The sequence below is a fragment of the Pseudarthrobacter sp. CC12 genome (genome assembly GCF_039907755.1).
Lineage (GTDB): Bacteria > Actinomycetota > Actinomycetes > Actinomycetales > Micrococcaceae > Arthrobacter > Arthrobacter niigatensis.
The window spans coordinates 166,298-222,093 of record NZ_JARDJH010000003.1 but is presented as its reverse complement, the minus strand read 5'-3'; the positions used below and the strand labels follow the sequence as shown (position 1 = coordinate 222,093).

The 55,796-nt window shown below is 64.4% G+C and carries 60 protein-coding genes and 1 tRNA gene (2 of these 61 running past the window's edge); 18 read left to right on the top strand and 43 right to left on the bottom strand.

Annotated features, from left to right (window positions below; all coding sequences use genetic code 11):
* From rplR to rpsJ, 17 genes are all read right to left on the bottom strand, one after another.
* A protein-coding gene (gene rplR / locus PV772_RS04140) for a 50S ribosomal protein L18 (protein ID WP_141159771.1) crosses the window boundary here: on the bottom strand, positions 1-330 show its 5' portion. The gene continues 54 nt to the left of window position 1, outside the view; 330 of the gene's 384 nt are visible here — the first part of the coding sequence; its start codon is at positions 328-330; its stop codon lies off the left edge, out of view.
* 2 nt (positions 331-332) lie between these two features.
* Positions 333-869 (bottom strand): 50S ribosomal protein L6, encoded by a 537-nt coding sequence (gene rplF, locus PV772_RS04135; RefSeq protein WP_141159770.1) that lies wholly within the window; start codon positions 867-869, stop codon positions 333-335.
* An 18-nt stretch (positions 870-887) separates the two neighbouring features.
* Positions 888-1,286: a 30S ribosomal protein S8 gene (gene rpsH, locus PV772_RS04130; RefSeq protein WP_015937843.1), complete on the bottom strand. Its 399-nt coding sequence runs from the start codon at positions 1,284-1,286 to the stop codon at positions 888-890.
* 82 nt (positions 1,287-1,368) lie between these two features.
* Entirely contained in the window at positions 1,369-1,950 is a 582-nt protein-coding gene (gene rplE / locus PV772_RS04125; protein ID WP_018769138.1) for a 50S ribosomal protein L5, read from the bottom strand.
* Positions 1,950-2,312 (bottom strand): 50S ribosomal protein L24, encoded by a 363-nt coding sequence (rplX, locus tag PV772_RS04120; protein ID WP_015937845.1) that lies wholly within the window; start codon positions 2,310-2,312, stop codon positions 1,950-1,952. Before rplX ends, rplE begins: the two co-directional genes overlap by 1 nt.
* 3 nt (positions 2,313-2,315) lie before the next feature.
* Positions 2,316-2,684 carry a 50S ribosomal protein L14 gene (gene rplN / locus PV772_RS04115; RefSeq protein WP_003803789.1) on the bottom strand — a complete coding sequence of 123 codons (369 nt, stop codon included), beginning with the start codon at positions 2,682-2,684 and terminating at the stop codon, positions 2,316-2,318.
* A gap of 636 nt (positions 2,685-3,320) precedes the next feature.
* Entirely contained in the window at positions 3,321-3,626 is a 306-nt protein-coding gene (gene rpsQ / locus PV772_RS04110) for a 30S ribosomal protein S17 (RefSeq protein ID WP_141159769.1), read from the bottom strand.
* The gene (gene rpmC, locus PV772_RS04105) at positions 3,623-3,952 is read right to left on the bottom strand and encodes a 50S ribosomal protein L29 (protein WP_018769136.1); all 330 of its coding nucleotides are present in this window, start codon (positions 3,950-3,952) and stop codon (positions 3,623-3,625) included. Before rpmC ends, rpsQ begins: the two co-directional genes overlap by 4 nt.
* A gap of 2 nt (positions 3,953-3,954) precedes the next feature.
* On the bottom strand, positions 3,955-4,371 hold the full coding sequence (gene rplP, locus PV772_RS04100) for a 50S ribosomal protein L16 (RefSeq protein WP_043454603.1): 417 nt from the start codon (positions 4,369-4,371) through the stop codon (positions 3,955-3,957).
* Positions 4,372-5,202: a 30S ribosomal protein S3 gene (rpsC, locus tag PV772_RS04095; RefSeq protein ID WP_056075369.1), complete on the bottom strand. Its 831-nt coding sequence runs from the start codon at positions 5,200-5,202 to the stop codon at positions 4,372-4,374. It abuts the gene before it with no gap.
* A complete protein-coding gene (rplV, locus tag PV772_RS04090) occupies positions 5,203-5,568 on the bottom strand; it encodes a 50S ribosomal protein L22 (RefSeq protein ID WP_009358304.1) in 366 nt (121 codons plus the stop codon).
* Positions 5,569-5,606: 38 nt separating this feature from the next.
* Complete coding sequence (rpsS, locus tag PV772_RS04085) at positions 5,607-5,888, bottom strand: 30S ribosomal protein S19 (protein ID WP_003803803.1); 282 nt, start codon at positions 5,886-5,888, stop codon at positions 5,607-5,609.
* A 12-nt stretch (positions 5,889-5,900) separates the two neighbouring features.
* Positions 5,901-6,740 (bottom strand): 50S ribosomal protein L2, encoded by an 840-nt coding sequence (gene rplB / locus PV772_RS04080; RefSeq protein ID WP_141159767.1) that lies wholly within the window; start codon positions 6,738-6,740, stop codon positions 5,901-5,903.
* A 29-nt stretch (positions 6,741-6,769) separates the two neighbouring features.
* Positions 6,770-7,075 carry a 50S ribosomal protein L23 gene (gene rplW, locus PV772_RS04075; RefSeq protein WP_011692807.1) on the bottom strand — a complete coding sequence of 102 codons (306 nt, stop codon included), beginning with the start codon at positions 7,073-7,075 and terminating at the stop codon, positions 6,770-6,772.
* The gene (gene rplD / locus PV772_RS04070; protein ID WP_141159766.1) at positions 7,072-7,692 is read right to left on the bottom strand and encodes a 50S ribosomal protein L4; all 621 of its coding nucleotides are present in this window, start codon (positions 7,690-7,692) and stop codon (positions 7,072-7,074) included. The genes rplW and rplD overlap by 4 nt, the downstream gene beginning before the upstream one ends.
* Positions 7,693-7,696: 4 nt before the next feature.
* Positions 7,697-8,347, bottom strand: a complete 651-nt coding sequence (gene rplC, locus PV772_RS04065) for a 50S ribosomal protein L3 (protein WP_141159765.1) — start codon at positions 8,345-8,347, stop codon at positions 7,697-7,699.
* Between the two features lie 17 nt (positions 8,348-8,364).
* Complete coding sequence (gene rpsJ / locus PV772_RS04060; protein ID WP_003803825.1) at positions 8,365-8,673, bottom strand: 30S ribosomal protein S10; 309 nt, start codon at positions 8,671-8,673, stop codon at positions 8,365-8,367.
* A gap of 396 nt (positions 8,674-9,069) precedes the next feature.
* On the opposite strand from rpsJ, the gene PV772_RS04055 reads away from it, so the two are divergent.
* Positions 9,070-10,521 carry a GH1 family beta-glucosidase gene (locus PV772_RS04055; protein WP_347885431.1) on the top strand — a complete coding sequence of 484 codons (1,452 nt, stop codon included), beginning with the start codon at positions 9,070-9,072 and terminating at the stop codon, positions 10,519-10,521.
* A 4-nt stretch (positions 10,522-10,525) separates the two neighbouring features.
* On the opposite strand, the gene PV772_RS04050 is transcribed toward PV772_RS04055, so the two are convergent.
* The 9 genes from PV772_RS04050 to PV772_RS04010 all read right to left on the bottom strand — a co-directional run bounded on the left by PV772_RS04050 (position 10,526) and on the right by PV772_RS04010 (position 25,291).
* Positions 10,526-11,776, bottom strand: coding sequence for an Nramp family divalent metal transporter (locus PV772_RS04050; protein ID WP_347885430.1), 1,251 nt, complete (start codon positions 11,774-11,776; stop codon positions 10,526-10,528).
* A gap of 106 nt (positions 11,777-11,882) precedes the next feature.
* Positions 11,883-12,008, bottom strand: a complete 126-nt coding sequence (locus tag PV772_RS04045; RefSeq protein WP_256398176.1) for a hypothetical protein — start codon at positions 12,006-12,008, stop codon at positions 11,883-11,885.
* Between the two features lie 101 nt (positions 12,009-12,109).
* Positions 12,110-13,300 carry an elongation factor Tu gene (tuf, locus tag PV772_RS04040; protein WP_141159762.1) on the bottom strand — a complete coding sequence of 397 codons (1,191 nt, stop codon included), beginning with the start codon at positions 13,298-13,300 and terminating at the stop codon, positions 12,110-12,112.
* A 253-nt stretch (positions 13,301-13,553) separates the two neighbouring features.
* A complete protein-coding gene (fusA, locus tag PV772_RS04035) occupies positions 13,554-15,668 on the bottom strand; it encodes an elongation factor G (RefSeq protein WP_347885429.1) in 2,115 nt (704 codons plus the stop codon).
* A 69-nt stretch (positions 15,669-15,737) separates the two neighbouring features.
* On the bottom strand, positions 15,738-16,208 hold the full coding sequence (rpsG, locus tag PV772_RS04030; RefSeq protein ID WP_003803829.1) for a 30S ribosomal protein S7: 471 nt from the start codon (positions 16,206-16,208) through the stop codon (positions 15,738-15,740).
* A 1-nt stretch (position 16,209) separates the two neighbouring features.
* Positions 16,210-16,584: a 30S ribosomal protein S12 gene (gene rpsL, locus PV772_RS04025; protein WP_009358312.1), complete on the bottom strand. Its 375-nt coding sequence runs from the start codon at positions 16,582-16,584 to the stop codon at positions 16,210-16,212.
* Positions 16,585-16,982: 398 nt separating this feature from the next.
* Entirely contained in the window at positions 16,983-20,882 is a 3,900-nt protein-coding gene (locus PV772_RS04020) for a DNA-directed RNA polymerase subunit beta' (RefSeq protein ID WP_141159760.1), read from the bottom strand.
* A gap of 103 nt (positions 20,883-20,985) precedes the next feature.
* Positions 20,986-24,495, bottom strand: a complete 3,510-nt coding sequence (gene rpoB, locus PV772_RS04015; RefSeq protein ID WP_141159759.1) for a DNA-directed RNA polymerase subunit beta — start codon at positions 24,493-24,495, stop codon at positions 20,986-20,988.
* A 310-nt stretch (positions 24,496-24,805) separates the two neighbouring features.
* The gene (locus tag PV772_RS04010) at positions 24,806-25,291 is read right to left on the bottom strand and encodes a hypothetical protein (RefSeq protein ID WP_246857262.1); all 486 of its coding nucleotides are present in this window, start codon (positions 25,289-25,291) and stop codon (positions 24,806-24,808) included.
* Between the two features lie 249 nt (positions 25,292-25,540).
* Between PV772_RS04010 and PV772_RS04005 the strand changes: the two genes are divergently transcribed.
* Together PV772_RS04005 and PV772_RS04000 are read left to right on the top strand one after the other, a co-directional pair.
* A complete protein-coding gene (locus PV772_RS04005; RefSeq protein WP_347885428.1) occupies positions 25,541-26,740 on the top strand; it encodes an acetyl-CoA C-acetyltransferase in 1,200 nt (399 codons plus the stop codon).
* Positions 26,740-27,267, top strand: coding sequence for a YbaK/EbsC family protein (locus PV772_RS04000; protein WP_347885427.1), 528 nt, complete (start codon positions 26,740-26,742; stop codon positions 27,265-27,267). The genes PV772_RS04005 and PV772_RS04000 overlap by 1 nt, the downstream gene beginning before the upstream one ends.
* Before the next feature lie 54 nt (positions 27,268-27,321).
* On the opposite strand, the gene rplL is transcribed toward PV772_RS04000, so the two are convergent.
* The 9 genes from rplL to PV772_RS03955 form a co-directional block, all read right to left on the bottom strand.
* Positions 27,322-27,699 carry a 50S ribosomal protein L7/L12 gene (rplL, locus tag PV772_RS03995; protein ID WP_018760467.1) on the bottom strand — a complete coding sequence of 126 codons (378 nt, stop codon included), beginning with the start codon at positions 27,697-27,699 and terminating at the stop codon, positions 27,322-27,324.
* Positions 27,700-27,776: 77 nt separating this feature from the next.
* The gene (rplJ, locus tag PV772_RS03990; protein ID WP_347885426.1) at positions 27,777-28,358 is read right to left on the bottom strand and encodes a 50S ribosomal protein L10; all 582 of its coding nucleotides are present in this window, start codon (positions 28,356-28,358) and stop codon (positions 27,777-27,779) included.
* A 292-nt stretch (positions 28,359-28,650) separates the two neighbouring features.
* On the bottom strand, positions 28,651-29,769 hold the full coding sequence (locus tag PV772_RS03985; RefSeq protein ID WP_347885425.1) for a GNAT family N-acetyltransferase: 1,119 nt from the start codon (positions 29,767-29,769) through the stop codon (positions 28,651-28,653).
* Between the two features lie 7 nt (positions 29,770-29,776).
* Positions 29,777-30,916 carry a GNAT family N-acetyltransferase gene (locus PV772_RS03980; RefSeq protein ID WP_347885424.1) on the bottom strand — a complete coding sequence of 380 codons (1,140 nt, stop codon included), beginning with the start codon at positions 30,914-30,916 and terminating at the stop codon, positions 29,777-29,779.
* A gap of 126 nt (positions 30,917-31,042) precedes the next feature.
* The gene (rplA, locus tag PV772_RS03975) at positions 31,043-31,750 is read right to left on the bottom strand and encodes a 50S ribosomal protein L1 (protein ID WP_018760471.1); all 708 of its coding nucleotides are present in this window, start codon (positions 31,748-31,750) and stop codon (positions 31,043-31,045) included.
* Between the two features lie 179 nt (positions 31,751-31,929).
* Positions 31,930-32,361 carry a 50S ribosomal protein L11 gene (rplK, locus tag PV772_RS03970; RefSeq protein ID WP_018760472.1) on the bottom strand — a complete coding sequence of 144 codons (432 nt, stop codon included), beginning with the start codon at positions 32,359-32,361 and terminating at the stop codon, positions 31,930-31,932.
* 128 nt (positions 32,362-32,489) lie between these two features.
* Positions 32,490-33,308 (bottom strand): transcription termination/antitermination protein NusG, encoded by an 819-nt coding sequence (gene nusG, locus PV772_RS03965; protein ID WP_347885423.1) that lies wholly within the window; start codon positions 33,306-33,308, stop codon positions 32,490-32,492.
* Positions 33,309-33,422: 114 nt separating this feature from the next.
* Complete coding sequence (gene secE / locus PV772_RS03960) at positions 33,423-33,707, bottom strand: preprotein translocase subunit SecE (protein WP_056388913.1); 285 nt, start codon at positions 33,705-33,707, stop codon at positions 33,423-33,425.
* Between the two features lie 82 nt (positions 33,708-33,789).
* Positions 33,790-33,862 (bottom strand) — tRNA-Trp (locus tag PV772_RS03955).
* A 279-nt stretch (positions 33,863-34,141) separates the two neighbouring features.
* Between PV772_RS03955 and PV772_RS03950 the strand changes: the two genes are divergently transcribed.
* Positions 34,142-35,359, top strand: a complete 1,218-nt coding sequence (locus PV772_RS03950; protein WP_347885422.1) for a pyridoxal phosphate-dependent aminotransferase — start codon at positions 34,142-34,144, stop codon at positions 35,357-35,359.
* 251 nt (positions 35,360-35,610) lie between these two features.
* Here PV772_RS03950 and PV772_RS03945 read toward each other — a convergent pair whose 3' ends face one another.
* Both PV772_RS03945 and PV772_RS03940 read right to left on the bottom strand, forming a co-directional pair.
* Positions 35,611-36,300, bottom strand: coding sequence for a response regulator transcription factor (locus tag PV772_RS03945; RefSeq protein WP_141182134.1), 690 nt, complete (start codon positions 36,298-36,300; stop codon positions 35,611-35,613).
* A complete protein-coding gene (locus tag PV772_RS03940) occupies positions 36,297-37,634 on the bottom strand; it encodes a PspC domain-containing protein (RefSeq protein WP_347885421.1) in 1,338 nt (445 codons plus the stop codon). The genes PV772_RS03945 and PV772_RS03940 overlap by 4 nt, the downstream gene beginning before the upstream one ends.
* Before the next feature lie 125 nt (positions 37,635-37,759).
* Between PV772_RS03940 and PV772_RS03935 the strand changes: the two genes are divergently transcribed.
* The 5 genes from PV772_RS03935 (at position 37,760) to PV772_RS03915 (ending at position 41,810) form a co-directional block, all read left to right on the top strand.
* On the top strand, positions 37,760-39,340 hold the full coding sequence (locus tag PV772_RS03935) for a PspC domain-containing protein (RefSeq protein WP_347885420.1): 1,581 nt from the start codon (positions 37,760-37,762) through the stop codon (positions 39,338-39,340).
* Between the two features lies 1 nt (position 39,341).
* Complete coding sequence (locus PV772_RS03930; protein WP_347885419.1) at positions 39,342-39,599, top strand: hypothetical protein; 258 nt, start codon at positions 39,342-39,344, stop codon at positions 39,597-39,599.
* Positions 39,600-39,602: 3 nt separating this feature from the next.
* Positions 39,603-39,860, top strand: coding sequence for a PspC domain-containing protein (locus PV772_RS03925; RefSeq protein WP_141159747.1), 258 nt, complete (start codon positions 39,603-39,605; stop codon positions 39,858-39,860).
* Between the two features lie 180 nt (positions 39,861-40,040).
* Positions 40,041-41,066 (top strand): ATP-dependent 6-phosphofructokinase, encoded by a 1,026-nt coding sequence (locus PV772_RS03920; RefSeq protein WP_141159746.1) that lies wholly within the window; start codon positions 40,041-40,043, stop codon positions 41,064-41,066.
* Between the two features lie 27 nt (positions 41,067-41,093).
* On the top strand, positions 41,094-41,810 hold the full coding sequence (locus PV772_RS03915; RefSeq protein WP_347885418.1) for a GNAT family N-acetyltransferase: 717 nt from the start codon (positions 41,094-41,096) through the stop codon (positions 41,808-41,810).
* Here PV772_RS03915 and PV772_RS03910 read toward each other — a convergent pair.
* The 6 genes from PV772_RS03910 to PV772_RS03885 form a co-directional block, all read right to left on the bottom strand.
* Entirely contained in the window at positions 41,772-43,292 is a 1,521-nt protein-coding gene (locus PV772_RS03910) for a DHA2 family efflux MFS transporter permease subunit (protein ID WP_141159744.1), read from the bottom strand. The genes PV772_RS03915 and PV772_RS03910 overlap by 39 nt on opposite strands.
* A gap of 53 nt (positions 43,293-43,345) precedes the next feature.
* Entirely contained in the window at positions 43,346-43,771 is a 426-nt protein-coding gene (locus PV772_RS03905) for an ankyrin repeat domain-containing protein (RefSeq protein WP_347885417.1), read from the bottom strand.
* Positions 43,771-44,853 carry a glycine cleavage T C-terminal barrel domain-containing protein gene (locus PV772_RS03900; protein ID WP_347885416.1) on the bottom strand — a complete coding sequence of 361 codons (1,083 nt, stop codon included), beginning with the start codon at positions 44,851-44,853 and terminating at the stop codon, positions 43,771-43,773. The genes PV772_RS03905 and PV772_RS03900 overlap by 1 nt, the downstream gene beginning before the upstream one ends.
* A gap of 22 nt (positions 44,854-44,875) precedes the next feature.
* Positions 44,876-45,613 (bottom strand): flavodoxin family protein, encoded by a 738-nt coding sequence (locus PV772_RS03895; RefSeq protein ID WP_141182138.1) that lies wholly within the window; start codon positions 45,611-45,613, stop codon positions 44,876-44,878.
* A 41-nt stretch (positions 45,614-45,654) separates the two neighbouring features.
* Entirely contained in the window at positions 45,655-46,263 is a 609-nt protein-coding gene (locus PV772_RS03890; RefSeq protein WP_347885415.1) for an FABP family protein, read from the bottom strand.
* A 172-nt stretch (positions 46,264-46,435) separates the two neighbouring features.
* Complete coding sequence (locus PV772_RS03885; RefSeq protein ID WP_141182139.1) at positions 46,436-47,203, bottom strand: permease; 768 nt, start codon at positions 47,201-47,203, stop codon at positions 46,436-46,438.
* Positions 47,204-47,542: 339 nt separating this feature from the next.
* Here PV772_RS03885 and PV772_RS03880 point away from each other — a divergent pair, with 339 nt between their 5' ends.
* The 9 genes from PV772_RS03880 to PV772_RS03840 all read left to right on the top strand — a co-directional run.
* The gene (locus tag PV772_RS03880) at positions 47,543-48,241 is read left to right on the top strand and encodes a response regulator transcription factor (protein WP_133345752.1); all 699 of its coding nucleotides are present in this window, start codon (positions 47,543-47,545) and stop codon (positions 48,239-48,241) included.
* 33 nt (positions 48,242-48,274) lie between these two features.
* On the top strand, positions 48,275-49,243 hold the full coding sequence (gene mshD, locus PV772_RS03875; protein WP_347885414.1) for a mycothiol synthase: 969 nt from the start codon (positions 48,275-48,277) through the stop codon (positions 49,241-49,243).
* A 130-nt stretch (positions 49,244-49,373) separates the two neighbouring features.
* Positions 49,374-51,623, top strand: a complete 2,250-nt coding sequence (locus PV772_RS03870) for an RNA degradosome polyphosphate kinase (protein ID WP_307361319.1) — start codon at positions 49,374-49,376, stop codon at positions 51,621-51,623.
* 11 nt (positions 51,624-51,634) lie between these two features.
* A complete protein-coding gene (locus PV772_RS03865; protein ID WP_141159737.1) occupies positions 51,635-52,603 on the top strand; it encodes an NUDIX domain-containing protein in 969 nt (322 codons plus the stop codon).
* Positions 52,604-52,647: 44 nt separating this feature from the next.
* Positions 52,648-53,451: a thymidylate synthase gene (locus PV772_RS03860; protein WP_347885413.1), complete on the top strand. Its 804-nt coding sequence runs from the start codon at positions 52,648-52,650 to the stop codon at positions 53,449-53,451.
* Positions 53,448-54,032: a dihydrofolate reductase gene (locus tag PV772_RS03855; protein WP_141159735.1), complete on the top strand. Its 585-nt coding sequence runs from the start codon at positions 53,448-53,450 to the stop codon at positions 54,030-54,032. The genes PV772_RS03860 and PV772_RS03855 overlap by 4 nt, the downstream gene beginning before the upstream one ends.
* 4 nt (positions 54,033-54,036) lie before the next feature.
* Positions 54,037-54,255: an NF038396 family protein gene (locus tag PV772_RS03850; protein ID WP_141159734.1), complete on the top strand. Its 219-nt coding sequence runs from the start codon at positions 54,037-54,039 to the stop codon at positions 54,253-54,255.
* Positions 54,256-54,376: 121 nt separating this feature from the next.
* Entirely contained in the window at positions 54,377-55,354 is a 978-nt protein-coding gene (locus PV772_RS03845) for a hypothetical protein (RefSeq protein WP_347885412.1), read from the top strand.
* Positions 55,355-55,377: 23 nt separating this feature from the next.
* On the top strand, positions 55,378-55,796 hold the 5' portion of the coding sequence (locus tag PV772_RS03840; protein ID WP_347885411.1) for a hypothetical protein. The gene runs 226 nt beyond the window's last position; only the first 419 of its 645 coding nucleotides appear in the window; the start codon lies at positions 55,378-55,380; the stop codon falls past the right edge of the window.

Sequence of the window (55,796 nt, the reverse complement as noted above, 5' to 3'; positions counted from 1 at the left end):
GTGATACTTGTTACCACCACGGTCGAAGACAACAGCCTCGACGCCGGCAGCCTTGGCACGTTCGGCAACGAGCTCGCCAACGCGCTTGGCCTTGGCAGTCTTGTCACCGTCGAAAGCACGAAGGTCGGCTTCCAGGGTGGACGCGCTTGCTACGGTCTGGCCAATGGTGTCGTCGACAACCTGGACAAATACGTGGCGTGCGGAACGGTTGACCACCAGACGGGGGCGGGCAGCCGTACCTGAAATGCGCTTGCGGATACGAAGCTGGCGGCGGCTGCGACCAGCAGCCTTGCTCTTGTTCGTACGCTTCTTGTTAATGGAGATGGCCATGGTTACTTACCAGCCTTTCCGACCTTGCGGCGGATGACTTCGCCTGCGTAACGGATGCCCTTGCCCTTGTAGGGGTCAGGCTTCCGCAGCTTGCGAATGTTGGCAGCGACCTCGCCGACCTGCTGCTTGTTGATACCTGAGACAGAGAGCTTGGTCGGTCCCTCTACTGCAAAGGTGATGCCGGCCGGAGCCGAAACGTTGACCGGGTGGCTGTAGCCCAGAGCGAACTCAAGGTCAGATCCCTTGGCCTGAACGCGGTAACCGGTACCGACGATTTCTAGCTTCTTCTCGTAGCCTGCGGTGACGCCCTGGATCATGTTGGCGATCAGGGTGCGGGTCAGGCCGTGGAGCGAACGGGAGGCGCGCTCGTCGTTCGGGCGGCTGACGGTCAGGGTGTTGTCATCCAGGGCAACCTCGATGGGGCTGGCCACAGTGTGGGTCAGCTCCCCCTTGGAACCCTTGACGCTGACGACAGAGCCGTCAACCTTGACCTCAACGCCGGCAGGAACGGTGATGGGGAGACGTCCAATACGTGACATTATTCTCTTCCTTTCCCGTTACCAGACGTACGCGAGGACTTCGCCGCCCACGCCCTTCTTGCCGGCCTGCTTGTCAGTCAGGAGGCCGGAAGAGGTGGACAGGATTGCGATACCCAAGCCACCGAGCACGTGGGGCAGGTTGGTGGACTTCGCGTAAACGCGGAGGCCCGGCTTGGAGATGCGGCGTACACCGGCGATGGAACGCTCGCGGTTCGGACCGAACTTGAGGTCCAGGGTCAGCTTCTTGCCAACCTCAGCGTCCTCTTCCTTCCAGCCGGCGATGAAACCTTCGGCCTTGAGGATGTCGGCAACGCGTGCCTTGAGCTTGCTGTAAGGCATAGACACGGAGTCGTGGTATGCCGAGTTTGCGTTACGCAGGCGCGTAAGCATATCTGCGACAGGATCTGTCATTGTCATGTGGGCTCATGCCCTTCCTCGTAACGGTTTCCGCCGTTCCATCCCCTGGGGAGCGGAGCGGCCGGACCTTTTACGTAGTTAATTAAGCTTCGGTTTTGAACGGGAAACCAAGCGCCTTAAGCAGCGCGCGGCCTTCGTCATCGGTCTTGGCGGTGGTGACAACCGTGATGTCCATACCGCGGACGCGGTCGATCTTGTCCTGGTCGATTTCGTGGAACATAACCTGCTCGGTCAGACCGAAGGTGTAGTTGCCGTTGCCATCGAACTGCTTGCCGCTCAGGCCGCGGAAGTCGCGGATACGGGGCAGTGCCAGGGTGACCAGGCGGTCCACGAATTCCCACATGCGGTCGCCACGCAGGGTTGCGTGTGCACCGATGGGCATGCCTTCGCGCAGCTTGAACTGTGCGATCGACTTGCGGGCCTTGGTAACCTGCGGCTTCTGGCCGGTGATCTGGGTGAGGTCGCGGACAGCGCCGTCGATCAGCTTGGAGTCCTTGGCGGCATCTCCAACACCCATGTTCACAACGACCTTCACCAGGCGGGGTACCTGGTTCACGTTCTCGTACTTGAATTCATCCTGGAGCGTTGCCTTGATGGATTCGGCGTACTTGGTCTTCAGACGAGGAACGATCTTCGTTGCCGGAGTCTCGAGAGTCTCAGTCATTAGATGTCCTTCCCGGAGCTCTTGGACACGCGGATACGGACGGTCTTCTTGACACCGTTCTTCTCCACAGTGTCGAGGCGGAAGCCCACGCGGGTCGGCTTCTTGGTCGACGGGTCAACCAGGGCCACGTTGGAAATGTGGATCGGGGCCTCTACGACCTCGATGCCGCCAGTCTTGGTGCCGCGCTGCGACTGTCCAACACGGGTGTGCTTGGTGACGCGGTTGATACCCTCAACCAGCACGCGGTTGGTGTCGGTGAAGACGCGCAGAACCTTGCCCTGCTTGCCGCGGTCGCCGCCACGCTCAGCCTTGGCGCCAGTGATGACCTGAACCAGGTCACCCTTCTTGATCTTTGCAGCCATGGACTAGAGCACCTCCGGAGCCAGAGAAACGATCTTCATGAACTTCTTGTCACGCAGTTCACGACCAACCGGTCCGAAGATGCGGGTACCGCGGGGGTCACCGTCGTTCTTCAGGATCACAGCTGCGTTCTCGTCAAACTTGATGTAGGAACCATCCGCACGGCGGCGTTCCTTCTTGGTACGGACGATGACGGCCTTGACCACATCGCCCTTCTTTACGTTGCCGCCCGGGATTGCATCCTTTACGGTGGCGACGATGACGTCACCGATGCCTGCGTAGCGACGGCCGGATCCACCGAGAACGCGAATGGTAAGGATTTCCTTAGCACCCGTGTTGTCGGCGACCTTGAGTCGCGACTCCTGCTGAATCACTATTTACTCCTTGCGTCGCGCCGGTTCTCAGGCCGTGGTCTTGCTACGGAATGAGCCTTGCGGAACGGTTGATCGGGGTGTCTCTTGACCTGCCTGGATTTTGCCAGACCAGGCCTAAACGCCCGTGCCAGGAGCAGTTGCTCCCACCCGGTCCGGGAACGGATCCCGGGCGCACAGGGGCACTATGCTGTGGCACGCTTGTTTACGAGGTTGATGATGGCGCACGAAAGGCGCCATACAAACTCAATATCCTAGCACGTTTTCCGCCGGTCCCCATATCACCACCGTCGCCTGCCCCGCAAGACGGACGACGGCGCCGCGCAGGGCAGGGCAGCCTTCCGGCCCACCCAGGTGCCACTCCCCCGCCAACCCAGGCGCCGCCGTCGTCCGGCAGTCCACAACGCCCCATCACTACCTGCAGGAAATCCTCCAACGCGCCATCACCTCCCGCTGGTACGTTTCGGCAAGTGATGTGGCGTTTCCGAAAAGCGTGCAGGAACTGATGGGGCGTTTCGGGAAAAGGTGCAGGAAGTGATGGGGCGTCTGTGTGGGACGGACGGCCACGCCCGCTGCCCGTTAAACGAGGATGCCCCCGCTCCCGGAAGGGAGCGGAGGCATCCAGCAAAGCAGCGGGTGCTACTTGGCCTTTTCGAGGATTTCCACGAGCCGCCAGTTCTTGGTGGCGGACAGCGGACGGGTCTCGGCGATGACTACGAGGTCGCCGATGCCGGCGGTGTTCTCTTCGTCGTGCGCCTTGACCTTGGAGGTGCGGCGGATGACCTTGCCGTACAGTGCGTGCTTCACGCGGTCTTCAACCTCGACAACGATGGTCTTTTCCATCTTGTCGGAGACCACGTAGCCGCGACGGGTCTTGCGGTAACCGCGCTCCCCAGCCTTGGCTGCGGTAGCAGTTTCGGTCACGTTCTGGTCCTTTTCACTCACTTGGCGTCCTCCTCGGTCTCAGCCTTTTCAGCCTTGTCGGCCTTCTTGGTTGAAGCCTTCTTGGACTTCTTTTCTTCCTTGGCTTCCACAACCGGTGCGGCAACCTCGGCACGAATGCCCAGCTCGCGTTCGCGGAGAACGGTGTAGATGCGTGCAATGTCCTTCTTTACTGCACGCAGGCGGCCGTGGTTTTCCAGCTGTCCGGTGGCGGACTGGAAACGCAGGTTGAACAGCTCTTCCTTGGCCTTGCGGAGTTCTTCAACGAGACGCTCGTTGTCGAAACCGTCCAGCTGTGCGGGAGCCAGATCCTTGGATCCTACTGCCATTTCTATTCACCACCCTCGCGACGCACAATGCGTGCCTTCAACGGCAGCTTGTGGATTGCCAGGCGCAGGGCCTCGCGAGCTACCTCTTCATTGACACCGGAGAGTTCGAAGAGAACCCGACCCGGCTTGACGTTGGCGACCCACCATTCCGGTGAACCCTTACCGGAACCCATGCGGGTTTCGGCAGGCTTCTTGGTCAGCGGACGGTCCGGGTAGATGTTGATCCAGACCTTACCGCCACGCTTGATGTGGCGGGTCATGGCGATACGAGCGGACTCGATCTGACGGTTGGTGACGTATGCCGGGCTCAGTGCCTGGATGCCGTACTCACCGAAGGAGACCTGGGTACCGCCCGTAGCAGCGCCGGAACGACCCGGGTGGTGCTGCTTACGGTGCTTTACTCGACGTGGGATAAGCATTTAAGCCTGTCCTCCTTCTGCAGCAGCGGGTGCTGCTTCAACTGCCGGTGCTTCGGCAGCAGGAGCTGCGTCAGCGGCCGGGCGGTCGTTACGACGGCGGCGGTCACCGCGGTCAGCGCCACCCGGACGGCCGCCACGGTCGGAGCGGGGTCCGCGGGACGGTGCCGAAGCAGCCTGTGCGGCCAGTTCCTTGGCGGTGACGTCACCCTTGTAGATCCAAACCTTCACACCGATGCGGCCGAAGGTGGTCTTGGCTTCGTAGAAGCCGTAGTCGATGTTCGCGCGGAGGGTGTGCAGGGGCACACGGCCTTCGCGGTAGAACTCCGAGCGGGACATTTCAGCGCCACCCAAGCGGCCCGAGCAGGCGATACGGATGCCCTTGGCACCTGCACGCTGTGCGGACTGCATGGCCTTCTTCATCGCACGGCGGAATGCCACACGGGAAGTCAGCTGCTCTGCAACGCCCTGGGCCACGAGCTGGGCTTCCATTTCGGGGTTCTTGACCTCGAGGATGTTCAGCTGAACCTGCTTGCCGGTGAGCTTTTCGAGCTCGCCGCGGATGCGGTCTGCTTCTGCTCCACGGCGGCCGATGACGATACCCGGGCGGGCCGTGTGGATGTCCACGCGGACACGGTCACGGGTGCGCTCGATCTCGACCTTGGCGATGCCGGCGCGCTCCATGCCCGTGGACATGAGCTGGCGGATGCGGATGTCTTCGCGAACGAAATCCTTGTACCGCTGTCCGGCCTTGGTGCTGTCAGCGAACCAGTGCGATACGTGATCGGTGGTGATGCCGAGTCGGAACCCGTGCGGGTTTACTTTCTGTCCCACTTAGCGAGCCTCCTCTTTCTCCGGGGTAGCGACTACCACGGTGATGTGGCTGGTGCGCTTCTTGATCTGAAATGCACGACCCTGGGCACGCGGCTGGAACCGCTTCATGGTCGGGCCTTCATCAACAAACGCTTCGCTGATGATGAGGTCGCCTTCGTCAAACGCCACGCCGTCGCGGTCCGCGAGGACCCGGGCGTTGGAGATTGCTGACTGAACTACCTTGAATACCGGCTCCGAAGCTGCCTGCGGGGCAAACTTCAGAATTGCCAGAGCCTCATTCGCTTGCAATCCACGAACAAGGTTGACGACGCGCCGGGCCTTCATAGGCGTTACGCGGATGTGGCGCGCAATTGCCTTGGCTTCCATTGCTTTCCTTCTCTCGTCTTTGACGTAAACGCAGGCGCCTAGCGGCGCTTGCCCTTACGGTCGTCCTTGACATGGCCGCGGAATGTCCGCGTGGGAGCGAATTCGCCGAGCTTGTGCCCGACCATCGACTCAGTGACAAACACCGGGATGTGCTTGCGTCCGTCGTGTACGGCGATCGTGTGTCCGAGCATGTCGGGGATGATCATCGAACGGCGGGACCAGGTCTTGATGACGTTCTTGGTGCCCTTTTCGTTTTCCCTGGCTACCTTCACAAAGAGGTGCTGGTCAACGAAAGGACCTTTTTTCAGGCTGCGTGGCATGTGTCCAGGCTCCTATCGCTTGTTCTTGCCAGTACGACGGCGACGCACAATAAGCTTGTCGCTCTCTTTGTTGGGGCGGCGGGTGCGGCCTTCCCGCTTACCGTTCGGGTTGACGGGGTTACGTCCACCGGACGTCTTACCCTCACCACCACCGTGCGGGTGGTCAACCGGGTTCATGGCGACACCACGGACGGTCGGGCGAACGCCCTTCCACCGCATACGGCCGGCCTTGCCCCAGTTGATGTTCGACTGCTCGGCGTTGCCAACCTCGCCGACGGTTGCGCGGCAGCGCACGTCAACGTTGCGGATTTCGCCGGAAGGCAGACGCAGCTGGGCGAAGCGGCCTTCCTTGGCAACAAGCTGGATGGATGCGCCGGCGGAGCGGCCCATCTTGGCGCCGCCACCCGGGCGCAGTTCAACCGCGTGGATGACAGTACCCACCGGGATGTTGAGCAGCGGCAGGTTGTTACCGGGCTTGATGTCAGCACCGGCACCTGCCTCAACAACGTCACCCTGGGCGAGCTTGTTGGGGGCGATGATGTAACGCTTGGTGCCATCAACGTAGTGCAGGAGGGCGATGCGCGCCGTGCGGTTCGGATCGTACTCGATTTCGGCAACGCGGGCGTTGACGCCGTCCTTGTCGTGGCGACGGAAGTCGATCAGACGGTACTGGCGCTTGTGTCCACCACCCTTGTGACGGGTGGTGATCTTGCCGGAGTTGTTACGGCCGCCCTTCTTGGGCAGCGGACGTACCAACGACTTTTCCGGCGTCGACCGCGTAATTTCGGTGAAGTCCGCTACGCTCGAGCCACGACGGCCCGGGGTAGTCGGCTTGTACTTACGGATTCCCATAATTTATTTCCTCGTTAAAGTGGTCTCCGCTACGCGAGCGGACCGCCGAAGATGTCGATGGTGCCTTCTTTGAGGGTGACAATCGCACGCTTGGTGTTCTTGCGGGTACCCCATCCGAATTTGGTGCGCTTGCGCTTACCGGCACGGTTGATGGTGTTGATCGATTCGACCTTGACGGAGAAAATCTTCTCCACGGCCAGCTTGATCTCGGTCTTGTTCGAACGGGGGTCCACCAGGAAGGTGTACTTGCCCTCGTCGATCAGGCCGTAGCTCTTTTCCGACACGACGGGTGCAAGCACGACGTCGCGGGGATCCTTGATGGTGGCTGCACTCACTTGGCATCCTCCTCGTTCTTAGCTGCCTTGGCGGCAACGAATGCGTCGTAGGCAGCCTTGGTGAAGACAACGTCATCGGAGACGAGAACGTCGTAGGTGTTCAGCTGGTCTGCGTACAGAACGTGAACGCCGGCGAGGTTGCGCACGGACAGTGCGGCAACGTCGTTATCGCGCTCGATGACGACCAGCAGGTTCTTGCGGTCGGAAACACCGCGGAGCGTTGCCAGGGCGGTCTTGGCGGACGGCTTGGTGCCTTCAACCAGTTCTGCGACAACGTGGATGCGACCGTTGCGGGCCCGGTCAGAGAGTGCGCCGCGCAGTGCAGCAGCAATCATCTTCTTGGGGGTGCGCTGGCTGTAGTCACGCGGGGTGGGACCGTGGACAATGCCACCGCCGGTCATGTGGGGGGCACGGATGGAACCCTGACGGGCGCGGCCGGTGCCCTTCTGCTTGAACGGCTTGCGTCCTGCACCGGAAACTTCAGCGCGGGTCTTGGTCTTGTGGGTTCCCTGGCGGGCAGCAGCGAGCTGGGCAACGACAACCTGGTGCAGCAGCGGCACGTTGGTCTGAACGTCGAAGATCTCTGCAGGCAGGTCAACCTGGACAGTGTTAGCCATTGAACTAGGCTCCCTTCACGGCGGTGCGTACGAAGACGACCTGGCCGCGGGCACCGGGAACGGCACCCTTGATCAGGAGCAGCGACTTCTCGACGTCGACCGCGTGAACGGTGAGGTTCAGCGTGGTGTGACGAACGGCGCCCATGCGGCCGGCCATTCTCATGCCCTTGAAGACGCGGCTCGGGGTGGATGCGCCACCGATTGAACCGGGCTTACGGTGGTTCTTGTGGGCACCGTGGGAAGCTCCAACGCCGTGGAAGCCGTGACGCTTCATAACACCGGCGAAGCCCTTACCCTTGGTGGTCCCGACGACGTCGATCTTCTGGCCGGCTTCGAAGAGCTCTACGGAGAGCTCCTGGCCCAGCTCGTACTCGGCAGCATCTGCGGTACGAAGTTCGACGACGTGGCGGCGAGGCGTGACGCCTGCCTTTTCAAAGTGACCAGCCAGCGGCTTGGTGACCTTGCGGGGATCGATCTGGCCGTAGCCGATCTGAACGGCGACGTAGCCATCAACTTCTGCGTTGCGCAGCTGGGTGATGACGTTCGAGTCTGCCTGGACCACAGTGACGGGGATGAGCTTGTTGTTCTCGTCCCAGACCTGGGTCATGCCGAGCTTCGTGCCCAGCAGGCCCTTTACGTTACGGGTTGCGGTCATAGTCTCTCAGCACCTCCCTACAGCTTGATTTCGATGTTCACGTCAGCCGGCAGGTCGAGACGCATGAGCGAGTCGACAGCCTTCGGCGTGGGATCGATGATGTCGATAAGACGCTTGTGCGTGCGCATTTCAAAGTGCTCGCGGCTGTCCTTGTACTTGTGCGGAGAGCGGATAACGCAGTAAACGTTCTTCTCCGTGGGCAGCGGCACGGGGCCAACTACCGTTGCGCCTGCGCGCGTGACCGTCTCAACGATCTTCCGTGCTGAAACGTCAATGACCTCGTGGTCGTATGACTTCAGCCGGATGCGGATTTTTTGTCCCGCCATGTCGCCTGACTCTCTTTCAGTCTGTGCTTCCCCGGATTAGGGCTGCCCTGTTCACTTACTCGTTGTATGGCTGCCGAAGCATTTGAGGTCGTAACCACCATCCGCCGCACAAACTGAATCCGGATAAATCCGGGTTCCTCACCTTGCCGGCGTAACCGACCCCCGCGGTCGGGCGTGTCGCGCTGGGCGCGCATATGAATCCGCAGTTCCTTGGGGGTGGGTTATGTTTGGTCTTCAGCTTGGACCCTGCACCCGGCATTATCCGGATCGGGACACGAAGAAGCGCTTGAACAACTCATCTAGTATGCCGGAAAAGCCCGGCAGATGCGAATTGGCCTTCCGTTCGCCCCCTGAGATCCCATTGCAGTGGCATGAAACCGGCTGGATGATAGGTGCATGACCCTGGAAGGCACTGAATCGGTGACGCAACTGGCCGGGCGCGTGCCGCCGTCGTTCACCCTTGGCGTCGCCGCCGCGGCGTTCCAGATAGAAGGCGCGCTGACGGCAGGAGGCCGCGGGCCCTCGGGGTGGGACGCCTTCGCGGAGAAACCCGGCGCCATCATTGACGGCCACTCCCCCGCAGTGGCGTGCGACCACTACAACCGGCTGCCGGAAGATGTTGGACTGCTCAAGGAGCTGGGCGTTGACTCCTACCGGTTCTCCCTGTCCTGGCCGCGCATCCAGCCTGATGGCCAGGGCAGCTTCAACGCTGAGGGCCTGGACTTTTACGACCGCCTAATCGACCAGCTCCTTGAGGCCGGCATCTCCCCCATGGCCACCCTGTACCACTGGGACACCCCCCTGCCGCTGGAACACCGCGGCGGCTGGCTGAACCGGGATACCGCTGAGCGTTTCGGCGAGTACGCACGCGCCGCTGGTGAGCGGTTTGGCGATCGCGTTGACCAGTGGGTGACACTCAACGAGCCCGTGTCGGTCACCCTTAATGGATACGCGCTGGGAGTCCACGCGCCGGGACGCCGCCTGATGTTCGACGCCCTCCCCGCCATCCACCACCAACTCCTGGCGCATGGACTTGGCGTGCAGGCCCTGCGGGCAGCCGGCGTAGCGGGCGGCGTCGGCCTGACCAACCTGCACTCCCCCGTCAGGCCTGCCACCCGGAAGATCGGCGACCGGCTGGTGGCGCATCTGTACGACCTGCTGATGAACAGGCTCTACGCCGATCCAGTCCTGCTGGGGCGCTACCCGTCCCTGCCCTTGTATGCGAGGCCGTGGCTGCGTTCCATTGGCAGGATTTCCGATGCCGACCTGAAGACCATCCACCAGCCGCTGGACTTCTACGGCCTCAATTACTATTTCCCGGTCAAAGTGGCCCTGGGGCCGGGCATCACCCCCTTACCTGCGGACATGCACCAGGAGTTGGCGAAGCTGCCCTTCCACGAGGCGGGTTACCCGGAGTACGGCAGCACCGGCTTCGGCTGGCCCGTCGCGCCGGAGCATCTGGGTGTCCTGCTGCAGGAGATGCGGGACCGGTACGGGCAATCCCTCCCGCCGGTATACATCACCGAAGGCGGCGCGAGCTTCCCGGAACCGGACCGCGTTACGGAGACCCTGGAGGACACGGACCGGGTGGCGTACCTCGCAACCCATCTGGGGGCAGCCCTGGAGGCCACCTCGCCCGGCGGCGTCGCAGAAGGCGTGGATCTGCGGGGCTACTATGTGTGGACGCTGATGGACAACTTCGAGTGGGCCGCCGGATACTCCCAGCGCTTTGGCCTGGTGCATGTGGATTTCGACTCGCTGGAGCGGACACCCAAGCGTTCCTTCTACTGGTACCAGGCGTTGTCCCGGGCCCGCGGCAGCCGGCAGGACCACACGGTCCGTCCCTAAAGGGTCACTGGCGCCCCAGCACCGTCAGCACGATCAGTACGCAGTTCAGGCCCACGATCAGTGTGGCACTGGTCCAGCCTGCGATCCGGAGCGCCGCCGAGTCCGCATGGATGCCCATGACCTTGCGGCTCCCGGTGAGGCGGATCAGCGGGATGAGCGCGAACGGGATACCGAAACTCAGGAGGACCTGGCTGAGGACCAGGGCCAGGGTAGGTTCAATGCCGGCGCCCAGGACCAGCAGGGCCGGGATCAGGGTGACGGTGCGGCGGACAAGCAGCGGAATCCGCACTTTCAGCAGGCCGCCCATGATCGTGGCCCCGGCATAGCACCCTACCGAGGTGGACGCCAGGCCGGAGGCCAGGAGCCCCACGGCAAATACGACGCCGATAACCGGCCCCAGTGCCGACGTCACGGCCGCGTGCGCCCCGGCGATGGTGTCCGTCCCCTCCACTCCGCGGAGGCTGTTGGCGGCCAGCAGCAGCATGGCAATATTGACGATGCCGGCCAGCAGCAGAGCTCCGGCGACGTCCAGCCGGGTTGCCCTGATCAGCCGCGTCCTGGTGACGGGATCTTCGGAGAAACCGTGACGGTCCCGCGCCAGGGCTGAGTGCAGGTAGATCGCGTGCGGCATGACAGTGGCCCCAAGCATGCTGGCAGCGAGCAGGACGGTGTCGGTGCCGCCAAACCGTGGCACGAGGCCGGCGAGGGCCCCGCCCGCGTCCGGCGGGGCAACGAACAGCCCTGAAACGAAGCCGACGGCGATCACGCCGAGCAGGGTCAGGATGGCGAGTTCGAAGGACTTCTGGCTCCGGTGCGATTGAAGTCCCAGCAGCAGCATGGACGCCAATCCAATGATCACTCCGCCCGTGAGCAGCGGTAGGCCGAACAGCAGGTTGAGGGCGACAGCTCCGCCAATGACCTCTGCCATGTCTGTAGCACCGGCAACGATCTCAGCCTGCACCCAAAAGGCACGCCGCTGCCCGGTTCCCAAGCGCTTGCCCAGGATCTCCGGCAGGCTCATGCCGGTGGCAAGGCCCAGCTTGGCGGACTGGTACTGGATCAGCACGGCCATGGCATTCGCAACTACCAGCACCCAGACAAGCAGGTATCCGAAGTTTGCCCCGGCCGTCAGGTTCGCCGCCACGTTCCCGGGATCAACGTATGCAATTGCCGCCACGAAGGCCGGACCGAGCAGCAGGAGGCGCGACCAGCCCTTGGTGGAAGCGGATTCAGCCGCCAATGTTGAAACAGCCATCACGTGTCCTCGTCGTCGGGGCGTCAATAGGACGAGGATACCGCGAATTTAGGTGTACCGAAAAGTAGGACTAAGGCATGCCTTCGAGATTGGGGTGCCCGCGGCACTACTGGTTCTTGTTTGCCCTGTTGATCCGCTTTGCCCGGTCAATTTCGTGCCGGAAGTTCCGCCTGACCCAAAACACCCCGGCCACGACGGCCACCGCGATGATGAGGAAGATAAGCCAGCCCATGATGGTCTCCTTTCAGTGCTGCAACAGTATCAGGGGGCCTTTAACGAAAAAGGACAGCCCCGCTGCTTTTGCAGCGGGGCTGTCCTTCAGTTCAGCAAGTACTACTTGATGATCTTGGTAACGCGTCCCGAACCAACGGTGCGGCCGCCTTCGCGGATAGCGAAGCCGAGGCCCTCTTCCATGGCGATGGGCTGGATGAGCGCAACGGTCATCTCAGTGTTGTCGCCAGGCATAACCATTTCCGTGCCCTCGGGCAGGGTGATAACGCCGGTTACGTCCGTGGTGCGGAAGTAGAACTGCGGGCGGTAGTTGGAGTAGAACGGGTTGTGACGTCCGCCTTCGTCCTTGGAGAGGATGTAGACGTTGGCCTCGAAATCGGTGTGCGGGGTGATGGAACCCGGCTTGACGACGACCTGGCCACGCTCGACATCGTCGCGCTTCAGACCGCGGAGCAGCAGGCCACAGTTCTCGCCGGCCCATGCTTCGTCGAGCTGCTTGTGGAACATCTCGATACCGGTAACCGTGGTCTTCTGGACCGGGCGGATGCCGACGATCTCGACCTCGGAGTTGATGGCGAGGGTTCCACGCTCGGCGCGGCCCGTAACAACGGTGCCACGACCGGTGATGGTGAAGACGTCCTCGATCGGCATCAGGAACGGCTTGTCGCGGTCACGTACGGGGTCCGGAACGGACTCGTCGACGGCAGCCATCAGGTCCTCAACGGACTTGACCCACTCGGGGTCGCCTTCCAGTGCCTTCAGGCCTGAAACGCGGACAACCGGAGCGTTGTCGCCATCGAAGCCCTGCGAGCTCAGGAGCTCACGAACTTCCATTTCGACCAGGTCGAGCAGTTCTTCGTCGTCGACCATGTCAGCCTTGTTCAGGGCGACCAGCAGGTAGGGAACACCAACCTGGCGGGCGAGCAGAACGTGCTCGCGGGTCTGAGCCATCGGGCCGTCGGTAGCGGCAACCACGAGGATTGCGCCGTCCATCTGGGCAGCACCGGTGATCATGTTCTTGATGTAGTCAGCGTGGCCGGGGGCGTCAACGTGTGCGTAGTGACGCTTCTCGGTCTGGTACTCCACGTGGGAGATGTTGATGGTAATACCGCGCTGACGCTCTTCGGGTGCAGAGTCGATCGACGCGAAGTCACGCTTCTCGTTGAGATCCGGGTACTTGTCGTACAGCACCTTGGAAATGGCGGCCGTCAGCGTCGTCTTACCGTGGTCAACGTGACCAATGGTGCCGATGTTGACGTGCGGCTTAGTCCGCTCGAACTTTGCCTTTGCCACAGGTTCCTCCTAGAACGTTTTCAAATAGCTTGCCCTCCAGCCGCGCTTATCGCGGTAGAACTCAGGCAAGTCTACTTGGGGGGCTTTGGATTGGTGAAATTGCAGATTCAGGAACTAATACTAATCCCCTGAGCCTGTTCGTGCAGGGGCCGGAACCAGCCGGACGAATCCGGCCGGCCGGCCGCCTGCACCGGCCGCACTGTCCAAGGACGGACAGCGCAACCGAGGTTTTCGCTGCGAGAGTCCGGAGGGACTATTCGCCGCGGGACTTCTGGATGATCTCGTCGGCAACTGCCTTCGGGACCTCGGCGTAGCTGTTGAACGTCATGGAGTAAACAGCACGGCCCTGGGTCTTGGAGCGCAGGTCACCGATGTAGCCGAACATGCCGGACAGCGGGACGTGCGCACGGATGACCTTGACGCCCTGTGCATCTTCCATGGACTGCATCTGGCCACGCCGTGAGTTGATGTCACCGATAACTTCACCCATGTATTCCTCAGGGGTGCGGACCTCGACATCCATCAGCGGTTCAAGCAGGACAGGGTTCGCCTTGCGTGCAGCTTCCTTGAAAGCCATACGTCCGGCGATCTTGAACGCCATTTCCGAGGAGTCAACATCGTGGTACGCGCCATCGATCAGCGTGGCCTTGATGCCGACAACCGGGTAGCCGGCCAGGACGCCGTCGTTCAGCGCATCCTGGATGCCCGCGTCAACAGACGGGATGTACTCGCGGGGAACGCGGCCACCGGTGACCTTGTTCTCGAACTCGTACAGCTCGCCTTCGGCGGTGTCCAGCGGCTCGATGGCGATCTGGATCTTCGCGAACTGACCCGAACCACCGGTCTGCTTCTTGTGCGTGTAGTCGTGGCGTTCGACGGCGCGCTTGATGGTTTCGCGGTAAGCAACCTGCGGCTTGCCAACGTTGGCTTCAACCTTGAACTCGCGGCGCATGCGGTCCACCAGGATGTCCAGGTGGAGCTCGCCCATGCCGGCGATGATGGTCTGGCCGGTGTCTTCGTTGAGGGACACCTGGAAGGTGGGGTCCTCAGCGGAGAGCTTCTGGATGGCCGTGGAGAGCTTCTCCTGGTCACCCTTGGTGTTCGGCTCGATGGCAACCGAGATCACGGGCTCCGGGAAGCTCATGGACTCGAGCACGATCTGGTTGTTGGCATCGCACAGGGTGTCACCGGTGGTGGTGTCCTTCAGGCCGATGGCTGCGTAGATGTGGCCGGCGGTAGCGCCCTCAACGGGCATTTCCTTGTTGGCGTGCATCTGGAACAGCTTGCCGATGCGCTCCTTCTTGCCCTTGGTGGAGTTGACCACCTGGGCGCCTGCTTCCACGTGACCGGAGTACACGCGGATGAAGGTGAGCTGGCCGAAGAAGGGGTGGGCCGCAATCTTGAACGCCAGGGCCGAGAACGGCTCGTCAGCGGAAGGCTTGCGGGTCAGTTCCTTCTCTTCGTCGCGAGGGTCGTGGCCGACCATCGGGGGGACGTCGAGCGGGTTCGGCAGGTAGTCAACCACCGCGTCCAGCATGGGCTGAACGCCGCGGTTCTTGAAGGCGGAGCCGCAGAAGATCGGGTAGAGCTCGGAAGCGATGGTCATCTTGCGGATGCCGGCCTTGAGTTCGTCGATGGAAATCTCTTCGCCCTCGAGGTACTTCTCCATGAGTTCCTCGGAAGACTCAGCGACGGTCTCAACGAGGTTCGCGCGGTATTCCTCGGCCTTTTCCTGGAGGTCTGCCGGGATCTCGCGGATCTCGTACTTGGCACCCATGGTCACGTCACCCTTGGCGTCGCCCGGCCAAACCAGGGCACGCATGTAGAGCAGGTCGACGACGCCGATGAAGTCGTTCTCGGCACCGATGGGCAGCTGCATGACCAGCGGCTTCGCACCGAGGCGGCTGATGATGGTGTCCACGGTGAAGTAGAAGTCAGCACCGAGCTTGTCCATCTTGTTGACGAAGCAGATACGCGGAACGTTGTACTTGTCAGCCTGGCGCCACACGGTCTCGGACTGCGGCTCAACGCCTTCCTTGCCATCGAAGACGGCGACTGCACCGTCGAGGACGCGCAGGGAGCGCTCAACCTCAACCGTGAAGTCCACGTGGCCGGGGGTGTCGATGATGTTGATCTGGTTGTTTTCCCAGAAGCAGGTCACGGCGGCAGACGTGATGGTGATGCCGCGTTCCTTTTCCTGTTCCATCCAGTCAGTGGTCGAAGCGCCGTCGTGCGTTTCGCCGATCTTGTGGTTCACACCCGTGTAGAACAGGATGCGCTCGGTAGTGGTGGTCTTGCCGGCATCAATGTGGGCCATGATGCCGATGTTGCGGACCTTGCTAAGGTCGGTAAGCACGTCCTGTGCCACGGGGTCTCCTTTTGGGATGGACTACACGTTCGCCGCCGGCTCGGTTGAGCCGGCGGCGTCCGGGGAGTATTACCAGCGGTAGTGTGCGAAGGCCTTGTTGGACTCGGCCATCTTGTGGGTGTCTTCGCGACGCTTCACAGCGGCACCGAGACCGTTGGACGCATCCAGGATTTCGTTCTGGAGACGTTCGGTCATCGTCTTTTCACGGCGGGCCTTGGAGTAGCCAACCAGCCACCGCAGGGCGAGTGCGGTGGAGCGGCCCGGCTTGACCTCAACCGGAACCTGGTAGGTGGCGCCACCGACACGGCGGGAGCGGACCTCGAGGGACGGCTTGACGTTGTCCATGGCCTTCTTCAGGGCTGCAACGGGGTCGCCGCCGGACTTGGCGCGGGCGCCTTCGAGTGCACCGTAGACAATGCGCTCTGCCGTGGACTTCTTGCCGTCAACGAGCACCTTGTTGATGAGCTGGGTTACCAGCGGGGAACCGTAAACCGGATCCGAAACGAGCGGCCGCTTGGGGGCCGGACCCTTGCGAGGCATATTACTTCTTCTCCATCTTTGCGCCGTAGCGGCTGCGGGCCTGCTTACGGTTCTTCACACCCTGGGTATCGAGGGCGCCACGGACGATCTTGTAGCGGACACCCGGGAGGTCCTTCACACGACCACCGCGAACGAGCACAATGGAGTGCTCCTGCAGGTTGTGGCCAACACCGGGGATGTAGGCGGTAACTTCCACGCCGCCGTTGAGGCGCACACGTGCCACCTTACGCAGAGCCGAGTTCGGCTTCTTCGGGGTGGTGGTGTAGACGCGGGTGCAAACACCGCGGCGCATGGGGCTGCCCTTAAGCGCGGGAGCCTTGGTCTTTGAGACCTTAGGCGTGCGGCCCTTACGGACCAGCTGGTTAATCGTAGGCACTCTCGTGTTCTCCGTTTTATCCGGAGCGGCTGTTTCCGGCCACTCTCTTGTTGCGTTGCCCCGCCGCCCGGGCCCTGAAGGGAATCTCCATGGCGGCGAAGGCGAAGCCTTAATAGTCGGATCGCACACCGGGATCGAAACGTACATTCCTGCAGTTCCCTAGGCATGCAAAAATGTGGCATACGTTGCACAAGAACCCTGCAAACCGGAAACGTCGCTCTGATCCAGCTTTTCAGCTGATACCGGCGCACTCATCCACTGCCACAATAACAATTGGTAACAAGTTTAGCATGGACGGGCCCCATGCCTTAATCGGGCCTCCCACCATGGCTAAACGGGGATGGTCCCCCACCTTGCGGTGCGGGACCATCCCTTGGTCAGGCGTCAACCGTCAGTGGTTACCGGAAGTCGTTGCCCAGGTCGTAGTCATCCAGCGGGATGGCGTGGAACTCGGGAGCTCCGTCACCACCCAGGGTGTCGTACGAGAAGTCACTGAACGCGCTGGGGCCGGTGAACAGGTTGGCCTTTGCTTCCTCAGTGGGCTCCACGGTGACCTCGGTGTAGCGCGGGAGACCCGTGCCGGCCGGGATCAGCTTACCGATGATGACGTTTTCCTTCAGGCCGAGCAGCGGATCGCTCTTGCCTTCCATGGCCGCCTGCGTCAGGACGCGGGTGGTCTCCTGGAAGGAAGCTGCGGACAGCCAGGACTCGGTGGCCAGCGACGCCTTGGTGATGCCCATGAGTTCAGGACGTCCGGAAGCCGGAGTCTTGCCCTCGGACACAACGCGGCGGTTGGCGTCTTCGAAGCGGCTGCGCTCGGCGAGCTCGCCGGGCAGCAGGTCCGATTCGCCGGACTCGATGACAGTGACGCGGCGCAGCATCTGGCGGACGATAACCTCGACGTGCTTGTCGTGGATACCGATGCCCTGGCTGCGGTACACGCCCTGCACTTCGTCCACGAGGAACTTCTGTGCCGCACGCGGACCCATGATGCGCAGGACCTGCTTGGGGTCCACCGGACCGTTGATCAGCTTCTGGCCAACGGCGACATGGTCGCCGTCTTCGATCAGCAGGCGTGAACGGCGGAGGACCGGGTAGGCGATCTCTTCCGTTCCGTCATCCGGGGTGATGACCAGGCGCATCTGGCGCTCGGACTCTTCAATGGTGATGCGGCCGGCTGCTTCAGCAATCGGCGCGACGCCCTTGGGAGTACGGGCTTCGAAGAGCTCCTGGATACGGGGCAGACCCTGGGTGATGTCGTCGCCACCGCCGGCGGAAACAGCACCACCGGTGTGGAACGTACGCATGGTCAGCTGGGTACCGGGCTCACCGATGGACTGTGCGGCGATGATGCCAACGGCCTCGCCGATGTCCACGGTCTTGCCGGTGGCCAGCGAGCGGCCGTAGCACAGGGCGCAGGTGCCGACGCTGGACTCACAGGTGAGTACGGAGCGGACCTTGACCTCGGTGATGCCTGCCTTGAAGAGCTCAGCGATCACGACGTCGCCGCAGTCAGTGCCGGCCGCTGCGAGGACGTTGCCCTCGGAGTCGACGACGTCGACCGCCAGCGTACGTGCGTACGCGCTGTTCTCGACGTTCTCGTCCAGGACCAGCTCACCGTTGGAATCGGCGACGGCGATGGGCGTGACCAGGCCGCGCTCGGTGCCGCAGTCCTCTTCACGGACGATGACGTCCTGCGAGACGTCCACCAGTCGACGGGTCAGGTAACCCGAGTTGGCGGTACGCAGTGCGGTATCGGCCAGGCCCTTACGGGCACCGTGCGTGGCGATGAAGTATTCCAGCACCGACAGGCCCTCGCGGTAGGAGGACTTGATGGGGCGCGGGATGATCTCACCCTTCGGGTTGGCCACCAGGCCACGGATACCCGCGATCTGGCGGACCTGCATCCAGTTACCACGTGCACCGGAGGACACCATGCGGTTGATGGTGTTCATCGGGGACAGGCTCTCACGCATCACGGTGGCGATGTCGTTGGTTGCCTTGTTCCAGATCTCGATCAGTTCCTGGCGGCGCTCGTCGTCGTCGATCAGGCCCTTGTCGTACTGGCCCTGGATCTTGGCGGCGCGTTCCTCGTACCCGGCAAGGATTTCCGGCTTGGCAGCAGGAACCTCGATGTCGGAGATGGCGACGGTGACGCCCGAACGGGTTGCCCAGTAGAAACCGGCATCCTTCAGGTTGTCCAGCGTTGCCGCGGTGACGACCTTGGGGTAGCGCTCGGCGAGGTCGTTGACGATCCGGGACAGTTCGCCCTTGTCGGCAACGGCTTCAACCCACGGGTAGTCCTCGGGCAGGGTCTGGTTGAACACAACCTGGCCCAGGGAGGTCTGGACGAGTGCCGGCTGACCGGGCTCCCAGCCTTCCGGGGCTTCCCAGCCGGCGTAGGGAACGAATCCTTCGAGCCGGATCTTGACCTGCGAGTTCAGGTGAAGCTCGCGTGCATCGAAGGCCATGATGGCTTCCGATACGGAGGAGAAGATCCTGCCTTCGCCGGCGGAACCCTTCCGCTTGGTGGTCAGGTGGTACAGGCCGATGATCATATCCTGCGAAGGCAGGGTGACCGGGCGTCCGTCAGAGGGCTTCAGGATGTTGTTCGAGGACAGCATCAGGATGCGGGCCTCAGCCTGCGCCTCGGGGCTCAGCGGCAGGTGGACTGCCATCTGGTCGCCGTCGAAGTCGGCGTTGAACGCGCCACAAACCAGCGGGTGCAGCTGGATTGCCTTGCCTTCAACAAGCTGCGGCTCGAACGCCTGGATGCCCAGGCGGTGCAGGGTAGGTGCACGGTTGAGCAGCACCGGGTGTTCGGTGATGATCTCTTCGAGCACGTCCCAGACCTGCGGGCGGTAGCGCTCCACCATCCGCTTGGCCGACTTGATGTTCTGGGCGTGGTTGAGGTCAACCAGGCGCTTCATCACGAACGGCTTGAAGAGCTCCAGGGCCATCTGCTTGGGCAGGCCGCACTGGTGCAGCTTCAGCTGCGGGCCGACGACGATGACCGAACGGCCGGAGTAGTCGACGCGCTTGCCGAGGAGGTTCTGGCGGAAGCGGCCCTGCTTGCCCTTGAGCATGTCGCTCAGGGACTTCAGCGGACGGTTGCCCGGTCCGGTGACCGGGCGGCCGCGGCGGCCGTTGTCGAAGAGGCTGTCAACAGCTTCCTGAAGCATGCGCTTCTCGTTGTTGACGATGATCTCCGGAGCACCCAGGTCAAGCAGTCGCTTGAGGCGGTTGTTGCGGTTGATCACGCGGCGGTACAGGTCGTTGAGGTCGGAGGTCGCGAAGCGGCCACCGTCCAGCTGGACCATGGGGCGCAGTTCCGGCGGGATCACCGGGACGGCGTCGAGGACCATGCCCAGCGGGCTGTTGTTGGTGGTCAGGAATGCGTTGACCACCTTGAGCCGCTTCAGGGCGCGGGTCTTGCGCTGGCCCTTGCCGTTGGCGATGACGTCGCGCAGCAGGTCGGACTCGGCCTGCATGTCGAAGTTCTCGAGCCGCTTCTTGATGGCCTCGGCACCCATGGAGCCTTCGAAGTACATGCCGTAGCGGTCGCGCAGTTCGCGGTACAGCCCCTCGTCACCTTCGAGGTCGGCGACCTTCAGGTTCTTGAAGCGGTCCCAGACCTGCTCGAGGCGCTCGATGTCGGCATCGGCACGCTTGCGCACGTTGGCCATCTGGCGGTCGGCGGAGTCGCGGGCCTTCTTCTTGTCGGCAGCCTTGGCGCCTTCGCCCTCGAGACGGGCAATTTCGCCTTCAAGGTCGCGGGCAATCGCGGCGATATCGGCGTCGCGGTTGTCGATCAGCTGCTTCTTCTCGATGTCGTGCTCAACCTGCAGGTTGGGCAGTTCCTCGTGGCGGGCAGCTTCGTCGACGCTGGTGATCATGTAGGCAGCGAAGTAGATGACCTTTTCGAGGTCCTTCGGGGCCAGGTCAAGGAGGTAGCCCAGGCGGGACGGAACACCCTTGAAGTACCAGATGTGCGTAACGGGGGCGGCCAGTTCGATGTGGCCCATGCGCTCGCGGCGGACCTTGGCGCGGGTGACTTCAACGCCACAGCGCTCACAGATGATGCCCTTGAAGCGCACGCGCTTGTACTTGCCGCAGTAGCATTCCCAGTCGCGGGACGGGCCGAAGATCTTCTCGCAGAAGAGGCCGTCCTTCTCGGGCTTGAGCGTGCGGTAGTTGATGGTTTCCGGCTTCTTAACCTCGCCGTACGACCAGCCGCGGATGTCTTCCGCGGTGGCGAGGCCGATCTGCATGAGGCCGAAGGAGGATTCGCTGGACATATGGTCCCTGTTCTCTCTTGTTCTCTAAATTCTGAAGTCTTGGTGCGGGATGAGGGAGGGGGCGTACGACGGCGGGTGGTCACCCGCCGTCGTAAACCTCCTGCTAAACCTCTTCTACGGAGCTGGGCTCTGCGCGAGACAGATCGATGCCCAGTTCTTCCGCAGCCGTGAAGACTGCGTCATCAGAGTCACGCATTTCAATTGTGGTTCCGTCCGTGGAAAGGACTTCCACGTTCAGGCACAGCGACTGCATTTCCTTGATCAAGACCTTGAAGGATTCGGGAACGCCCGGCTCGGGGATGTTCTCGCCCTTGACGATCGCTTCGTAGACCTTCACGCGACCGTGGATGTCATCGGACTTGATCGTGAGGAGTTCCTGGAGCGTGTAGGCGGCGCCGTAAGCCTCGAGCGCCCACACTTCCATTTCACCGAAGCGCTGGCCACCGAACTGTGCCTTACCACCCAGCGGCTGCTGCGTGATCATGGAGTACGGGCCGGTGGAGCGTGCGTGGATCTTGTCGTCCACCAGGTGGTGGAGCTTCAGGATGTACATGTAGCCGACCGAGATCGGATCCGGGAACGGCTCGCCGGAGCGGCCGTCAAACAGGCGGGTCTTGCCCGAGGAGTTGATCAGGCGGTCACCGTCGCGGGTCACGTTGGTGGAATCCAGCAGGCCCGTGATTTCCTCTTCGCGGGCGCCGTCGAACACCGGCGTGGCAACGGTGGTGGGACCACTCTCGCGCGGCAGGTTCGGCAGCTGCTTGACCCACTCGGGCTCGCCTTCGATCTTCCAGCCGGTCTTGGCAACCCAGCCGAGGTGCGTTTCGAGCACCTGGCCCACGTTCATACGGCCCGGAACACCCAGCGGGTTCAGGACGATATCAACGGGGGTGCCGTCGGCAAGGAAGGGCATGTCCTCGATCGGAAGGATCTTGGAGATAACACCCTTATTGCCGTGGCGGCCGGCGAGCTTGTCGCCGTCGGTGATCTTGCGCTTGGCGGCCACGTAGACGCGGACCAGCTGGTTCACGCCCGGGGGCAGCTCGTCGTCGTTGTCGCGGTCGAAGACGCGCACGCCGATGACGGTACCGGACTCGCCGTGGGGAACCTTCAGGGAGGTGTCGCGGACTTCGCGGGACTTCTCGCCGAAGATGGCGCGCAGCAGGCGCTCTTCCGGGGTCAGTTCGGTTTCACCCTTCGGGGTGACCTTTCCGACCAGGATGTCCCCTGCTTCAACCTCGGCACCGATGTGGATGATACCGCGCTCGTCCAGGCCGGCCAGGACTTCCTCGGACACGTTGGGGATGTCACGGGTGATTTCCTCGGCACCAAGCTTGGTGTCGCGGGCATCGATCTCGTGCTCCTCGATGTGGATGGAGGAAAGGACGTCCTCGGCAACGATGCGCTGCGAGAGGATGATGGCGTCCTCGAAGTTGTGGCCTTCCCATGACATGAATGCCACGAGCAGGTTCTTGCCCAGTGCGAGCTCGCCCTGGTCCGTTGCCGGGCCGTCGGCGATGATTCCGCCAACTTCCAGGCGCTGGCCTTCGTTGACCAGGACGCGGTGGTTGTAGCAGTTGCCCTGGTTGGAGCGGGCGAACTTGTTGATGCGGTAGTTGGTCTCGGTGCCGTCGTCGTTGAGCATGATGACGAGCTCGGCGGAAACCTCGGTGACCACACCGGCCTTCTTGGCGATGACAACGTCACCGGCGTCGACGGCGGCGGCGCGCTCCATGCCGGTGCCCACAACGGGGGCCTCGGAACGGACCAGCGGCACAGCCTGGCGCTGCATGTTGGCACCCATGAGTGCGCGGTTGGCGTCGTCGTGCTCCAGGAACGGGATCAGGGCCGTAGCCACGGACACCATCTGGCGCGGGGAAACGTCCATGAACTCGACGTCCTCGGCCGGAACCAGGACGGGCTCACCGCCACCACCGCGGGCACGGACCAGGACGGTCTCTTCGGCGAACTTCTTGTTCTCGTCGAGCGGGGCGTTGGCCTGGGCGATCAGGACCTCTGCCTCGTCGTCGGCGGTCAGGTACTGGACGTCGTCGGACACGACGCCGTCCTTGACCAGCCGGTACGGGGTCTCGATGAAACCGAACGGGTTGATGCGTCCGTAGGAAGCCAGCGAACCGATCAGGCCAATGTTCGGGCCTTCAGGGGTTTCGATGGGGCACATACGTCCGTAGTGGGACGGGTGCACGTCGCGGACTTCCATGCCGGCGCGGTCACGGGACAGACCACCGGGGCCAAGTGCCGACAGGCGGCGCTTGTGGGTCAGGCCCGAGAGCGGGTTGTTCTGGTCCATGAACTGCGACAGCTGGGAGGTTCCGAAGAACTCCTTGATGGCCGCAACCACGGGGCGGATGTTGATCAGGGTCTGCGGCGTGATGGCCTCGACGTCCTGGGTGGTCATACGCTCGCGGACAACGCGCTCCATGCGGGACAGGCCGGTGCGGACCTGGTTCTCGATGAGCTCGCCGACGGCGCGGATGCGGCGGTTGCCGAAGTGGTCGATGTCGTCGATCTCGACGCGCAGGTCCACTTCCTGGCCATCGCGGGTGCCCTTGATGGTCTTCTCGCCGGCGTGCAGCGCGACGAGGAACTTGATCATGGCGACGATGTCTTCAACGTGCAGGACAGAGGCTTCCTTGTCACCAAGGGAGCGGTCGATGCCCAGCTTGCGGTTGATCTTGTAGCGGCCAACCTTGGCCAGATCGTAGCGCTTGGAGTTGAAGTACAGGTTGTCCAGCAGCGACTGGGCAGCCTCGACGGTGGGCGGCTCGCCCGGACGCAGCTTGCGGTAGATGTCCAGGAGGGCGTCTTCGCGGGTTTCGGTGGCGTCCTTCTCCAGGGTTGCCCGCATGGAGTCGTACTGGCCGAACTCTTCGAGGATCTGGCCTTCGGTCCAGCCCAGGGCCTTCAGCAGGACCGTGACGGACTGCTTGCGCTTGCGGTCGAGGCGGACACCGACCTGGTCGCGCTTGTCGATCTCGAGCTCGAACCATGCACCGCGGGACGGGATGATCTTGGCGGTGAAGATGTCCTTGTCGCTGGTCTTGTCGGCGGCGCGCTCGAAGTAGGCGCCCGGCGAACGGACCAGCTGGGAGACGACGACACGCTCGGTGCCGTTGACGACGAAGGTGCCCTTCTCGGTCATCAGCGGGAAGTCACCCATGAACACGGTCTGCTGCTTGATTTCGCCCGTGTTGTTGTTCATGAACTCGGCCTTGACGTACAGCGGAGCCGAGTACGTTGCGTCCCGGTCCTTGCACTCGGCCATGGTGTACTTGGGGTCAGCGAACTCCGGATCGGAGAAGCTCAGGGACATGGTGCCCTGGAAGTCCTCGATCGGGGAGATCTCTTCGAAGATGTCCGACAGGCCGGACGTGGTGGCGACGCTGAGATCGTTTTCTTCGACAGCCTTTGCCACGCGTGCCTGCCAGCGCTCATTGCCTACCAGCCAGTCAAAGCTGTCCGTCTGCAGGGCAAGCAGATTCGGAACGTCAAGGGGTTCGTGAATCTTTGCGAATGAGAGCCGGCGAGTGGCACCATCAGTGCTGTCGGCGGTGTTAGCGGTTTCGTTATTAGAGGTGCTCGAGGCGACCAAGAGGGATCCTTCCACAGACCTTCAGGCGTTTTCAGATCTCCCCCGCTGTGCACCCTGCGAAGTGACTCCGCAGCGCTACCATCCGGTTCCGCTATATGACCCGGGGCCTGGACTGACTATGCTGTAACCGTTGTTACGGCACGTTGATTGCCAGCTGCCAGGCAAAGCCCACCGCTATATGAAGGCTGAAGGTAAACAGGGAAGACGCAAATATCTACGATACGGCAAAACAACCTACGTGTCTACCCCACTTCCTGCCGGAATGCAAGCACCTTGTTCCCAGGCTCCGTCCCTCGAGGTCCGGAACAGGCTAGAGGCGCAGCGTCACGCCCTGCGCCGTGCAGGTTCCGGCGTTCGCGAAGACGGCATCCCGGACGGCGTCCTCCGATTCCCGGGACGGCTTGCCCCCGGACTCCGCAGCCGATGAGTGGTCGATGGCCAGCAGGCCCAGCGAGGTGAAGAGTCCCTTCAGCTCCCCCGAAACGGTCTCCTTGGCGTCCTGGGCTTTCGTGTAGACGTCTTCGTAGCCCTGCGGGTCGGTGGGGGAAACTGCGGCATAGTCCGACACCAACTTGTTGAAGAGTTCGCAGGCCGCCCTGGCTCCGCCGGCCGCGGAACTTCCCGAGCCTGTGGAGGCAGCCGGGCTGCTGCTCTCCGTGCTGTTATCCGGGTTCGACGCAGCCGTTGTGAAGCGGGTGGATTCCGCGGGCGCCGGTGTGGAGACCGAACAGCCCGCCAGGGCGCCACCGCTCAGGACCGCCACGGCCATGGCAACCGCCGTCAGTGGTTTCTTCACAATGTCGCTCCGTCCATCCCGGCTCCGGACCTGGCGTCCCCCCTGCAAAGCGTCCCCCTGCAAAGCCTCGCCGTCCACCCTACGCAAGCGCCCGCCGTCGTGCATAACCCCACGGATGGGGACATCTCCCCCGCCCTCCTGGCCGCATGGCCGGAATGCACACAGCGGCTTTGGCGTTTGAATAGTTGGGTGACCAGGCTCACGATAGCCTTGGTGGCTTAGATCAAAACCGGACGGAAAGTGGTAACCATGGGCAACTCTTCCGACAACAGCGACGTTGTCATCCTCGGGGCGGCACGGACGCCGCAGGGCCGGATCAACGGCCAGCTGTCCAGCCTCACGGCAGTGGATCTTGGTGCCCACGCCATCAAGGCCGCACTGGAACACAGCGGTGTCGACGCGGCCGACGTGGAAGCCGTCATCATGGGCCAGGTCCTGCAGGCAGGAGCCGGCCAGAACCCCGCCCGGCAGAGCGCCATCGGCGCCGGCATCGGGTGGAACGTCCCCGCGGTGACCGTCAACAAGGTCTGCCTTTCCGGCCTGACCGCGGTGATCGATGCCGCCCGGATGATCCGGGCCGGCGAGGCCGCCGTGGTGGTTGCCGGCGGTCAGGAGTCGATGAGCCGCGCACCGCACCTGCTTCCTGGTTCACGCCAGGGCTGGACGTACGGCTCCATCCAGGCGCTGGACGCAGCCGCCCATGACGGGCTGACCGATGCCTTCGACGGCCAGTCCATGGGACTGTCCACGGAAACACGGAACCTCACGCTGGGCATTGACCGCATGTCGCAGGACAACGTCGCGGCCCAATCGCACCAGCGTGCTGCGCTTGCGGCGAAGAACGGAACGTTCGACGGCGAGATCGCACCCATCAGCGTCAAGCAGCGCAAGGGCGAGCCCCTGGTCGTGGACGACGACGAAGGGGTCCGCCCCAACACCTCGGTCGAGTCGCTGGCGGGCCTGCGCGCCGCGTTCGTCACCGACGGCACCATCACCGCAGGCAATTCCTCTCCCCTGTCCGACGGCGCAGCTGCTTTGGTACTCACCTCCCGCGGCTATGCGGAGGAGCACGGGCTGGAATACCTGGCGGTGGTGGGGAAGCCTGGGCAGGTGGCCGGCCCTGACAATTCGTTGCATTCACAGCCCTCCAACGCCATCATGAACGCCCTCGGCAAGGCGGGGTGGAGCACCGCCGATCTTGACTTCATCGAGATCAACGAAGCCTTCGGCTCGGTGGCTGTGCAGTCCCTCAAGGACCTGGACTACCCGCTGGAAAAGTGCAATATCCATGGCGGCGCCATCGCCCTGGGGCATCCGATCGGGGCCTCGGGCGCACGACTGGCGGCCCATGCCGCACATGAGCTGAAGCGGCGTGGCACCGGCAGGGCTGCGGTGTCCCTCTGCGGCGGGGGCGGGCAGGGCGAGGCCCTCCTGCTGTACCGCGACTGATGGCCGGCCCATCCGGAAGCGGAGCGCACGGCGCCGGACGGGAACGGTTCCTGGCCGATGCCGCTGCCCGTGGCCTGGAAGTCGACGTGGTGGAGCGGCCCGCAGCGAAGAGCCTTGAAGAGGCCGCGGGCATCCTGGGCATCACGCCGGCGGACATCGTCAAATCCCTGGTAGTGAAGCACAAGGACGGGACGTTCCTCTTTGCGCTGATCCCCGGTGACCGGCAGATTTCGTGGCCCAAGCTCCGCGCCCTGGTAGGCGTGAACAAGCTGTCCCTGCCGCCCGCAGGAACTGCGCTGGAGGCCACCGGCTACGAGCGGGGCACCATCACCCCGCTTGGCAGCACCACTGCCTGGCCCGTCTATGCCGACGCCACCATCGCCGGGCGGCGCATCTCCATGGGCGCCGGTGCGCATGGATACAGCGCGTTCGTCGACGCCGACGCTCTGACTGCCGCCCTGGAAGCCGTGGTGGCGGACATCAGCGATCCCGTCCAGGCGGGACCTGGAATCGATCGAGCTGGTTAACGCAGGAAACCCCGCCCACCGGAGTGGACGGGGTTTCCGAAGGAAAAGGCGCTGTTACTTGAGGGTAACGGTGGCGCCTGCAGCCTCGAGCTGCTCCTTGGCCTTCTCGGCAGCTTCCTTGTTGGCGCCTTCGAGAACAGCCTTGGGGGCGCTGTCAACCAGGTCCTTGGCTTCCTTGAGGCCGAGGGAGGTGATGGCGCGAACTTCCTTGATGACTGCGATCTTCTTGTCACCGGCAGATTCGAGGATGACGTCGAAGTCGGTCTTCTCTTCAACCTCTTCAGCGGCGCCGCCACCGGCGGGGCCGGCAACAGCTACAGCAGCAGCGGTAACTTCGAAGGTCTCTTCGAAGAGCTTGACGAACTCGGAGAGCTCGATGATGGTCAGTTCCTTGAAAGCTTCAATGAGCTCTTCGTTGCTGAGCTTCGCCATGGTAGGCGTCCTTCCTGTTGTGGTGACCGGGAGGCGCTGGGCCGGACGGACACCGGAGTCTGGTGGGGGTAAGAGAATTAGTTCTCTTCGGCAGCGGGAGCTTCGGCGGCAGCGTCAGCTTCAGCGGCGGGGGCTTCTTCAGCGGCGGGCGCTTCGGCAGCTGCCGGTGCACCGTTCTCTTCTTCAAGCTTGAGGCGCAGTGCGTCGATGATGCGTGCAGCTGCGGCGGCAGGTGCCTTGAGGACGCCTGCAACCTTGGCGAGCTGCAGCTCGCGGGACTCGAGGGCAGCCAGTGCGGCGACCTCGGTGGCGTCCAGCGCCTTGCCCTCGAAGTAACCGGTCTTGATGACCAGCTGCTTGTTGGCCTTGGCAAAATCCGTCAGGCTCTTGGCAGCGGCAACTGCGTCACCCTTGATGAACGCGATTGCAGTGGGGCCGGCAAGCTGGCCGTCGAATGCTTCGACGCCGGCTTCCTTGGCTGCAATGGCGGTCAGGGTGTTCTTGACGACCGCGAACTTGGTGTCCTGGCCGAGAGAAACACGCAGCTGCTTGAGCTGTGCAACGGTGAGCCCGCGGTATTCGGTCAGGACAGCGGCGTTCGATTCCTTGAAATCGTTAGTGATCTCAGCTACTGCTGAAACCTTGGTAGGCGTTGCCATAACCCTCCTTCCGGGGATAGTGCCGGTATTCGACGGTCCCCGCTCAAGAGAGCTAAAACTAAAAACGCCCCGCGCAGATGCACGGGGCTTGGCTCAACACGTTGCCGTGGAGCCTTGCTTCGTTCACCTGCGCCGGCCGCCCTGCGTTGAGGGTCCTTCGTCCGGAAAGCCACTGTGGTCCCCCGCGCACAACTGCAGAGTTGAGCCATGTTCAGGAGAGTGGATTTCCAACAACCGACGGTCTTTGGTACATCCAGCTTACGCGAGGCGCTGCCGGTCCGCCAAATCGGCCTCAGCTGGTGCTGGTGTGCAGGGTCGGGAGCTCCTTCTGCCAGATGCCGGTGACGCCGGCTGTCTGGAATCCCAGTTGCTTGTTGACCGTGAGGAGGTACCGGTTCTCCGGGGCGTTCCAGGTGTAGATGATGCGGGCGTCCGGGAACTGTTCGCTGAGCCGCTCCATGTTGGCCACCTTGATCAGCAGCCCGAGCTTGTTGCCCCTGTGCTCCTGGAGGACCAGGGTATCGTCCTGGAACACCACGTCCGCCCGGTGGGCAAGGACAGTGATGGTGGTAAGGCCCACCAGGGCCCCCGTGGCGATGTGCTCGACGGCGGTGACCACCGTTCTCCTGCCTTGGGCGATGGCGACGTCCTCCGCCTCACGCAGGATTCCGCCGTCGAACACCATGCCCTGTTCAACCGGCATGTCCAGTGACGGGTCCACGTCGGCGCCCGCCTGGTTTTCCAGCGCGGCCACGGCCTCCAGCCAGCGGTCGGGGCAGCGGTCCGTCCAGTGGTGCAGCCGGTACCTGCCGTTGTTCGCTTCCTCGGCCTCAGCCTGGAGGTCGGCCACCAGCTTGGTGTCCAGGGGCAGGAGGCAGGAACTGAACTGCTCGATGTGCTGCAGGGTGTAGCCGGTCTTCTGTGCGAACTCCACCTCGCGGCTCTCCAGGGGCACGAAGCCCTGCCCGGAGCCCGGCACCAGCTGGGCCCGTTCAAACTCATGCAGGGACGCCCCGGGATGGTTGGTATCCACCAGGATCATGGTGCGGCCCTCCCCCCGGGCCAGCTGTTCGGCAGCCTCCAGGAGCCGGCGGCCCACCCCCTGCCGCTGGAACTCGGGCAGGATGTCCAGGGTGAGCTCGGCAAGGTCCAGGTGGTCGGTCAGGGGCAGCGCAATATCAACCGTGCCCACGATCGAGCCGTCCACCCTGGCAACGAGGATCAACTGGCGCTCATACGGGTCCGCGAACTCAAGCAGCTTTTCCTCGGGATCGTACGCAAGATCGTCACTGCCCCACGTCTGCATGCGCACCTTGCGGCCCACTTCCACCGCGGCGAGGAAATCCGCAGCGTCCGGGGTGTCCAGGGAGTCGGGAATCCAGAGCTGCTCGATCTTCACGTCTATTGCCATTCGGGCATCATCCCAGCCGTTTCTGCCACTCACCTTCATAGCCGGCGGGCCTGAATCCAAGGGCGGTATTAATCGCCAGCATATGCTGGTTTTCGCTGGCATTCCATGTCAGGACGGAGCGCGCCTGCGGCCATTTTTCCCGGGCTCGCCGCAGGTTGGCCGCCTTGGTCAGCATCCCCAGCCGGTGGCCGCGGTGCTCGGCCGCCACCAGGGTGTCCTGCTGAATCAGCGACTCCGGCACCTCCGGGCGCCAGGTCAGGACCGTATACGCCACCAGTTCGCCGCTTTGCCGGTGCAGGGCTGCGGCCACGGAGGTCTGCACACCGCTGCGGACCTGGGCCTCTTCATCGCGGCGCACGCGCTGGACGTCCCAGTCCTCCCGTTCCCAGTCCATGCCGGCGGTGGGCGCGTCCGTACTCATCCGCGCCCTCAATCCGGCATAACCTGCAACGAACTTGTCCGGACAGTGGTCGTCCCAGCCGGCCAGCACGTAGTCCCCGGAGTGGGCTGCGGCGTCCTCGGCCAGCTGTGACAACAGGTCCGTGGCGACTGGCAGCTCCAGCCTGCTGGAGCGTTCCACCTGTTCGAGCTGGTACCCGGAGGCCAGGGCGAAGGCGGTTGCAGGGTCATCCGCCGGCAGCTGGCCCGCCCCCGATTTGGCGGTGACCATGCGTGAACCTTGGAGCATTTTGTCCAAGGGAACTTCATGGAAGCCCTCCAGGGATGTCCTGCCGCGGGCGCGGGCCACGGCTTCGGCATGTTCCAGCAGGCGCCGCCCCGCTCCCCTCCGGCGCCGGCCGGGAGCCACCAGGACGTCGATCCCCGCCGTGGCCAGGTTCTCGCGCAGAGGCAGCGCCACGGAGTACAGCCCCACCGGCTCAGCGCCGGCCCGGGCAAGGAAAAGCAGCCGTTCCTCGTACTCGTTCCCGCGCCAATACTCCAGCGCTTCGTCCAGGGTGGGGCAGCGCTCCAGGCTTCCCCAAAGCTCGAGGGCGTGGGCCTCCTTCATGGCCTGGCATGCCAGGAAGTCCGCGGTCAGCCCAGTGCCGCGGCGGTCGGGTCCGCGTGGCGGGATAACGACGGCGGCAATTGCCCAGGACGGGATCGACGGCGACAGTGGGGGGCCGGTTCGCTCAACGTGGTCCATGCAGCCAGCTTAGGCAGCACCGGCCCGCGTGGCAGCCGGCACAAAAAAGACCGTCCCGGCGCCTTGGCGCCGGGACGGTCTTTGGTTGCTCCGGAATCAACCCGGAGGCAGGAACTTCAGGAAGGACTATGCCTCGGTCAGAACCTTGGTGACGTTGGGGTCCACGGAGATGCCCGGGCCGAACGTGGTGGCAACGGTGGCCTTCTGGATGTAGCGGCCCTTTGCGGCGGACGGCTTGAGGCGAAGAACCTCTTCCAGTGCCGCTGCGTAGTTCTCGGCAAGCTTGATGGCGTCGAAGGAAACCTTGCCGATGATGAAGTGCAGGTTGGAGTGCTTGTCGACGCGGAAGTCGATCTTTCCACCCTTGATGTCGTTGACAGCCTTGGTGACGTCGGGGGTCACGGTGCCCGTCTTCGGGTTCGGCATCAGGTTACGCGGACCCAGGACCTTACCGAGGCGGCCAACCTTGCCCATGAGGTCAGGGGTGGCAACGGCGGCGTCAAAGTCGGTCCAGCCGGCGGCGATCTTTTCGATCAGGTCGTCGGAACCAACAAAGTCGGCGCCGGCTGCGATTGCTGCCTCGGCCTTGTCGCCCGTGGCGAAGACCAGGACGCGGGCCGTCTTACCGGTGCCGTGGGGCAGGTTGACGGTGCCGCGGACCATCTGGTCAGCCTTGCGGGGGTCAACGCCGAGGCGGAAGGCCACCTCAACCGTGGCGTCGAACTTGGACGGGTTGGTGTCCTTGGCCAGCGTTACTGCCTCGAACGGTGCGTAGTGCTTCTCCGCGTCGATCTTGGCGGCTGCTGCCTCATATGCTTTGCTGCGCTTTGCCATGCTGCTTATTTCTCCTTGTGCAGTTGTGGTCTGCGGACCGCGCTGGGCCCTGCCACAGTCGGTGGTCCGGTTCGTTATCCGGCCCGGATGCCCGACATTTCAATGTGTTTGGTGCCGGTGTCCCGGCGGTGCCGCCCGTCGTCGTCAATTACTTTGACGCTGGACAGCGGGAAGGGTGGTTAGCCCTCGACGGTGATGCCCATGGAGCGGGCGGTGCCGGCGATGATCTTGGCTGCGCCTTCGAGGCTGGTGGCGTTGAGGTCTTCCATCTTGGTGGAGGCGATCTCATTGACCTGGGCCTGGGTCAGCTTGGCAACCTTGACGGTGTGCGGGGTGGATGAACCCTTGGCAACGCCTGCAGCCTTCTTGATGAGCTCTGCAGCCGGCGGGGTCTTGGTGATGAACGTGAAGGAACGGTCCTCGTAGACGGTGATTTCCACGGGGATGACGTTGCCGCGCTGGGCTTCCGTTGCAGCGTTGTACGCCTTGCAGAATTCCATGATGTTGACACCGTGCTGGCCAAGCGCAGGACCGATCGGCGGGGCCGGGTTGGCGGCACCTGCCTGGATCTGCAGCTTGATGAGGCCGGTGACCTTCTTCTTGGGAGCCAATGTAGGGTCCTTCTCTCAATAACGTCCTGGGGCACAGGAGCGTGCCTCAGGTTTGTGGCCGCCATGGCAAGGCGGCCGGCCGTTCCGGTGCCGCTAAGCGGGCGGCGCCGGGACGAATTCTAGGATTTTCAGATCTTGGTGACCTGGTTGAACGCCAAGGTGACCGGCGTTTCGCGCTCGAAGATGGAGACCAGCACCACGAGGGTCTGGGACTCGGGCTTGATCTCGGAGATCGTGGCGGGGAGGGTCTCGAACGGACCTTCCTTGACGATGACGGACTCGCCAACTTCGAAGTCCACGGCCACGGGTGCCTGGTTCTGCTTGTTGACCGGCTTGCCCTTCTCGCCCTGTTCCTCTTCGAAGACAGGGGCGAGCATGGAGAAGACCTCGTCCAGGCGCAGCGGGACCGGGTTGTGGGCGTTGCCCACGAAGCCGGTGACGCCGGGGGTGTGGCGGACGGCGCCCCAGGAGGCATCCGTGAGGTCCATGCGGACCAGGACGTAGCCGGGGATGCGGACGCGGTTGATCACCTTGCGCTGGGCGTTCTTGATCTCCACGACTTCTTCCATGGGTACCTGGATTTCGAAGATGTAATCTTCCATGTCCAGGGTCTGGATGCGGGTTTCAAGGTTGGCCTTCACGCGGTTCTCGTAGCCGGCGTAGGAGTGGATGACATACCAGTCACCCTCCTGGCGGCGCAGCTTGGCCTTGAACTCCTCAGCCGGGTCAGCGGCGGCGGTGGCTGCCGCGGCGGCGAGGGCGTCTGCAGGCTCATCTTCGCCGTCGGCTTCTGAAGCGTCGGCTTCGTCAGCAACTGCTGCGTCGGAGGCGGCGTCGTCGGATTCGGGCGCGGAGGACTCAACCTCGGACTCTTCACCGGCTTCTGCCGTGACGTCCGGGGATTCTTCCAGCCCCGTCTCGGTTACCTCGAGCTCCTGCTCAGACACTTGGTCTCCTGCTTCCTCATTGCCTAACATGCCTATTTAAATGGCTCAATTCCGCACGCCGGCGCTTCCTCCCGGTTACCCGGATGAAGCACGCAGCCTGCGGACCGTTCAGCCTTAGCTGTCCTTGGGGCCGGTGCCGCCGAAGATCCAGCTGACAGCGGTTCCGAAACCAATGTCCAGCAGGCTGACGATGACCATCATGATGGCCACGAACACCAGCACCACGAGCGTGTAGTTGATCAGTTCCTTGCGGGTGGGGGCAACAACCTTCTTCAGTTCGCCGATGATCTGGCGGACAAAGAGTGCAATGCGGGCGAAGAAGTTTGCCTTGGCTTCCTTCTTAGCTGGGCGGCCCTTGGAGCTGCTGGCAGCTGTTTCGGTCACCTGGTCCTCGCTCATCTTTGCAATGGTGGATTACCCGGCCCTGATCAGAACCATGGTTGCTGCGCCTGCTCCGGGCTTTCGCCCGGAGCAGCTTGCGCAGGGCAGACAGGACTCGAACCTGCAACCTGCGGTTTTGGAGACCGCTGCGCTACCAATTGCGCCACTACCCTATGGAGTGAATTGCACTCTTTGATGGCCAACCACCAGCTTGAACTGGGGCGCACGCCATCATCCGTGTTTCAACACCGGTGAACCAGTCTACGCAAGAACTTCGCGTAGGTAAAACCAGCCCGTTTTCCGGACCATCCGCTGCCCGGCCCGGATCCTGCTGCACGGGGCAGTCATAAATCAAAACCGGCACCCCGGAGGGTCCGGTGAACAGCATAGAGTAGAACTCGTCGAATCCCACATTCCAGCCCCTGGGCTGCAAGCGAAGAACGGACCTGCCAATGCCTTTCGCCCGCGTTTCCCAACGCATCTCCGCAATTGCCGAATCCGCAACCCTGGCCGTCGATGCCAAGGCCAAGGCGCTGAAGGCAGCTGGCCGGCCGGTTATTGGCTTCGGTGCGGGCGAACCCGACTTCCCCACCCCGGACTACATTGTCCAGGCGGCCATCGAGGCGGCGTCCCAGCCCAGGTTCCACCGCTACTCCCCCGCAGGCGGGCTGCCCGAACTGAAGAAGGCCATCGCGGAGAAGACCCTGCGCGACTCGGGCTACTCCGTGGATCCTTCACAGGTGCTGGTCACCAACGGCGGCAAGCAGGCTGTCTACAACACCTTCGCCACGCTGGTGGACCCGGGCGACGAGGTCATCGTGCCCTCCCCGTTCTGGACCACCTACCCTGAAGCCATCCGGCTGGCCGGCGGCGTCCCCGTGGAAGTGTTTGCCGGGCCTGAACAGGACTACCTGGTGACCGTTGACCAGCTCGAGGCAGCCGTGACGGACCGGACCAAGATCCTGCTGTTCGTCTCGCCGTCGAACCCCACGGGCGCTGTCTACTCCCCCGGGCAGGTGGCGGAGATCGGCAAGTGGGCTGCGTCAAAGGGACTCTGGGTGGTTACTGACGAAATCTACGAGCACCTGACGTACGACGGCGTACCCTTCACGTCCATCGCCACTGCTGCCCCCGAGCTGGGCGACAAGGTGGTCATCCTCAACGGTGTTGCCAAAACCTACGCCATGACCGGCTGGCGCGTGGGCTGGATGATCGGTCCCGCGGACGTCATCAAGGCGGCCACGAACCTGCAGTCGCACGCCACGTCCAACGTGTCCAACATCATGCAGATCGCTGCCCTCGCCGCCGTATCCGGCCCCTTGACCGCAGTCGACGAGATGAAAGTGGCATTCGACCGCCGTCGGAAGGCCATCGTTGCAGGGCTGAATGCCATTGAGGGCGTGGAGTGCCCGACGCCGAAGGGCGCCTTTTACGTTTACGCGGACGTCCGTGCGCTGCTGGGCAAGGAGTTCCCCACCGCTTCCGGCACCGCTACGCCGCAGACGTCCGCGGAGCTGGCTGCGCTGATCCTCGACGAGGTTGAGGTGGCGGTGGTTCCCGGTGAGGCGTTTGGGCCCTCCGGCTTCCTGCGTCTCTCGTATGCCCTGGGCGACGACGACCTCGCCACGGGCGTCCAGCGCCTGCAGGACTTCCTCGGCAAGGCCCAGTAGTCGCCCCATCACCTTCCGCAGGAATAACCCAAACGCCCCATCACCTGGTGATGGGGCGTTTGGGTTAGAGACGCAGGAGCTGATGCGGCGTTTGGGTTAGAGACGCAGGATCTGATGGGGCGTTTGGGTTAGAGACGCAGGATCTGATGCGGCGTTTGGGTTAGAGACGCAGGAGCTGATGCGGCGTTTGGGTTAGAGACGCAGGAGCTGATGGGGCGTTTGGGTTAGAGACGCAGGATCTGATGGGGCGTTTAGAGGAGGCGGCGCTCCGCGGCCCACTTGGTTAGTTCGTGCCGGCTGGAGAGCTGGAGCTTGCGCAGAACCGCCGAGACATGGGTTTCCACGGTCTTGATGCTGATGAAGAGCTCCTTGGCCACCTCCTTGTAGCTGTAGCCCCTGGCGATGAGCCGCATGACCTCAAGCTCGCGGGCTGAGAGCTTGTCGAGTTCGTCGTCGGCAATGTCCGCGGGGGCAGTGCCGAAGGCGTCCAGGACAAAACCGGCAAGCCGGGGTGAGAAGACCGCATCGCCGCCGGCTACCCGGAACACGGCGTCGGTGATCTCGGCGCCGGAAATGGTCTTGGTGACATAGCCCCGGGCGCCGGCGCGGATCACTGCGACCACATCCTCTGCGGCGTCGGACACACTCAGCGCCAGGAACCGGGTGCTGGACAGGAGCGCGGCGGATCCGGCGATGACTTCGCGGCCGCCGCCGCCCAGTCCGCCGGGGAGGTGGACGTCCAGGAGGACGACGTCGGGCCGCTGCTGGGCAATCACGGCGATGGCCTGCTCCACGGTGGCAGCCTCACCCACCACCTGGATGCTGGGGTCAAGGTCCGCTTTCAGGCCGGACCGGAAGATGGCGTGGTCATCCACGATGACAACCCGTGCGGAGTTGGCCGGCCGGGCGCTTCCGCCGCCGGCACCCTGGGTCAGGTTCATGATTTTCCTTCCGCGTGTTCTGCTGCAGCCGGCAGCCGGAGCCGGACCTCCGTGCCGTCCCCCGTGCTGAGAATGGCAGCCGAGCCGCCGTGCCGTTTCATCCTGCCGATGATCGATTCCCGGATGCCCAGCCGGTCCGCCGGGACGTCCCCCAGCTCAAAGCCCGGGCCCCTGTCCTTGATGAAGATCTCGGCCAGCCCGTCCGATGCCTCAAGGTAGACCGAGACCGTCCCGCCACCATGGCGGGATGCGTTGAGCATGGCTTCCCGGCTTGCCTGGACCAAGGCTTCGTACGCCTCGGTCATGGGGGCATCACCAACGGTGACCACCTCCACGGCGTTGCCTAGCAGGTCCTCCACCTCGCCGGCAACGGCCTTGATCCGGTCTGAAAGCTGCCCGCTTTCCCGGCCGGGGTCCTGGAATAGCCAGCCGCGCAGCTCGCGTTCCTGGGCACGGGCCAGGCGGACGACGTCGTGCTCGTTGCCCGCACGCCGCTGGATCAAGGCGAGGGTCTGAAGCACGGAGTCGTGGAGGTGGGCGGCAATTTCGGCACGTTCCGTCTCCCGGATCCGGCCGGCGCGTTCGGCCTCGAGGTCACGCCAAAACTTCAGCGCCCAGGGCAGCAGGACCAGCACCACCCCGCCCAGGACGGCCACCGAGGCAAGCAGCGCAAGCCACGTTTGCTCCCATGACCCCGAGCCGGAGACCATCACCAGGACCCCGGCCACCACCAGCGCCAGGCCTGCAGCGAGGCGGCCCCAGCCGCCGGCCTGGTCAGCCTTGGTCTTGTCCACCAGCCCTGCGCGACGGGTCTCATCCAGCTGCATCCATGCGATCGAGGCGCCGCCCAGGACCGCGGCGGCCGGGATCAGCGTTCCCAGTGATACGTCCACGCCCAGCAGCTGGGCGATCATGATGCCTGCGACGAGCAGGAGCCCGCAGCCCAGCAGGATTTCCTTGCCGTACCGCATGCCGTGCGCCCGGAACCAAGGGGCGCCCGGCGGCACTCCGGCGCCGTCCGGAACCGGACCGGGGGCACCTGCCGGGGATCCGGCGTCGGCAGCGGTCCCCTGGGCGGGCCGGCTCACCGCCGGGGCAATGGGCGATGCCGGGCGGCGGGCGTTGCGGCGCACGGCCTCGTCCGCGGTGGGCACCATGATCCAGAGCCATGCGTAGAAGACCAGGCCGGCACCGCCTGCGAAGCACGCCAGGACCATGCCCAGGCGGACGTTCCGCACCGGCCAGCCCAGGTGTGCAGCCAAGCCGGAGCACACCCCGGCGATGACACGGTCGCTGCTCCGTGCCAGGGGTGGCCGCACCGGAAGGGTTGTCATGGGTCAATCCAAACATGGATCAGGGTTGCCCGGACCGCATTCAGCCGCTTCCCGGGGACAGCTCAGGGACGGTTCAGGGTTTCCCCCAGTAGAGGGCTGCCGGGCATGGACGGGAGGATCGAGGTATGAACTCGCAGACCCCCTCCCCCGACGACGAACACCCTGCCGAGCCCCTTCACAAGGAGCAGCCCGGCACGGACAGCGGGCAGCCCACCGAGCCGCTGCCATCCTCCGGCCCGACGCCTCCTGACCCCGCCACAGGCCCGCCGATAGTCCCGCCGGCGGAACCTTCACCTAACTATGCGTACCAGGGCAGCCCGGCACCCGCTCCGTCCACCGACTTCTTCGGCTGGATCCGCAGCAACGGCATCTACCGCGGCAATGACCGGTGGGTTGGCGGCGTCTGCAGCGGTATTGCGCACAGGCTGGGCGTTGACCCCATCATCATCCGCGGCGTCTTCATTGTCCTGACCCTCCTGGCAGGCATCGGAGTCCTGTTGTACGGCCTGGCCTGGGCCTTCCTCCCGGAACCGGACGGCAGGATCCATGTCCAGGAAGCCGGTGCGGGCCGCTGGTCCAGCGGCATGACAGGTTCCCTCATCGCCACCATCCTGGGCCTCACGGGCCTGGGCGGAGGCTTCTGGGGCTGGAGCCATAACGGCCTCAGCGGGCTGCTGTGGACCCTCTTCTGGGTTGGCGGCGCCATCTACCTGATCTACTACCTCTCCCAGCGCAACAAGGCCCACCCCACCATGGCCGGCCACGGCGGTGCCGCACCAGCCGGGACCTATCCGATGGGGAGTTCCGGCGCGGCCCACACCGCGACGTTCTCCGCCGGCACCGAAGCCGGACCGGCTGCGGCTGCGGCGCCGCCCTATGGCAGCAGCACCGCAGGCACGGCGGACACCAGCGCAACGGGCGGCCCTTACGGCCAGGGCGGCTACAGCCCGGCCGGAAGTGTGCCACCGGCTCCCGGCTCCGGCGGCGTTGGCGGCACGTCTCCCGGCGGTCCCGGCCGCGGAGCGCCCGGGGGCGGCAGCTACCCCAGCCCATGGGTTCCGCCGCGGCCGCCCAAGCCCCGGCCGTCCGGTCCCGGCGCCCCCGGCGTGGCCATCGCAACGGGTTCCGCCCTGGTGGTGGGCGGTGGGCTGAAGGCCCTCGACGCCGCGAACGTCATCAACCTGGGCGGCTCCGCCAACGCCATAGTGTGGGCCAGCGCGGCAGCGGTCCTGGGCCTGGGCATCCTGGTGGCGGGCTTCCGCGGCCGCACTTCCGGCATCCTGAGCCTCTTCGCCGTGGTTGCACTGGTCACCGGGGGCGTCTACAACACCCTGGACGATGGCCGGATGCGGTTCCAACAGGTGGACTGGAACCCCGCCAGCATCGAGGAAGCACGCGGTGGAATCGACATCACCGCCGGACGTGGAACCGTGGACCTCACGGGCCTGTCCCCAACCGCCCCCCTGACGTCCGACGTCGTGGTTCCCCTGGACATCACCGCAAGCAACGTGACCGTGGTGATTCCGCAGAACGTGCCGGTGGACATCAAGGCGGACATGACCATGGGCAACCTGAATGAGGGCGGAGGCCAGCGCGGCGGCACCACCACCCGCCAAAGCAGCTACAACACCGACCGGCCCGGCAACCACCTGGTGGTCCAGATCGACGGCACCTTCAGCAACGTCACGATCCAGGAAGGCAACTGAGATGGACAACAGCAACATTCCGACGACGGCGGGCCAGGACACCGCCGGACCGGCACCGGCAAGGGTGGGAACGGTGGTGTGGGGACTGATCGTCCTGGCGCTGGCCGCGCTGATCATCGTGGCCCAACTGGGGATCGTCGCCCTCAATGGCACCTACGTCCTGATCGGCCTCATGATCGGCGCCGGCGTGGCCCTGGTGGTGGGCGGCCTGCTCTCAGCCCGGAAACGTGACAACCAACCAACTACAGGGAAGTCTTGAACCATGGATAAGTTCTTCAGCATTGTCAGGGGCTTCGGCCTGAAGCGCGGACCGCAGCGCTGGGTGGGTGGAGTACTCGGAGGAATCGCGGCGCAGCTCAACGTCGACGTTGCCTATGTCCGCATCGCTTTCCTCCTGTTGTGCCTGCTCCCCGGACCAGCCGTGGTCTTCTACCTCCTGGCCTGGATCATCATCCCGGACCAGCGCAATGAAATCCTGCTGCAGACCTTCCTGGACCGGCGGTCGCTCAACCGGCCCTGACCGCGCCTTAGGCCCCTGACCGTGGGTACTCATCATCCACGGCGGGGGCCTTGCCGTGTCCCCCGCGGCCGGCCCCAATGTAACCGGTTTGTGTCGTACCCCACACACCCCACTACACTTCTAGGTGAGCTCAGCGTGGCGCTCTGCCTGTAAACCTTCTTCCCAGGATTTGAGCCGAACATGAAAATTGGAATCCTCACCAGCGGTGGCGACTGCCCCGGATTGAATGCCGTCATCCGCGGCGCGGTACTGAAGGGCATCGCCGTCCATGGCCAGGAATTCGTCGGATTCCGGGATGGCTGGCGGGGCGTGGTGGAGGGCGACATCATCGACATCCCCCGCACCATGGTCCGCGGCATCGCCAAGCAGGGCGGGACCATCCTGGGCACTTCCCGCACCAACCCGTTCGAAAACGGCGGCGGTCCCGAGGCCATCAAAGCCCACATGGACCGGCTTGGCATCGATGCCATCATCGCAATCGGCGGTGAGGGTACGTTGGCAGCGGCCAAGCGCCTGACCGACGCCGGACTCAAGATCGTGGGTGTCCCCAAGACCGTTGACAACGACCTTGACGCCACCGACTACACCTTCGGTTTCGACACCGCGGTACAGATCGCCACCGAGGCGATCGACCGGCTCCGCACCACGGGTGAATCCCACCACCGCTGCATGATTGCCGAGGTGATGGGCCGCCACGTGGGCTGGATTGCACTGCACGCCGGGATGGCAGCCGGGGCGCACGCCATCCTCATCCCGGAGCAGAAGGTCAGCATCGAGCAGGTCACCGAATGGGTCAAGGAAGCCCATGCCCGCGGCCGCGCACCCCTTGTGGTGGTGGCCGAGGGCTTCGTGCCCGAACACATGGAAAGCCCGCACTCGGAGCGTGGCCTGGACACCTTCGGCCGTCCGCGCCTGGGCGGCATCGCGGACCAGCTTGCGCCCGAACTTGAAGCACGGACCGGCATCGAAACCCGAGCCACCATCCTGGGGCACATCCAGCGCGGCGGTGTCCCCTCAGCCTTCGACCGGGTCCTTGCCACCCGGCTGGGCATGGCCGCCATTGACTCCGTGGTGGAAGGCTACTGGGGCACCATGGTGGCGCTGAAGGGCACCGACATCCAGCATGTCGCCTTCGAGGAGGCCCTGGGCCAGCTCAAGACCGTCCCGCAAAACCGCTACGACGAGGCCGCGGTCCTGTTCGGCTAAGCCACTGGGCCGCCCTAGGCTGGGACCATGACACTCGATCCCGGCTCAGCGGCCATCATCCAGCTGGCGTGGGCACGCCGGCTGGGCCTTGACGACGACGCATTCGGAGATGCCCTGGCATCCGGCGAACGGATTGTCCGCGCCGACGAATCCGCCCGGACCGTCGAGTTTGTGCGGCTGTTCGGCAGTTCCGTCCTGGTAGGACCACGGAACATCATCGAGGCAGCGGCCGGCATCCCCGACGAGGAAATGGCCCAGCATGTCACCCTCCTGAAACTGACCAGGGAACAGGGTGGCCACGGGCTGGGCGCCGCGGCCCTGTTCTTTGCCGACGACCTGCCGCTGCAGCAACCGTCGGAGGAACTGACGGTCTCGCACGGGAATCCCGAGGCGATCGAACTGGAGGGCAGGTGCCCGCCGGATGACGTGAATGAAGTGGGCCTGTCCGACCTCGAGAACCGATACACCATCGTCCATGAACTGGACGGCAGGCGCGTGCCCCTGGCCTGCGGGGCCTACGGCGAGTGGGAGGGCCTGCTGGCCAACATGGGCGTCCTGGTGGACCCGGACTGGCGGCGCCGCGGCCTGGGAGCGCTGGCGGGGTCCATCGCTGCCCACGAGGCCCTGGCCGCCGGGCTTACCCTGCAGTGGCGCGCTGATGTCAGCAACACCGGCTGCCTGGCATTGGCCCGGAAGCTGGGCCTGTCAGCCGGCGGAATCCAGACCAGCGTCCACCTTCGCTGAGGCCGGGCTGCCCGCGGCGCCCCAGTCCTGGACCGGCTTGGGCTTGGCGAAGAACAGTGCCACCGCCGCCCCGGCGAGCACAACGCCGGCGGGCAGCAGGATCGACTGGGCCATCGCCGTCGAGAACCCTGCCTGCAGGAATCCGGGCAACGTACCGCCCATCGCCATCCCTTCACCGGCTGATGCCGCAGGGCCGCCGGACGGGAGTTCCGCGGCGAGCCGGGACTGGATCAGGACGGCAATAGCTGCGCTGCCCAGCACGGCCCCGAACTGCCGGGTGGTGTTGTAGACGCCGGAACCTGCGCCGGCCTGGCGCGGCGGCAGGTTCCGGGTGGCGGTGGTGCTTAACGGTGCCCAGATGCCGGCGTTGGCGAACCCCAGGACAGCGCTGGGGAGAAGGAACAGCAGGATGGGTGTGTCCGGCTGCATGAGCAGGCCGTTCCAGACAAGGGCGACAGCCATCAGCGTCAGGCCGCCGGCGGCAAGGTATTTGGGGTTGACCCGGTCCACGATCTTGCCCACCACGGGCGCCATGCCGCCCGAAATCAGCGCCATGGGCACCATCAGGAGTGCCGACTGGGTGGGCGTCAGGCCGCGGACCAGCTGGTAGTAGAAGATCAGCGGCAGGCTGAAGGACGTGACAGTGAACCCCACCATGGTGATGCCAAGGTTGGCGAGGGAGAAGTTCCGGTCCCGGAACAGGCCCAGCGGCAGGAGCGGTTCGCCCTTGTTGAAGCGCTGCCATGCCACGAAGGCGGCCAGGACTACCAGGCCGGCAATAATGAGTCCCCAGACGCTGATGGGCCCGGTGATGGTCCCCCAGTTGTACGTCTCGCCTTCCTGGATACCGAAGACCAGGAGGAAGAGTCCGACGGCGCTCAGCAGGACGCCGGGGATATCGAACCGGTGCGGGTGGGTGCTCAGTGCCGGGACGTTGCGCATGGCCAGGATGAAGCCCACGACGCCGATGGGCACGTTGATGAAGAAGATCCACTCCCAGCCCAGGCCGTCCACCAGGACACCGCCCAGGATGGGCCCCACCAGGGTGGCCATGCCGGCCGTGGCACCCCAGACGGCCATGGCGGAGCCACGGCGGTCCGGCGGAAAGATGCGGGTGATGACCGCCATGGTCTGGGGCGTCATGACTGCGGCGCCGAGCCCCTGCACCACGCGGGCCGTGATCAGGGTTTCCACATTTTGGGCCAGGCCACACCACAGCGAGGCCAGGGTGAACACCACCAGGCCCAGCAGGTACAGCTTCCGCGGCCCGAACCTGTCACCGAGGCGGCCCGTGATGAGCAGCGGGACGGCGTAAGCCAGCAGGTAGGCGCTGGTCACCCAGATCACCGAGTTGATATCGGCGTGCAGTCCCTCCATGATCCGGGGATTCGCTACCGAGACGATGGTGCTGTCGATCAGGATCATGAAGAACCCGATCACCAGGGACCACAGCGCCGGCCACGGCTTTTCTACGTTTTCCACTCGGTCATCCTTCTGGAGTTTTGTTTTGGTGCCCGGGCGGAAACCCGGGAAGATCAGCCCAGCAGGTCCAGGATCTCTTTGCGGGCAAACATTTGCGCTGCGGCCCTGGCCGACGGCGCACCGGCGTCCGGATCCGCTCCGGCGCCCAGCAGGACGCGGGCCACATCCGTGTAGCCCTTGAATGCCGCTCCGGCGAGGGGGGTCTGGCCCCGATCGTTGGCGGTGTTGGCGTCGGCGCCGTGCTGCAGCAGCAGCTGTACGGTTCCGGCATGGCCATGATACGCGGCGAGCATCAGCAGGGAGTCGCCGGCGGAGTTCGTCATGGTGGCGGGGACACCGGCCTCCAGGTAGGGACCAAGCAGCGCGGCGTCCCCTTCACGGGCAGCCTGGAAGAGCGTATGCGCCAAAGCCAGCGCATCGTCGTCGTGCCCCTCCGTTGACTTCGCCGCGGCGTAGACGGGCGTGGTGTTCCCGGTCATCAGCGCGGCCCCCTCAGGAATCCGGTTTGGCGCCCCACAACCTGGCCGGCGTCGGGGGCGACGATGAGCTCCTGGGAGGCCGCATACGGCTCATCGCCGTCCAGGACCGTCAGTATGTCATCCGGGGCCACTGAACGTTTTATGACTGCCAGGGCCACCGGACCCATCTCGTAGTGCTGCGCCACCGAGGTCACGGTCCCCACTTTCCGCTCCCCGGCCATGACGGGGCTGCCGGCGGCGGGCAGGGTGTGCTGCGATCCGTCCAGCTGGAGGAACACCAGCCGGCGCGGCGGGTGCCCGAGGTTGTGGACGCGGGCGATGGTTTCCTGGCCCTTGTAGCAGCCCTTGGCCAGGTGCACGGCCGTGCGCAGCAAGTCCAGTTCGTGCGGGATGGTCTTGTCATCCGTTTCGGCGCCGATCCGGGGCCGCCAGGCGGCCACGCGAAGGGCCTCAGCAGCGAGCACACCGGCCAGGGGCCGGCCGGCAAGGGCGTCCTCAAGGCCGCCGGCAGGGATGAGGTACTCGAACCAGGGACGTTCAAGGCCGGGGTGGTTCTCCTCGGAAACGGTGGCATAGGAGTACCCGCCCGCGGACACGTGTGGCCACGGGTCCTGCCAGGCGAGGTGCCCGGCCCATTCCGGCACGGCCCTGGTGCTGCCGGCCACGGCCCAGTCCGCGGAGACGTCGGCAATCTCGACCCGCAACATGAACTTCATGCGGTTGAGGTACTCGGCCAGCGGGGCGGCCTCCGTTGCTTCGACGATCAGCCAGGTGGTTTCCCCGTCATCGACCACACGGGCATCGAAGTCGATCCGGCCCTGGACGCTGAGGAGCAGCAGTTCGCTGGACTCGCCCGGCTTCAGGGCTGCCACCTGCTGGGAAGACAGGGTGTTGAGCCAGCTGAGCCTGTCGGGCCCGGTGACGGTGACCACGCCGCGGTGGGAAAGGTCGACGACGGCAGTTCCGGCGGCAAGGGCGCGCTGCTCGCGCAGCGGCTCGCCGTAGTGGGCGGCGACTCCGGCGTCAGGACCGGTGGCCTCGACGGCACCGGGGCGCGACAACAAAGGGCTGGGCGTAGTCATATGAAGTAGAAGTCCTTGGAGGTCAGCGGTATTCCGGATTTTCGAAATCGAACCTTGTTCCGGCAGCCCATTCGCCGGGCAGGTTTCCGAACGCGGGGTAGCCCCCCGAGTCCTTGAGGGTCCGGGCCAGGTGCAGGAGGTTCCAGGTCATGAACGTCGTGTTCCGATTGGTGAAGTCGGTTTCCGGGCCACCGGAGCCTTCATCGAGGTAGCTCGGGCCGGGCCCCACGGGTCCGATCCATCCGGCGTCGGCCTGCGGCGGGATGCTGAAGCCGATGTGCTGAAGGCTGTAGAGGACGTTCATGGCGCAATGCTTGATCCCGTCCTCGTTTCCGGTGATCAGGCAACCGCCGACCTTGGGATAGAACGCCCATTGGCCCTTGCTGTTGAGTTCGCCGGAGTGGGCGTAGAGGCGTTCGATCAGTTTCTTGGTCTGGGACGAGTTGTCCCCCAACCAGATGGGCCCGGCCACCACCACGATGTCGGCTTCCTTGACCGCGGGGTAAAGCTGGGGCCACTCGTCGGTGGCCCAGCCGTACTGGGTCATGTCGGGGTAGACGCCGCTGGCAATGTCATGGTCCACCGTCCGGATCACCGTGGTGCCCACGCCGTGTTTCTCCATGATCATGCGGCTGATCCGGATCAGCCCGTCCGTATTGGACGTCTGCGGCGACTTCTTCAGCGTGCCATTGAAGAAGACAGCTTTCAGGTCGCTGTAATCAGCCGGTGCTCCTGCTGCCTGGACGGTGCTTTCTCCCACGGTGCCGCTCCCCTCTTATGGGTCCGGAAGACCCTATCTGGTCATGAGACGCGGTGCAGGAACGAGGAGGCGTGGGCCTCCAGCCCTTTTCCTGCGTCACCCCCGGTGGCAACGTCCCAGCGCCACAACAGGTTGCCGTCCACCAGGCCAAATATGCGGGTGGCGGCGCTGTAGTCCTTGGAGTGGCTGCCGCGCATCACCATGTCGGTGGTCAGCTGGATCTGAGGCCCTTTGATTTGGCCGTAGTACAGCTCCGTGATGCCGCCGGGGTGGGCGATGGATACGGAGATGTCGAAGCCGCCGTCCTTGTTGCGCAGCGCTTCGACCTCGTCGGCGCTCTTCAGCACCGGGACGATGTCTGCCGGCACCAGCCCAGGGCCGCCGTCGGCGTCTAGCTGCTTGCGCTCCAGCGCCCAGAAGCCGGTTTCGACGGTGAGCGGACGCAGGCGCGTCCCTTCGTCGTCGGTCAACCAGCTTTCGGCACGGTACTGCAGGTACGGCAGGCCGTTGTGGGTGAAGGAGACGTGCTGCAGGAAGTGTTCAGAGTCCTCGTCGCCGCTGCCCAGCCGCCCCCGGCCCTCCCACTCACCGATGAGCCAGGACAGGGGGACGAGTTCGGGGGTCAGGTCTGTAGGAATCTCAATGGGCATTGGTATTACCTCCAGCTACGGCCGGTCCCGGGAAAGGGCTGGCTACTGCTGGCCCTTGAAGAGGCGGTAGACCACAAAGCCGGCGAACCAGGCCATGGACAGGCTCGCGATGCCGAGCAGGACAAGGAAGAAGATTTCAAAAGCAAGTACGGACATGGTGCCATCCTAACCGTTAGTAGATGAGTAGTTTGTCTATGAAGTACGCAAGGGATCCAACAGCCGAGACCGGGGCCAGCCCCATGCCAAGGGCGGCCAGGATGTTCAGTGGCGCGCCGCGCAGGGTGGCCAGCCGCCGGAAGCTCGCCAGCACCGCGCCCACAACCACGCCGAAGATGGCCGCCGGCAGGACGGCAATGTCCGACAGGACCAGCCCGGCCAGTGGACCGGCAAGGCCCGCAAGCACCACTCCGAGCGGGGCAACAATGCTGTCCGGCCAGCGGATGAGCCCGGCCAGCAGGGCCACAGCCGCGCTGATCGCCGCCACCAGGAGCATCTCGCGGACACCGTTGAAGCGGGAGCCGGCAATCCAGCCTGCTCCCAGGCAGGACAGCAGGACACCGGCGCAGCACCCCAGGGTGGATTCCAGCCGTTGCGCCTGTCCTGTTCCGCGGATGAGCTGCACCACGAACACGGCCATCATTCCCAAGGCCACGAAGCCGGGAGTCCAGTCCAGGTATCCGGGGGCAGGCACCAGGGCGGCGGCTATGGCCGCGCCTGCACCCGGCAGGGCGATAACTGCGGCGAGGGTCTTCTTGGCGGGAATGCGGAGGAAGTGCGGCCAGCCGATGCCCACCGCCACGGCGATCACGATGCCCACCACCACGAGTGCCTCCGGCGAGGCGTAGACCCCGGCGATGATCGCGATGAGGCCGGCGATCCCGACGACGCCGACGGTCCAGGAGCCCAGTGAACGCGCGGGAGCCTGCAGTTCCGCCGTCATGCGTGGCCCGGCCTGTGCTTCGTCGGTGCACTCACTGCGCTGTTTTCCCATCCTGGCGGTCGGCCGGAAGGCAGGTCTGCCCCCTCGTGGCAGGGCGGGTGCGCCCTGGTCCAATCCTGCCTTATGTGAACTGGATATGTCGCAAATCGTGCCGGTCCACGTCCTGAATCTGTGGCCAGGGAGGGGCTGCCGGGTATACTCAAAGCTCAGCTACGCTCCCTGCTGAGGTGGCTGGCCGGCGGCGTGCTGACGGTCCAAAACCTTCCGCAGGAGCCAGTACCGGCCGGTGAGAATCCGGTTCAGTCGCCCAATGATGCGCGGACAGCCCTTGGAGGAACAATGTCGCACATCCTGTTACTGACCAACAGCACCGGTTCTTCGGTGGACATCCTGCCTGCCCTAGAGCTGCTGAACCACAGGGTCCATATCCTCCCCGCCGAACCAACGGCCCTCCTGGAAACAGACCCCTGCGATATTGTCCTGCTGGACGCCCGCAAGGACCTGGTGGGTGCCCGTTCCCTCACCCAGCTCCTGAAGGCCACAGGCCTCAGCGCCCCGCTGGTGCTGATCCTGACCGAAGGTGGCATGGCGGCGGTGTCCTCCGCGTGGGCCGTTGACGACATCGTCCTCGATTCCGCGGGCCCCGCCGAGGTGGAGGCCCGTATCCGGCTGTCCGTTGCCCGGGCAGTGCCCGAGCAGGAAGACGCGCCCAGCGAAATCCGCGCCGCCGGCGTCGTCATTGATGAGGCAAGCTACACGGCCCGGGTCAACGGGGCGCCCCTGAACCTGACCTTCAAGGAGTTCGAACTCCTGAAGTACCTGGCGCAGCACCCCGGCCGCGTGTTCACCCGGCAGCAACTGCTGACGGAGGTGTGGGGCTACGACTACTACGGCGGCACGCGCACCGTGGACGTCCACGTCCGTCGCCTGCGGGCAAAGCTCGGAGCGGACCACGAGAACCTGATCAGCACCGTCCGGAACGTCGGCTACCGCCTCACGCTGGTCCGGCAGCAGGAAGATGAACTCACGGAGGCCTGAGCCTGGGCTGCCGCCGGCGTATAGCCTTGGCTCATGACTCCAGCGCATCCGCAGAAGTGGCCCGTCCATGTCGTCCGGGGCGGAGTTGACCAGCAACTGCTGAAAGACTGCCGTGACCTTCTGGCCGCGGCTGAGGAATCGGACGGCAATCCTTCCATTTCCGAGCAAACCCTGGGGACCATGCGCGCCGGTGACTCGGCGGAGCACAGCCTCCTGACGCTGGCCCTCTACGCTCCCGACGAGGACTCCGATCCGGCGACCGGCCAGGACCTGGCGGGCTTCGCCGTCGTGGTTGAGGAGCCGGACGGCAGCGGCATCCTGGAAATCGCCGTCCATCCCTCCTACCGGAACCAGGGCGTGGCGGACCGGCTGGTGGGAGCGCTCAAGGAGGTCCGGGGCTTCAACGGGCTGAACGCCTGGTCGCATGGCAACCATGAAGCCGCTGCCGACCTTGCCGCCCGCTACGGGTACGCGCCGGTACGCGAGTTGTGGAAGATGAGGATGACGACGGCGGGCGCGGACCTGCCCGATGCCGGCCTGCCGGACGGGGTGGCCATCCGCACGTTCGTTCCGGGCAAGGATGAAGAGGCGTGGCTGGCAGCCAACCGGGCAGCATTCGCCCACCACCCCGAGCAGGGCAGCCTCACCAGGGCCGACCTCGAGGCGCGCATGGCGGAGGACTGGTTCGACCCGTCCGGCTTCCTCCTCGCCGAGGACCGGGACGGCAGGCTGCTGGGGTACCACTGGACCAAGGTCCACCCACGCCACGGCACCCACCCGGCCATCGGCGAGGTCTACGTGGTGGGCGTGACACCTGACGCGCAGGGCATGGGACTGGGCAAGGCACTGACCATTGCCGGCATCAAGCACCTCCGCGACTCAGGACTGGCCGGTGTGATGCTGTACGTGGATGCGGACAACGCTCCGGCTGTCGCGTTGTACCGGCGGCTCGGTTTCAGCCGCTGGGACATGGACGTCATGTACGGCCCCGCCGCCGGGTAGCCGGGAGGCCGGAGCAATCCCTGGCACGGCGTAAAACAAAGGCCGTGGGGGCGGTGAATGCTTGTAAGGTTGAAATGGAGCCGCGCGGGGCGGAAGCGCAGGCACCGGAGCGCCAGCTAAAGGAGAAGCCATGAACCCGGAACCGTCCGGAACAGCCACGTCCCAGGATGTTGCGGTGCCTGTCCGGGCCCGCTTCGGCTCCTCCGAGGTACCGGCATCCAGGGCCACGCAGGACCGCATCGACATCCCCGAATTCGCACCGAACCTGCAGCCCGAGGGCGACATCCGGCCCGACCGGTTCCTGGACCGCGAGCTGAGCTGGCTCGCCTTCAATTCCCGGGTGCTGGAACTGGCGGAAGACCCCACCCTCCACCTGCTGGAGCGGGTCAGCTTCCTGTCCATTTTTGCCTCCAACCTGGACGAATTCTTCATGGTCCGCGTGGCAGGCCTGAAGCGCCGCATCGCCACCGGGCTGGCCGTCCCCTCCCCTGCCGGGCTCAGCCCTGTCGAGGTGCTGGAGCGGATCAGCGAAGAAGCCCACCGGCTCCAGCAGCGCCATGCACAGGTTTTCGCCGAGCAGATCCGGCCCGCGCTGGCGTACGAGCACATCCACGTCATGCAGTGGGGGGAACTGGACGACGCCGCCCAGCAGCAGCTCAGCGTCATGTTCGCGGAAAAGGTCTTCCCCATCCTCACGCCGCTGGCCGTGGATCCCGCGCACCCGTTCCCGTACATCTCCGGCCTGTCGCTGAACCTCGCCGTGGTGGTCAGGAACCCCGTAAGCGACAAGGAGCTCTTCGCCCGCGTCAAGGTCCCGGACCAGCTGCCGCGGCTGATTTCCATTGACGGCCCCCGCGCCGGTGCGGTGCCGGGCCGGGTGGCACGGTTCATCGCACTGGAGGAAGTCATCGCCGTCCACCTGGACAAGCTCTTCCCCGGCATGGAGGTCCTGGAGCACCACACGTTCCGCGTCACCCGCAATGAAGACGTGGAGGTGGAGGAAGACGACGCCGAGAACCTCCTGCAGGCCCTGGAGAAGGAACTCCTCCGCCGCCGGTTCGGGCCGCCTGTCCGGCTGGAAGTCACCAATGACATCAACCCCAACATCCGGGCGCTGCTGATCCGTGAGCTGGGCGTGGAGGAGTCCGAGGTGTACTCGGTGCCGGCGCCGCTGGACATGCGGGGCCTGTCCGTCATAGCCGGCATCGATCGGGCGGACCTGCACTACCCCAAGCACGTCCCGCACACCTCCCGGTACCTGAACGAGTCCGAAACGTCCAAGGCCGCCAACGTGTTTGCTGCCATGCGGCGCCGGGACATCCTGCTGCACCACCCCTACGATTCGTTCTCAACCTCCGTGCAGGCGTTCCTGGAGCAGGCTGCGGCAGACCCGAAGGTCCAGGCCATCAAGCAGACCCTGTACCGGACCTCCGGGGACTCCCCCATTGTGGATGCCCTGATCGACGCCGCCGAGGCCGGCAAGCAGGTGCTGGCACTGGTGGAAATCAAGGCCAGGTTCGATGAGCAGGCCAACATCTCGTGGGCCCGCAAACTGGAGCAGGCCGGCGTCCATGTGGTGTACGGGATCGTGGGGCTGAAGACACACTGCAAGCTGTCCCTGGTGGTCCGGCAGGAAGTGGACGGCCTGCGCCGCTACTGCCACATCGGCACCGGCAACTACCACCCGCGCACCGCCCGGTACTACGAGGACCTGGGCCTGCTGACCGCCGACGAACAGGTGGGGCAGGATCTTTCCAAGCTGTTCAACCAGCTTTCCGGCTACGCGCCCAAGTCGACGTTCAAGCGCCTCCTGGTGGCACCCCGTTCCGTGCGTTCCGGCCTCATCGACCGCATCGAAACCGAGATCCGCAATGCCCGCGCCGGAATTCCCGGACACGTGCAGATCAAGGTGAACTCGATGGTGGACGAAGCCATTATCGACTCGCTGTACCGCGCGTCCCAGGCGGGCGTGAAGGTGGACGTGGTGGTCCGGGGCATCTGTTCGCTGCGGCCCGGCGTTCCCGGCCTCAGCGAGCACATCACGGTCCGCTCCATCCTGGGCCGGTTCCTGGAGCACTCACGGGTGTTCGCATTCGCCAACGGCGGGGACCCCGTGGTGTACATCGGCTCCGCGGACATGATGCACCGCAACCTCGACCGCCGGGTGGAGGCCCTGGTCCAGTTGGCCAGTGCGGACGACATCACGTACGTCCTTGACCTCCTGCAGCGCTACATGGATCCGGAGACCTCCAGCTGGCATCTTGACAACCAGGGCCATTGGACCCGGCACCACCTCTCCGAGGACGGGAAGCCGCTCGAAGACGTCCAGTCCTGGCTGCTGGCGTCCCGGCCGCGGCAACGCAGCCTGAGCCGGCGATAAGGGCCGCCGCGTTGTCGAGCGATGCACTCGTAGCCGACCAGACAGACCACCCGGGCGAACCCATTGCCGTCACTGCGGCAGGAGCCATTCCCTGGCGTGCCGGCCGGGACGGCCTGGAAGTCCTGCTGATCCACCGTCCACGCTATGACGACTGGTCATGGCCCAAGGGGAAGATCGACGCCGGCGAGACCGTCCCGGAATGCGCCGTCCGTGAGGTGTGGGAGGAGATCGGCCTCAAGGCGCCCCTGGGCATCCCGCTGCCGCCCATCCATTACCACGTAGCGTCTGGACTGAAGGTTGTCCACTACTGGGCCGTAAAGGTCAACGGCGACAGCCTGGTTCCGGACGGCAAGGAGGTGGACAGCGTCATGTGGTGCGCCCCGGAAAAGGCGGGCCGCCTGCTGTCCAACCCGTCCGACGTCGTACCGCTCGAGTACTTGCAGGACGCGCACGGGCGCGGGGAGCTGGACACCTGGCCCCTGCTGGTGCTCCGCCATGCCAAAGCCAAACCACGCGCATCCTGGAGCAAAGCCGAAGGTGAGCGTCCGCTGGCGGCAACCGGATCACGTCAGGCCCAGGCCGTGGGCCGGCTCCTGCAGGCATGGAAGCCGATGCGGGTTGTCAGCAGCCCCTGGCTGCGCTGCGTTGCCACCGTTGCCCCGTACGCGCGGGCCAGCGGGGCCAAGGTGAAGCTGGCGGAGGGCCTGACCGAGCACAAGCACCAGCGCAGCCCGAAGAAGACCGCTGCCGTCATCGAGTCCCTCGTGGACAAGCAACGGCCTGTGGTGGTCTGCACCCACAGGCCCGCCCTGCCGACCGTGCTGAAGCAACTGGCTGCCCACATGCCCTCACATCTCGCCAAGCTGCTGCCGGCCCACGAGCCATACCTCTCGCCCGGCGAGCTGGTGGTGTGCCATGTGGCCAACGGCGGGAAGAAGCGGGTTGTAGCGGTGGAGCAGTTCAAGCCCTTTGACGACTAGCCTGGCTTCCCTGAGCCTCCAGGCTTTCAAAGTAGACTTGGGGCGTGAGCATCCCAACGCCTTATGAAGACCTCCTGCGCGATGTCCTGGCCACCGGCACCCATAAATCGGACCGCACGGGCACCGGAACCACCAGCGTTTTCGGGCGCCAAATCCGCTTCGACCTCTCGAAGAGCTTTCCGCTGATCACCACCAAGCGGGTCCACTTCAAGTCAGTGGCGGTGGAACTCCTGTGGTTCCTGCGCGGCGAGACCAACATCAAGTGGATGACGGACCAGGGCGTCACCATCTGGAATGAATGGGCCGACGAAGACGGCGACCTGGGCCCGGTCTACGGCGTGCAGTGGCGTTCCTGGCCCACCCCGGACGGCGGCCACATCGACCAGATCGCCGAACTCATCGAGAACCTGAAGTCGAATCCGGACTCCCGCCGGCACCTCGTGTCCGCCTGGAACGTCTCCGAGCTCAACGACATGGCGCTCCCGCCCTGCCACGCGTTCTTCCAGTTCTACGTGGCCAACGGCAGGCTCTCCTGCCAGCTCTACCAGCGCTCCGCTGACATGTTCCTGGGTGTGCCGTTCAACATCGCCTCCTACGCATTGCTCACCTGCATGGTCGCCCAGCAGGTGGGGCTCGAACCCGGCGAGTTTGTCTGGACCGGCGGGGACGTCCACATCTACGAGAACCACATGGACCAGGTCCTCAAGCAGCTGGAACGCGAGCCCTACGAGTATCCGCGGCTGTTGATCACCCGCAAGCCCGCGTCGATCTTCGACTACACGCTGGAGGACTTCGACGTGGTGGACTACCAGCACCACCCCACCATCAAGGCGCCGATCGCTGTATGAGCACCGAAAACTTCACTGATCCCCAGTCCTTCACGGAGGAACTGGCCGCATCAATCACCGGCGTCGGGCTGGTGTGGGCCCAGACTTCCGACGGCGTCATCGGCAAGGACGGGGACATGCCCTGGAACCTGCCGGAGGACCTCAAGCACTTCACCCGGCTCACCACCGGCCACCCGGTCATCATGGGCCGCAAGACCTGGCTGTCCTTCCCGGACAAGTACCGGCCGCTGCCCGGACGCACCAACATCGTCATCACCCGGCAGAAAAGCTGGGCCGGCACGCCCGAGGCGGAGGGCGCCGTCGTGGTTCCTTCCCTGGATGACGCACTCCTTGAGTCGCAGTTCGTCGACGGCGGCGAAACAGTCTGGATCCTGGGCGGCGGTGACGTCTTCCGCCAGTCCACGGACCTCGCCAACGTCGCGGTGGTCACCACCATCGATGTGAAGGCCGACGGCGACACGTTCGCCCCGGAGCTCGGCACCAGTTGGGAGGCCACCGCCTCCGTCCCGCCGGACGGGTGGCTGACGGCCGCCAACGGCACACGCTACCGATTCACCAAGTGGTCACGGACCGAGGGCTAGGAACATGCTGAAGAAACCGGAAACCCTGTTCGTTTTGGGCTATATGCTGCTGCCCCTGCTGGCACTGCTGTCCGCTATCGTGGGGCTGACCATGATCCTGGGCGGCAACAAGATCGCCGGGGCCATCGTGCTGGTGGTGGTCACCCAGGTGTTCACTTTCGGGGCGTTCTTCGCCCTGCGTGCACGGAAGGCGGCGGTGCTGGAACAGTCCGACCAAGGCTAGCTCCAGCCAACTGGCGGGCTGGCATGGGGAGACCGCCCCATCGCGGCCGGCCTGCTCCTGCCCTAGGCTGGTGCACGCAGCACTCTGGGGGCTGTTGAACGAATATTGGGGGGGAATCCTGGTGGCAGGAACTTTGTGGGGTGCCGACGTCGAGCAACTGCGGACCCTCGCGCAGCAATTCAGCAAGACGGCGGACCTGCTGCAGCAGCAGTCGACCCAGCTGAGCAGCCAGATCAACAACAATCCAGCCTGGAAGGGCGCTGACGCACAGCGGTTCCGGTCTGACTGGAACAGCAACCACCGCACGCTCCTTCAACAAACCGTCGCCCGCTTGAAGCAGGAGTCCAAAGTCCTGCTCAGGAACGCGGACGAGCAGGAGAAGGCCAGCACCGGCTCCAGCGCCGGCGGAGGACCTGGCAACGGCTCTCCCGTCGGCAACAACGGTCCCCGCCCGCCAATCCCGGGTCAGGGCAGCAACGATCCGTGGGGCCCGGGCTGGCTCACGGATCCCAACTCCCCTTTCCGCAGCGGCTGGGACATTTACAACCTCACCAAAGCGTTGCCGAACCTCCGGGCAGGACTGTTCGATCTTCCCCATTTCATTAGCAAGGCAGACAATCTCGGTGAGTTCCTGTTCTCCAGGGACTTCCAGAACGTGGCAAAAGCATTCCAGAACACGAACATGTTGAGCCAGTATTTCAACACTTCCTCGGAACTGTTCGACGGCAGGTGGGATACGGCCTTGCGTCTCGCCGAAGGTGGCAAGGCCGCGGAGTTCTTCAAATTTGGTGGCAGGGCCCTGGGCGGAATCGGAGTGGGTCTTGACGTTTTGGACACCGTCAACAACGCAAAGGAGGGCGACACAGGGGCCGCCGTCTACTCTGGAATCAAGGCCGGCCTGGGAGTGGTAAGTTTTGCTCCCCCGCCTGTCGGAACGGCGGCCATGGTCGCATCCGGAGCGTTGGCCATCTATGACAATGTGCCCATAGTCAAGGAAACAGTGAATGCCATCGGCGGGTCCATCGCTGACGGTGCCAAGGAAGTCTGGGAAGGCGCTGGGGACGCCGCCGAAAAAGTCGGCGACTTCTTTGGATTCTGAGCCCACAACGAGAGGTATGGACGATGACTGAGACAGCGACGGAAGCCGCCACCATCCCTGATGCGATCGGATATGGCTTTGCCGAAATGCTTACCCTTGCAAGCCTCCAGGGCGGGGACGCTGCGGTCCTCAGCGCTGAAGCACTGAGGGTGGACGGCTATTTGGACAATACGGACATGGTGAGCGCAGGCGCGTCGTCACTGGTGGCCCGAGGCTTGGCCAAAGCCGAAAATGACGGGCTCCTCTCAGTGTCAGGACCCACTGCCGCCGTGGCTGCCCTGCTCTCCTCCGCCCTCCGTCGCATTGAGATCTCGCTGCTGACGGCCGAAGGGGGCGACAGCGTGGTCTTCATGGAAAATGAAGACATCCATCTGCTGTTCCAGCCCCGCTCCTACTTCACGTGGTGGGCAATGGCCCAGCGGCCGGACGTTACCGCCGCCGA

What these genes read in the sequence shown, in the direction of transcription:
- rplF (WP_141159770.1), bottom strand. Translation starts at nt 869, where the DNA reads ATGTCACGTATTGGACGTCTCCCCATCACCGTTCCTGCCGGCGTTGAG.
- rpsH (WP_015937843.1), bottom strand. Translation starts at nt 1,286, where the DNA reads ATGACAATGACAGATCCTGTCGCAGATATGCTTACGCGCCTGCGTAAC.
- rplE (WP_018769138.1), bottom strand. Translation starts at nt 1,950, where the DNA reads ATGACTGAGACTCTCGAGACTCCGGCAACGAAGATCGTTCCTCGTCTG.
- rplX (WP_015937845.1), bottom strand. Translation starts at nt 2,312, where the DNA reads ATGGCTGCAAAGATCAAGAAGGGTGACCTGGTTCAGGTCATCACTGGC.
- rpmC (WP_018769136.1), bottom strand. Translation starts at nt 3,952, where the DNA reads ATGGCAGTAGGATCCAAGGATCTGGCTCCCGCACAGCTGGACGGTTTC.
- rplP (WP_043454603.1), bottom strand. Translation starts at nt 4,371, where the DNA reads ATGCTTATCCCACGTCGAGTAAAGCACCGTAAGCAGCACCACCCGGGT.
- rplV (WP_009358304.1), bottom strand. Translation starts at nt 5,568, where the DNA reads ATGGAAGCCAAGGCAATTGCGCGCCACATCCGCGTAACGCCTATGAAG.
- rpsS (WP_003803803.1), bottom strand. Translation starts at nt 5,888, where the DNA reads ATGCCACGCAGCCTGAAAAAAGGTCCTTTCGTTGACCAGCACCTCTTT.
- rplB (WP_141159767.1), bottom strand. Translation starts at nt 6,740, where the DNA reads ATGGGAATCCGTAAGTACAAGCCGACTACCCCGGGCCGTCGTGGCTCG.
- rplD (WP_141159766.1), bottom strand. Translation starts at nt 7,692, where the DNA reads ATGGCTAACACTGTCCAGGTTGACCTGCCTGCAGAGATCTTCGACGTT.
- rplC (WP_141159765.1), bottom strand. Translation starts at nt 8,347, where the DNA reads ATGACCGCAACCCGTAACGTAAAGGGCCTGCTGGGCACGAAGCTCGGC.
- rpsJ (WP_003803825.1), bottom strand. Translation starts at nt 8,673, where the DNA reads ATGGCGGGACAAAAAATCCGCATCCGGCTGAAGTCATACGACCACGAG.
- PV772_RS04055 (WP_347885431.1), top strand. Translation starts at nt 9,070, where the DNA reads ATGACCCTGGAAGGCACTGAATCGGTGACGCAACTGGCCGGGCGCGTG.
- PV772_RS04050 (WP_347885430.1), bottom strand. Translation starts at nt 11,776, where the DNA reads ATGGCTGTTTCAACATTGGCGGCTGAATCCGCTTCCACCAAGGGCTGG.
- PV772_RS04045 (WP_256398176.1), bottom strand. Translation starts at nt 12,008, where the DNA reads ATGGGCTGGCTTATCTTCCTCATCATCGCGGTGGCCGTCGTGGCCGGG.
- rpsG (WP_003803829.1), bottom strand. Translation starts at nt 16,208, where the DNA reads ATGCCTCGCAAGGGTCCGGCCCCCAAGCGGCCGCTCGTTTCGGATCCG.
- PV772_RS04020 (WP_141159760.1), bottom strand. Translation starts at nt 20,882, where the DNA reads ATGTCCAGCGAATCCTCCTTCGGCCTCATGCAGATCGGCCTCGCCACC.
- PV772_RS04005 (WP_347885428.1), top strand. Translation starts at nt 25,541, where the DNA reads ATGGGCAACTCTTCCGACAACAGCGACGTTGTCATCCTCGGGGCGGCA.
- PV772_RS04000 (WP_347885427.1), top strand. Translation starts at nt 26,740, where the DNA reads ATGGCCGGCCCATCCGGAAGCGGAGCGCACGGCGCCGGACGGGAACGG.
- rplL (WP_018760467.1), bottom strand. Translation starts at nt 27,699, where the DNA reads ATGGCGAAGCTCAGCAACGAAGAGCTCATTGAAGCTTTCAAGGAACTG.
- rplJ (WP_347885426.1), bottom strand. Translation starts at nt 28,358, where the DNA reads ATGGCAACGCCTACCAAGGTTTCAGCAGTAGCTGAGATCACTAACGAT.
- PV772_RS03985 (WP_347885425.1), bottom strand. Translation starts at nt 29,769, where the DNA reads ATGGCAATAGACGTGAAGATCGAGCAGCTCTGGATTCCCGACTCCCTG.
- PV772_RS03980 (WP_347885424.1), bottom strand. Translation starts at nt 30,916, where the DNA reads ATGGACCACGTTGAGCGAACCGGCCCCCCACTGTCGCCGTCGATCCCG.
- rplA (WP_018760471.1), bottom strand. Translation starts at nt 31,750, where the DNA reads ATGGCAAAGCGCAGCAAAGCATATGAGGCAGCAGCCGCCAAGATCGAC.
- secE (WP_056388913.1), bottom strand. Translation starts at nt 33,707, where the DNA reads ATGAGCGAGGACCAGGTGACCGAAACAGCTGCCAGCAGCTCCAAGGGC.
- PV772_RS03950 (WP_347885422.1), top strand. Translation starts at nt 34,142, where the DNA reads ATGCCTTTCGCCCGCGTTTCCCAACGCATCTCCGCAATTGCCGAATCC.
- PV772_RS03945 (WP_141182134.1), bottom strand. Translation starts at nt 36,300, where the DNA reads ATGAACCTGACCCAGGGTGCCGGCGGCGGAAGCGCCCGGCCGGCCAAC.
- PV772_RS03940 (WP_347885421.1), bottom strand. Translation starts at nt 37,634, where the DNA reads ATGACAACCCTTCCGGTGCGGCCACCCCTGGCACGGAGCAGCGACCGT.
- PV772_RS03935 (WP_347885420.1), top strand. Translation starts at nt 37,760, where the DNA reads ATGAACTCGCAGACCCCCTCCCCCGACGACGAACACCCTGCCGAGCCC.
- PV772_RS03930 (WP_347885419.1), top strand. Translation starts at nt 39,342, where the DNA reads ATGGACAACAGCAACATTCCGACGACGGCGGGCCAGGACACCGCCGGA.
- PV772_RS03925 (WP_141159747.1), top strand. Translation starts at nt 39,603, where the DNA reads ATGGATAAGTTCTTCAGCATTGTCAGGGGCTTCGGCCTGAAGCGCGGA.
- PV772_RS03920 (WP_141159746.1), top strand. Translation starts at nt 40,041, where the DNA reads ATGAAAATTGGAATCCTCACCAGCGGTGGCGACTGCCCCGGATTGAAT.
- PV772_RS03915 (WP_347885418.1), top strand. Translation starts at nt 41,094, where the DNA reads ATGACACTCGATCCCGGCTCAGCGGCCATCATCCAGCTGGCGTGGGCA.
- PV772_RS03905 (WP_347885417.1), bottom strand. Translation starts at nt 43,771, where the DNA reads ATGACCGGGAACACCACGCCCGTCTACGCCGCGGCGAAGTCAACGGAG.
- PV772_RS03900 (WP_347885416.1), bottom strand. Translation starts at nt 44,853, where the DNA reads ATGACTACGCCCAGCCCTTTGTTGTCGCGCCCCGGTGCCGTCGAGGCC.
- PV772_RS03890 (WP_347885415.1), bottom strand. Translation starts at nt 46,263, where the DNA reads ATGCCCATTGAGATTCCTACAGACCTGACCCCCGAACTCGTCCCCCTG.
- PV772_RS03885 (WP_141182139.1), bottom strand. Translation starts at nt 47,203, where the DNA reads ATGACGGCGGAACTGCAGGCTCCCGCGCGTTCACTGGGCTCCTGGACC.
- PV772_RS03880 (WP_133345752.1), top strand. Translation starts at nt 47,543, where the DNA reads ATGTCGCACATCCTGTTACTGACCAACAGCACCGGTTCTTCGGTGGAC.
- mshD (WP_347885414.1), top strand. Translation starts at nt 48,275, where the DNA reads ATGACTCCAGCGCATCCGCAGAAGTGGCCCGTCCATGTCGTCCGGGGC.
- PV772_RS03870 (WP_307361319.1), top strand. Translation starts at nt 49,374, where the DNA reads ATGAACCCGGAACCGTCCGGAACAGCCACGTCCCAGGATGTTGCGGTG.
- PV772_RS03855 (WP_141159735.1), top strand. Translation starts at nt 53,448, where the DNA reads ATGAGCACCGAAAACTTCACTGATCCCCAGTCCTTCACGGAGGAACTG.
- PV772_RS03850 (WP_141159734.1), top strand. Translation starts at nt 54,037, where the DNA reads ATGCTGAAGAAACCGGAAACCCTGTTCGTTTTGGGCTATATGCTGCTG.